This is a genomic window from Brevibacillus sp. HB1.2 (assembly GCF_013332495.1).
GTDB lineage: Bacteria > Bacillota > Bacilli > Brevibacillales > Brevibacillaceae > Brevibacillus > Brevibacillus porteri.
On sequence record NZ_JABMIU010000014.1, the window covers coordinates 1 to 57671 of the forward strand.

Genomic DNA, 57671 nt, shown 5'->3' on the forward strand with positions numbered 1-57671 from the left:
GGAGACAGCCTTTTTTATTTCCGTCGCCTCAAAGAAACTGAACACATAGGGTGAACGTCTAACTAGAAAGGAAGGAGGTTTTATTATGAAAATCACAACCAAATTGCCACAGTATCTTGAAAATGTACATGTCGAGTTGATAAAAAATGAATGGGTTCCCCTGAAAGAACCACAGAGCTTGGGCAGGGCAACTCTTTTATCGATTCCTTTCATGCTGATTAATGCATTCATTGCCTATGGGATCATCTTTATTTTTTCGCCAATAACCTTTCAGGAATTGGGACTGACATCCGGTTCTTTTTCCATATCCATCGACTTACGTGCGATTTTGTTTCTACTCGGATTGGTTATTTTTCATGAATGCTTGCATTTGATTTTTATCCCCAATTTCATGAGATCAGAAAAAACATGGATGGGGCTTACCTTGTTTGGAGGGTTTGTCGCAACGGAAGAAAAGATTCCAAAATCAAGATACATACTGATTACCATCGCCCCATTCATTATCCTGTCGGTTATGTTGCCATTTCTTCTAGGTTTTTTTGGACTGTTCACTGCCATGTTGAAATTTTTGATTTTGATAAACGCTATCGCTTCATCAGTCGATATGTTGAATCTATTCCTGGTGATGAAGCAAGTTCCGAAACAGGCGATCTTGATCAGTAACGGACAAAAGACGTATTGGAAAGCGCTCGGAAACGATTAAAGCCAAAGAAGAAGCAACGAACAAATAAGCATAAATACCGCATTTAGCGCCATGACGGGCTCATGTTTTGCCCGGAAAAGATGGGCATGGATAGCCCCAAGCATGAGGATGGCGAACAGGATGCAAGCGTGTGTTAATACTCCAGGAAACCAAAAGGAGCTAATCACACCGATAACTCCGACCAACTCAAGTGAGGCAATCACGTCCATGAACCAAAGTGGGTAGCCATATTCCTTCCAGTGCTGGAGCATAGAGCTTGCGCGTAAAAACTTCAGTAACAGAGAGAGGGAAAACATCAAAGCCAACATCAGTGAAAGAATCATGATGAATGTGTTCAACCGTTTACACTCCTTCGGTCATTCGAAATCCATTGCCTTACGAGGAGTATAATGGGAGTGATCCCTACAATATGTAGTCCAGCCTACAGTGAGCAGGAGGAAGTACATCGTGATCGAAAAGGAGAAGCTTTTATCCCGCATCAATTTGTTTCAGTCGTTAAGTGCAGCGGAGCTAGCCCAATTGGAACCGGCGACTCCTATGGAAGTGGTCAAAAAAGGAACGCTAATTTCCTCCCCTCACATGGAGCAGAAAAGGCTGTTTTTGATCAAGGCTGGGAAGGTTCGTTTATACAAGCTTTCGGCTGACGGCAAAGAGCTAACGATTGATTTGCTCGGGACAGGGCATGTGTTTGGCGAGATCGGCTCGTTTACGATTAGTTCAACCAATATGTACGCCGAAGCGTGGGAAGATTCGGTGATTTGTTCGATTGATAAAGGACAATTTGAGGAGCTGATGCTAGAGAAACCGAGGCTTGCCTTGCATTTTATCGAGATTGTCTCGAATCGTTTGCAAGAGGTTGAAGAAATGATGGAGCTCATGGCGTATGGAAGTGTCCGACAGCGTCTTCTGTATTTGCTGGGCAAGCTGTCCGAGAAATATGGGGGAAAAAGCCAGGCTGATGAACCAGAATGGATCGAGCTGGCAGTGAACCTGACGCATCAAGAGCTGGCGACGATGATGGGGTGTATTCGTGAGACCGTAACAGAAACGTTCCATGAGATAACAGTAGAAGGCATGGTGAAGAAGGCGGGATTGCGCAAGCCGTTATGGGTGCATCGGGAGCGATTGAGAGAAGCGCTTGCCCCTCACTCATTCACAAACGTATTCTTCACTCGTTTGGACAAGCGGAAATAGGGAATCCAGATCATCGCGGTGATGCAAGTATGAAGCAAACTTAGTCCCGATTGCGTGACAAACTGAATGGTGTCTCCGAAAAGACTGTCAAAGCTCGCCCAAGCCAATAAATCAATCATGTTCAATGTGATATAAAAAAGAATCAGGCCAATAAATAAATGTGGAGCACGTTTCTTTTTTTGGAAATAGAAAACGAGAAGGGTCAATGAAAATACGAGTAACCCTATCTCTAACAAAATGTTGCCGTAGTAATACAAAGTGAATGACAGGCTTTGCTCCATAAACGGTGCGAGCCCTTCAATTGCTTCAGCATGATCTTGAAATATGCCGATAACGGATGCAAGCAAGGAAAGTGGGCTGAGAACGACAATAATGGTCGGCCAGATTAACCAGCCGCCCAATCCTTTTGGCTTCGTTACAGTTGCTTCTGTTTGGACATTCATTCGTGTTTTCTTACCTCTCTGATCAGAATGATATCGATACTAGATAATGGTATATAATCAAAGAGGTAAGGTCAATTGCAAGAATTACGATTTTTGCGAAGGAAGTTGGCAAGAGTTAATCCCAAAGATACGATAGAAGAAGCATTGTTTGGTCAAGGCTGTATACAGGAGCGGAATGCCGATCAACGAAAGGTATTGATAGCCTCCTTGAAAGAAGAACAAGGACAGAAAGGCTAATCCAGCAACGAAACGAAACATTTGATCAAAACGACCGACGTTTTTCATTCTTATCCCTCCGGTTATGGTGTTTGTGATTGATGAGACTTATTGTACCGGAGTACTTTTTGGTTGCATGTAACAAAGTCACATAACGCGAAGGTTTTTCCCAAAACAAACGCCAAGCAGAAGGGGAGAAAAGCATGAACCAAATCCGTTACCATCGCAGAAAATACACACACGGACCTACACCAATCGAAAGAATGGAGCGACTGTCCAAGGAGTTAGGTGGTCCGAGCATCTCTATCAAGCGAGACGACATGCTTGGTTTGACAGCAGGGGGAAACAAGACGCGAAAGCTGGAGTATTTGGTGGCAGAGGCAATCGAGCAAGGGGCAGACACGTTGATTACATGTGGAGCTGTCCAATCCAATCACTGCCGGTTGACTCTGGCGGCGGCAGTTCGCGAAGGTCTGCACTGCCAGCTCGTGCTATCCGCGCCTGAGACGGGGGACTACCAACCGCAAGCGAGTGGCAATCATCTGTTGTTCCACTTGCTCGGAGCAGAAAAAATCGAGGTCATTCCCGCAGAGGCAGATTTGCTTGCAGCTATGGAAGAGCTCGCTGAAAGTCTGCGAAAACAAGGCAGAAAACCATATCTGATCCCGGTAGGAGGCTCCAACGAAGTCGGGTCTTTGGGGTACATGGCGTGTGCAGAAGAAATCGAGCAACAGGCTTGGGAAACGATGACTCCATACGATTATGTCGTGACGGCAACGGGAAGTGGCGGTACGCAAGCCGGTCTGCTTGCCGGTTTTATGGCGCGTCAGTCCAACACAAAAGTAATCGGGATCAATGTCAGCCGAGATCGGGCTGCACAAGAAGCCAAGGTGATGGGGTTGCTGTGCAGTACTGCTGCACGGATCGGTTTGCAAGGGGACATACGAGCAGAAGCTGTGCTTTGCGACGACAGATTTGTCGGGCCAGGCTATGCGATTCCGACGGATGGCATGATCGAAGCCGTTCGGCTGGTCGCTCGGACAGAGGGAATTTTACTCGATCCTGTCTATACCGGAAAGGCGATGGCAGGGTTGATCGGCTTGATTCGCGAAGGGCATTTTACCAAGAGTGATCACGTATTGTTCCTGCATACAGGTGGTTCCCCAGCGCTGTATACCGTTCCGCAGCTGTTTTTGCCATCCAAATAGCGTAGCAGGCAGCGGTAGTCTAGGATGTACTTTCACGTCCATAGCTACCGCTGTCTTTTTATAGGAAAGCTGACAGACTTAGTGCTTCACAGTGACTTGGTCTGCCACAACATCGGGGGTGTCTGCCTGCTGCATCAGCATACGCATGGAAAAGACGATTCCTAGTGTGGCCGTTACCAAAAGACCTGCCAATACAAGGTAGCCGACTGATGCGCCGGTTGAATCTAGTATGAGAGTAAATAGAGCGAGTAATAACAGCCGCATGCATGTACCAATCGACCGAAAGAAGCTCAGGACCCTGCCCATAAAACGATTAGGTAGCAGTTCCATATAGATGGTCTGTCGGATCAGTCTGGTTGATACATTGCACCAGCCCATAAACGCAGAGAGCAACACAAAAACCGAGCCCATTGGGATCACAACGGTCATTACAAGAGCAATCGCCATCAAGATGAAATTCCCTACCATATAAGGAAAAGCACCGATTTTTCCACGAAACCAGGTAAGAAGAAATCCCGCCAGCACTGCGCCTATGGAATACGTAACCTCTCCCATGGAATAGATCGCCACATCTTCCCCCAAAACTTGGCTAACAAAGATAGGGTTAAGCAGGTTCGTCAGCATAACGGCGAGGAATGGTATCAGCGCAGCAATTCCGAATACGATAAACCCTCGTTTTTCTTTGATATAGATCCAGCTTTGCTGAAATTGTGACACCCAGGATGTTCGGAGATATTTTTCTACTTGTTTTTCTTGTGTATACACATAATCGATTCCGGTTAAGGAGAGAAAAGCGATCAGATAGGTCAAAGTGTTAAGGATCAACACTATATGTAGTCCGTATTTCCCCAATAGCAAACCTGCGAAAGCTCCTGCGAGGACCAAAGCGGTCTGGTTTTGAATTTCCAGGGTAGAATTGATCACATTGTAGTGCTTTTGCTCAAAGGTTTCCTGTATGAAGGCTGACTGTGTAGGTTCGTGAACCTGAAACATGAACATCGACGCCAAAAAAACGAGTACCATCATCCACTCTTGATAAGTCCCCCAAAATCCCCAAGCTGCTACAAGAGCGAGAACCGAGAAGCCTCCTAGCTGTTCCAGCTGTAGAATGGCCTTGCGGGAAAAGCGGTCAATCAATGTACCAAAATAAGGTCCGATGAGCAGTGTCATTATCGAGGAGAGAAGCATAGTGGAACCAAGTAGGCTGGCTGAGCCTGTGGATTCTACCAAATACCAAGATATCCCGATCATGGTCATCCCCTGGCCAAAGCCTGAAAACAAATTGGAAAGAAACAGCTTGCGAAAATTGCGATTGCGAAAAATCTCGTTCACTCTCCTCACTCCCTTTTCCATAATAGGCCAGATGAGTAGCCCTATTACAAACATAAAGGAGCCTGATTATTCACGAGGGTCACCCTTCATCAATAATCAGGCTCCGGGAAGTTCCGAGAGCTCTTTTATGGAATCTTATACCATAAATCGTATCACTTTTTTCTTAAGTTAGCAATATGGAGAACCAAGCGTTACTTTTTCAAGATACCTAAATATTCACGCCAAGGTCCAACATCCGCCGTGTACCGCTTGGCCAAGACCCGCACAATCTGCGCCATATGGGTTAAATCGTGAACCACCCATGAAGAGAGCAGCTCTCTTGCCTTGACTACGCCAAATGCAGGGTGTATCCCTGTTAATTCGAGATTCTTTTCCAGTTCTACGAGTGCTTGTAATTTTGCGAGATTTTCTGTTCGAAGTGTTTTGAATTCCTGGAGCTTTTGTGCGAACGACCTTTCGGAAGTCTCATGTAAGTGAGAGAAACGGTCAAAAGGAGGAAAGGGTTTGCTTTCCCCATACTGAAGAATCATTTCGAGCCGCGGGAGCCAATTCGTTTTCTCAGCCTGGGTCAAGTGCTCGATTACTTCGGTGGCATTCCAGGTTGCATCCCCTTCGTTGTCTTGCAACCATCCATCCGATAAGCCCACTAAAAAATACTCCAATGTTTGCGGTGTACGCTCCAGAACCTCAATCGCTTGTTTCAGATTAAAATTCATCGTACGACTCCTTTCGGTATGGAAACCCGTAGTATTCTCCCAGCATTTCTCTTTCGTTTCGCGTAGTCCTGCCCATTTTGTGTGGCGAAGGGTGGATTTGTGCCAGAGAATACGTATAGAATGGTCGTAGGCAAGGTTCGATAAATAGAGGGCAGAGGTTGGATTGATGGATGTTTAAAATCGGCGTGGTGGGTCCCAAGCAATCGGTAGAGAGAATTCTTGCGGTTGCCAAGGAATTCGATGAAGGGATGAATTTTATTCCCTATATCTATACAGAAACAAAAGAAACAGAAAAAATCGTCTTGGAAAATGACCAGTACGTGGATCATTGGCTATTTTCGGGACCACTTCCGTACTTGATTGCCAAAAATGTCCTGTACGATGAAAAGCGGATGGAACATATTTTTCCGACGGAATCCAGTATCTATAAAGGCTTTTTGGAAATGGTGTACACACGGGGAGAGCTTTTGGATCGGGTCAGTGTAGATATGCTCTCATCTACGAAGTTCATGGAAGATTCGCTGTACAACAGCAGCATATCCGTGAGCCAACTATACATGAAGATATTTGAGGTTACGATTGATCCGCAAGAGCTGCTGGCATTTCATCTCGATTTATGGAACAAGAAAAAGATTGATGCTGCGATGACCTGCTATCCAACCGTCTATCAATCGTTAGTAGATGCTGGTATCCCGGCCTATTGGATTTCTCCTAGTAATATGGACATTCATCAAACAGTCCGCGTGTTTGTCGAGAAAGTACGCACATCCTACTTTAAGGATACACAAATCGGGATCGAAATGATCGAGGTCGAGCAATTCGACAGAATCAAGGAAAGCGCGAAGACCCCCTATCATTTGCAATATCTGGAACTGCGAATAAAAGAAGCCTTGATCAAGCTGTGCGAGCAAGTGGATGGATCGCTTTTGGAGCAAGGTAATGGCAGATACGTCATCTTCAGTACGCGCGGAACCATTCACAGGGAGATTCCTACCTTGCAAAACACCGTAGAGTTTTTGGCGAAGGAAGCGGATACGACGGTCGCGGTCGGAATCGGGTTCGGAGAGACTGCGTTTGCAGCCGAGATGAATGCCCACCGAGCCCTGCGCCAATCAATGGAAAAAGCTACACGAGATATCGTCATGATTCAGGATGACGGAACGATCGTAGAGTGGGTCGGTCAGGAAGAGGAGCTCATCTACTCGTATCGTGCCGACGATGATGAGATTTTGGAAAAGCTGAAAAAAGGGAACATCAGCGTCAAAAGCTATAAAAAGCTCGATGCCTTGCTGCAAAAAATGGGTTGGACCGATTTCACGACAAAGGATCTGGCCAAGTATTTGCAAATGAGCGAGCGAAATGCACAGCGAATCGTCGCGGATTTGTGCGCCGTTGAGCTGGCGGAAAGCTCCGGGGAAGAATCGCAATCAACGCGAGGAAGACCCACCAAACGATACCGACTTTTGTAAGCACCCTGCTACGGGTGCTTTTTTCATTGCCGAGAAATCAAACTGTTAAAAAAAAACGTTGCCAATAGTCTCAACATTTCGTAGAGTATATATTACGACATGTCGTAATATATGCGGTAAATAAGGGAGCTGGACCATATTTGCGCGGATCGTCAGCCATCGAACGAGATGAATGCGCTTTCGCCAAAATGAAAGACTAGCTTAGTAATGCATCTAGAAGGAGGTATCCACACATATGGTATCAGCACGCACGAGAAACTGGATTTTAGCGCTACTCTTTTTGGGCTGGGCATTAGGGAACCTGGATCGATACGTCATGAACTATGCCATTTTGTCGATCACAGAAGACTTGCAGCTTAGTGCTTCATCCACGGGATTATTGCTCAGTAGTTTTTTTGCTGGCTATGCACTCATGCAAATGCCTGGAGGCTGGCTGGCAGACCGGTTTGGTTCCAGGAAAGTACTCATCGCATCCGTTGTCATGTGGTCTATTTTTACAGGATTGACCGGAGCTGCTTGGTCTTTGGCTTCGATGATCCTTATCCGCTTTCTGTTCGGGATTGGTGAAGGTGGCTTCCAACCAGCCAGCTCGAAGATTATCGCCACGATTTTTCCTGTAAAGGAACGCTCGCGAGCAATGTCTGTGATGCTCTCCTCTAGTGCCATTGTTGGGCTTTTCTCCCCGATTTTATCCGTTTGGATGATTCAAAATATGGGCTGGCGAACCATGTTCGTCGTCATTGGTGCAGTTGGTGCCGTGATTGCTTTCCTGTACTGGCGCCATATTAAACTTCCGCAAGATGAGTCTACAACGAATACAATGAATGGCTCCGAGCAACCAAAAAGCTCCGTGTCCTTGTTGTTAAAAACGCCTTTGCTATGGAGTCTGTTAATCGCTTACTTTAGCATTTATGCAGTAAACTGGGGTCTTGTAACCTGGATGCCGACTTACTTGAGCAAGGTACGCGGACTGGATATGATTTCGCTCGGCTGGCTGCAAACGATTCCAGGCTTCGCTACGTTGGTCGGTATTTATGTGAGCGGCTATGTACTGGACAAGCTGCCAAAAGGTCGCGAAAAAATTATTGGCAGTCTCTCCTGTGTGGTAGTCGCAGTGCTCTTGTACTTCATGTTTACCGCTTCGAGCGTGACGATGTTTATTACGTACCAAGCAATTGTGTCGCTGTTCCTTTCCTTTGTGATCATTCTGTTGCCATCTGTTGTCCTGAAAAATCTTCCGGCTGCCGTAGCGGGAACAGGGATGGGCATCGTGAATACAGGTGGACAGCTAGCTGGCTTTATCACGCCAATGGCAATTGGTTTTATTGTAGAAGCGTTTAACGGTTCATTTGATGCAGCGTTCTGGATGCTGATCGGCTTCGCGGTCATTTGCATTGGCGCACTATTATCGTTGAACTATGAAAAAGGCGAGCTGTTGCAGCAAAACGCCGACAGTGCATCCGCCTGAACACTTAGAGAAAGGAGCGTATGAAATGAACAGAACCGAGATCATTTCTGCGTTAATTGAACAAAAAAGAGACGCGCTTATTCGCGTTAGCGATAAAATTTGGGAAACACCAGAAATTTACTTCGAGGAGCATCGTTCTGCCGAGTACTTGTGTCAAGCTTTGGCAGCAGAGGGCTTTGAAGTGGAGAAAGGAATCGCTGGACTGGGGACTGGCTTTGTTGCCAGCTTTGGAAACGGCAAGCCTGTCGTAGCCATCCTGGGCGAGTACGACGCACTGGCAGGTTTGAGCCAGAAAAAAGGCGCGATCAACCATGATCCGATTGTGACTGATGGTCATGGGCATGGATGTGGACATAATCTCTTAGGTGCCGGCGCACTGGCAGCAGCGGTTGCTGTTAAAGATTACATGGAGAAAACAGGCTTAACAGGAACGGTCCGTTATTTCGGGTGTCCAGCTGAAGAAGCTGGCTCTGGGAAAGCGTATTTGGCTAGGGCAGGCATGTTTGCTGACGTAGATTTTGCGCTCTCCTGGCATCCTGCGACAGCGCCAAGCATCATGAACATCAGCTCGCTTGCGAATTACTCTGTTCGTTTTCAGTTCCACGGAAAAAGCGCACATGCAGCAGCAGCACCGCATTTGGGACGAAGTGCGTTGGATGCGGTCGAACTGATGAATGTCGGCGTGAACTACATGAGAGAGCATATGATTCCGGAAGCACGGGTTCACTACGCGATTACGAATACAGGCGGAATTTCGCCAAACGTCGTCCAGCCGTTTGCAGAGGTCGTGTACTTGATTCGCGCTCCGAAAAAGCAGCAAGTGAAGGAACTGTATGAAAGAGTTTACGACATCGCACGAGGAGCCGCCTTGATGACGGGAACCACCATGGAAGCGGTGTTTGAGGGGACAGCTTCTGATCTGGTGCCGAATACGGTATTGGCGAAGCTCATGCACAAAAATCTGGTTGAAGTCGGCGTGCCTACGTACGATGAAGCAGATCAGCAATATGCCAAACAAATTCAGGCAACGTTAACAGCCGAGGATATGAGGGCTTCGTTGTTCGGGTTGGATCGTGAAACAGCGAAGCAACTGAAGGACAAAGCGATTGCGGATGTGATCGGGCCACTTTCTACGCACGAGTTTACGCTTGCTGGGTCTACGGACGTGGGAGATGTCAGCTGGCAGGTTCCGACGATGCAATGCATGACGACATGCTGGGCACTGGGAACACCTTTCCATACGTGGCAGGTCGTCTCGCAGGGGGCTATGCCAATTGCACACAAAGGGATGCTGCAAGCAGGTAAAGTTATGGCTGCTACAGCGATCGAGGCAATGGAAAACCCGGCACTGATTGAACAGGCAAAAGCCGAATTGCAGGAACGTTTGGAAGGGGAAGAATACTTCTCGCTCATTCCGGACGATGTTCAACCACCTCAAAAAGCGTAAATCGAAGGTGAAAAGGAAGTTGGTTAGACAAGTGGCGCAGCAAACAAGAACGATCGAGACAGACTGCTTGGAACAATGGATCGAGCAATATCGTGGGGAGTCCAGTAAGGGCAAATGCGCTGCATATATCCCTGCTTTGAAAGAGGCTGACCCAACACAGCTAGGGATTTGTGTGATGGGACCAGATGGACAAATTAGCAGGGCTGGCAACTACGATGCTCCTTTCACCCTGCAAAGCATTTCCAAAGTCATCAGCTTTCTGGCAGGATGTAAGCACCACGGGATTGCAAATGTATTGGAGCAGGTGGATGTAGAGCCTACTGGAGACGCATTTGATTCGATGGTTCGGCTGGAAATGCACAAGCCAGGAAGGCCTTTTAATCCCATGATCAATGCGGGAGCCATTACGGTGTCTTCCTTGTTGCAGGGGAACGGAGTCCAGGAAAAATTTCGCTCTTTTCAAGACATGGTCGAGGGCATGACAGGACGCAAGCATCAGATCAACGAGGAAGTCTATCACTCCGAGTGGCAAACAGCCAACCGCAATCGCTCCCTCGCCTACTATCTCGCAGCTACTGGCTTTTTGGCCTGTCCGGTAGAGGATGCTTTGGACGTGTACATCCGGCAATGCTCACTCGAGGTAACGGCAGAGGACATCGCGAAAATTGGCTTGATCCTGGCGCATGATGGCTATGATCCGGTACGCAAGGAACAGCTTTTCGAAAAAGAGCTGGCTCGCGTGACCAAAGCACTGATGGTTACATGTGGCATGTACAACGCTTCCGGCAATTTTGCTGCTTTTGTGGGTGTGCCAGCGAAAAGCGGCGTGTCAGGAGGCATTATGGTTGCCGTCCCTCCGCGTGGGCGTTCTGGGGAGCTGCCTTTTGCTGGCGGCTGCGGAATCGGTGTGTATGGCCCTGCTATTGACCAGTACGGAAACAGCGTAGCAGGGGTAGCGCTGCTCAAGCATATGGCAAGTGCGTGGGATTTGACGATCTATTAAAAAGAAATGGCTAGAGATCACAGATCATGTCTGGATCTTTAGCCATTTCTTTTTGTCCATTGTACCTTGATTCATTTATAAACAACTATTTACTCAAGGAAATTGTCATTGTTCCTCTTATTCCTTTACCAGCACTTTGGTTTGTGTGAAGTACAATTTTATTAAAACCATTTGGAATGGATGTATTAGGATAATTGTAATTTTGACCTGAACCAGGTATAGGAATTTCTTTTCGCAATGTTGAACCTTGATAAAATTGGAGTACCGCTGGTTCACTAGAAGAATTTGCGGTTCCTGCTATAGAAATACGGCTGTTAATTGTATTACCATTCCAAAGAGTTTGTGAAAAAGGATAACCATCCGGAGCATAAAGGTAGTATGGGCCTGAAAATAAATTTACAGGAGTTTGAACTGGAACAAACTCAATCCGATCAATAAACAGATTACCCTGCGTTTGACTGGTGTATTGTCCGAGACGTACATCGATCTCTCCTAAAGGTAGGGAGATAGGATCAGGAAGAGATATTGTAAGCAACCTATAGTTTCCATTTTGTCCTGGCACGTATCCTTGATCTTGAACGTTTTTGGTACTTGGAAATGTAAAATTACCGCCTTGAAGACTCTGATTTCCTGCATTAACTGATTGCCAAATATCAATGCTTGAATCTGAAGGGTTTGCATAACGTACACGAATGTGATACTGACCAGCTAGTTTATTTGTAATAGGTACAATGAGGGAAGGTCCCAGTGGAAGTTGAACCGCGTTGGTCCCGTTCAATCTTTCCTGTACAACGTTAAGTGAGCTCCCATCCTCAATATAACCTTTTTCAGCTGGAATTCCTTTAATCGTAACTACTCCTGTTGTTGGATCTGATTGGCCTATGACATTTTCGGAATATAGATTTTTGAAAACAAAGGCATTTATCACTGCATCTTGGCCACCCAGCTCATCTGTCCATGGAAAGACAAAATGAACTTTATGGTTATCAGGTGCTACAACTCTCTTGTCATATCCATATTCTCCTCCATTGGTAATACTAGTCCCATCTGCAAAATCCATCATGATTCCAACATACGGACTCATAACCCGTGGTGTTACTCCAATTAAAGGATTGTCTCTTGATATGTTGATAGGGTCATTTGCAGTTCCACCGGAACCGCCGTAAGTATATGTTTGTGATTGATTGTATCCTCTATCTAATACTTGTTGAATCTGATCCACTCGATCCCATGTTCTCGTTGAAATTTGAGTCAGTTCACCAGGGAAATTTCCATACAGGTACGTACTTGGATCACCAGCGGATGGATAGCCTCTCCAATCAAACCTTCCTACTAGATCAGAAAATAAGAATCTCGTTTGTTCTATATCTGTTTGTGCCGAGTAAACTTCCGGACTGTCATTAGTAGGCCATTTATCAAAAGTAGGCCATAATGCAGCAATATCAAACCCATATAATGTTGACGTGTAGATAAAGCCAGCGGTACTAATTTGACTAGATTTATCATCCTGTATGTTTTGTAACCCTGTTGTAAAAAGAGTACGAACATTCTCGCTATGCTTCACGATCCACTGTTTTAGATAAGTCAGAAAGTTAGTTTTATCTGAATCACTAATTCCCCAATCTGTTTGTTTAGAAATGGCCTCCTTTAAAAGGCCTAGATGCATGGTTGCTGCTTGAACATATAAAGGAAGTGCATAAGCTGCATAGTCTTTTAGTGTAAATTGGGGTATATCATGAACGAATTGGAGGTGAATCGTATTAACTGTGCTCCCTATAGTGGAGGTCTTCGGATCGGTTAAATTCTTGACTTCTGTAGCTAAAACATCTAGTTCATTTTTCCAACCTTGTAGCAGTGCCTCTAATTTGTTCAATGTGTCTGTTGTTAACGCTTGGTTAATTAAATCTTGAATCTGCTGACGCAAAATATCAAATAAATCGGGTTGTGAGGGGGGCCAAATTAAATCCATAATAGGAATAAAAAAGCCTATTACAGGCCCTACAAAAGGAACAAAGGAAGAAGCATAGCTCAATATAGTCGTGACTAAGGCACGATAATCGATATTATTGTCTGTTGCAAGCAGAAGGTAATCTTGTGTAATTTGTCCATTGTAAACATCATGCCAAACATCTTTTAATAATTGCTCCCAATCCAATCCGTCTGCTTTGTTAGATAGATTGTTCAACTGTTGATAAGCAGATGTCGATAGTGTGTTATAAGGACCAGTTGATAAAAGGTTTTTTTCCTGCATTGCATAATTCCCCCTTCTTTCATAAATAAAAAATACGTTGGCTAATTTCCTAATTTTAACATTTCGGTATATATTCGTATAGTTTCCGCTTTAATAGGACTTCGATGCATTCCGATAGCAATCTTTCGTTGGAAAATAGACAAAGTGACTCCAATCCCATACGCAAACAGCAACATACAGTCGCTGGCTTTCATTGGCAAAAAAAAGAACCTGTGACATACTGGAGCTATCACGGTCATCGGAGGAAATCAACATGGTAGATGTGGTTGCATGTGGCGAGTTATTGATTGATTTTACACCTGTACAGCAGAAGGAAAAGCCAGGCAGCGCTGCATTTGAGCAAAACCCTGGAGGAGCACCTGCCAATGTACTTGCCGCTTTGTCGCGCTTTGGGAAGCGGACTTCCTTTATCGGTGCGGTGGGAAACGATGTGTTTGGGCGGTTTTTACAACAGACCTTGAACCGACAGAATATTGGCACAGAAGGTCTCGTACTCACGGAGGAAGCGCCTACGACGTTGGCGTTTGTCCATCTCGATGAGACAGGCGATCGTTCTTTTCACTTTTACCGCAATCCGGGTGCAGACATGATGCTGCGGGAGCAAGACGTGAACGAGGCGCTGATTGCACAGGCAGCCATTTTTCATTTTGGTACGTTGTCTTTGACGCAAGAGCCAGCCAGATCAGCAACCTGGAAAGCAGTCGAATACGCGAAAAAGCATCAGCGGCTCCTTTCATTTGACCCGAATATTCGAGCGTCCTTATGGGCTGATCTGGAGGAAGCGAAGGCTATGGCCCTCAAAGGCATGGCGCAGGCTGATATCGTCAAGCTTTCCGAGGAAGAGCTGGCTTTTCTCATGAGGAGCGAGGACGTCATAGAAGCGACAGCGTGGATGCTTGCGCAATATGATCTGCAAGCTGTTTTTGTCACGTTGGGGGAAAAGGGATGTTTTTACCGTATTCGAAATCACTTCGGTATAGTCGGTGGATTTCAAGTAACCGCGATCGATACGACTGGAGCGGGAGACGCGTTTGTGGGCGCGCTGCTCTATCAGCTTCTTGAGGAGGGGGAAAGTATGCTGGATATCCCACAAGCGACGTTAGAGGGCATGGTTCGCTTTGCTAATGCCGCAGGTGCGCTCACGACAACGAGATCAGGTGCCATTCCCGCCATGCCTACGCTGTCTGAGGTCAAAAGCTTCATGGAAGCAGCACGGTAGGAGGGAAGAATCATGATATTTGTGGAGGTCATCCTGCCTGTCCTGCTCATTTTTCTTAGTGGCTATATTTTGCAGCGCATTTTCAAAATGGATTTGAAGCCGATCTCTTCCCTGGCGATTTACATCTTGTCGACGGCGCTCGTTTTTCGTACCTTTTACAAAACACAGCTCGACTTGCAATTATTTTATATCGTCGTGATTTCGCTGCTTCTGCTGGCTGCTCTCGTTGTGATTACGCAGTTGACGGCACGATTGTTCAAATACGACAAACAACAGGAAAGCGCACTGATGCTCGCGACCGCCTTCATGAACAGTGGCAACTACGGGACGCCGATTATTTTGTTCGCTTTCGGAGAGGCTGGCTTTACGTATGCGGTGCAAATTATGGTTTTCCATTCGATCATGATGGGCGTATTCGGCGTGTATTTTGCCTCCCGAGGAGGGAATGGGATGGGGACGGCCGTCAAGGCGATCTTCAAGCAGCCGTCCAATTACGCTGTGGTTCTCGCGATTTTGCTGCAACAGCTGCAAATCGTCATCCCGCAAAGCTACTATCAGGCGATTGATCTCGTTGCACAGGCGGCGATTCCAGTTGTGATGCTCATCTTGGGCATGCAGCTCGCCAATGTATCTACCAAAGCGCTAGAGTGGCAGGGACTCAGTGCTGCGAGTGTCATTCGGTTGGTGGCGTCACCGCTTTTGGCGTACCTCATCTGTCTGTTATTCCCGATTGATCCGCTGCTGCAAAAGGTGCTGGTCGTTCTGGCAGCCATGCCTTCTGCCGCAACTACTGCGATCTATGCGATCCAATTCAACATGCGTCCACAATTCGTCTCCAGCAGCGTGTTGGTTACGACGGTGATCAGTATAGGTACATTAACGTTTTTGCTGAACATTTTGCACTAAATAGGAGGAATAAACATGCACAAACAAGAGTTACTACGACTGTACGATCAAGAGATGAGAGTGGAGATGAACTATCCGAATGTTCGACGCGAAGAGACCGAGCATATTGTTCGCCACGTCTCTCTCTCAGATGAGCCGGGAACAGTCTTGTTTTCCCGAATGTCTGAGGCAAATGCAGAGGAGCTCATCGCACGCGAAATCGAGTATTTCTCAAGCCTTCAACAGTCTTTTGAATGGAAGCTGTTTGATTATGATCAGCCTGCGAATCTGCTCGAACGGTTGGAGGCGCATGGTTTTACAACAGGAGAGGAAGAAGCGCTGTTGGTCATGGATGTGGCGCAAGCAGAGGACATGCGAAGCCGTAGCATTCCTCCTGAGATTCGCCAAATCACCAATTCGGCAGGCATCGATGACATTATGCAACTGGAAGAGCAAGTATGGGGCAGTGCGAATCCGGAGTTGGCCGCGAGATTGAAAAAGGATTTGGCCGAAGATCCTAAGCACCTTCTCGTGTACGCGGCATACAGTGGCGATCAAGCGGTGAGCGCAGCGTGGATGTATCTACATGAGGGGACGTCCTTTGGCAGTCTGTGGGGAGGCTCAACGCTGCCTGCTTACCGGAATAAAGGCTACTATACGGCACTCGTAGCGATACGGGTACAAGTAGCGCACGAGCGTGGGTATCCGCTTTTGATGGTGGATGCGAGTCCGATGAGCCGACCGATTTTGGAGAAAAAAGGCTTTGAATTTCTCGCCTATACTTATCCATGTTTTTTTGAGTATAAATAGTATCGTGGAAAAGGAAGCTGCCCATTGCTCTGAGGGGCAGCTTTTGTAGTTGCAGATAGTCGCCTGTGTCACTATTATGAGAATAAGAATCATTTGCAAGATTATCCTACGTATGGTTAGGCAGGGAGAAGGTCATGGATCAAGCAACTGTACATTCCATATACGATAGCTATATTAATGCATTGCCCTCTACACAAAGTGATCGCATTGTGTCCGAAGCGAATCGGTATACACTGACGAATAATGATGGCTACTTTCGGAGAGTGATTCCTCGACCGGGATTGGAGCTGGTCGAATCCAGCTACTCCCTTCAGGAAAACCGCGTCATGGATTTACAGTCGCAGGCAGCCATGGTGGAGCTCAGCTTTTGCTTGGAGGGGAGTGGGGAGTTCGTCGTTTCGGGAAGTCAGCACGAGTTTTTGCCTGGGAGCTGTTCCCTTCAATTGATGAACGACTTTCATGCGCATTTTATGTACCGGGCAGATGTTCCTCATCGATCTGTTGGCATAGGTATTTCCGTAGAGCAATTTAATGAATGGGTGGCGGAAAGCGATGTGGGAGCAGCTTATTCGTTTCAAGGACTGCTTGGCAATCAGGCCTATCGTCTGTTTCGGATGCCGTTGCAACCGAATATGGCTCGGATGCTCCAGCAGTTGAACGATTTTTCATCTTCCCATTTGAAGTTGCGGAGATTGCATACGGAAGGCAAGATTCTTGAGATTGTGTCGTCGGCGCTGGATACGTTTTTGTTCGAGCGGGAAGAGAATCGACCGAGGTCACAGTTATCCCGGAGTGATCGGGAAAAGATTCACAACGCCCGTGACATTCTACTCGAAAATATGGAGTCTCCGCCTTCTCTGATTGAACTGGCTCGTATGGCACAGCTCAATGAATACAAGCTGAAGATCGGCTTCAAAGAAGAGTTCGGGACGAGTGTATTTGCCTATTTGCGGGAAAGGCGTTTGGAAAAAGCGCTTGGACTGCTGCGGGAGGGGAATCTGAATGTCAGTGAGGTTGCACTCATCGTAGGATTCTCCAACTTCAGTCATTTCTCCGAGGCGTTTCGCAAGCAGTATGGATGTAATCCTTCCGAAGTGAAGCGGGGGAGATTCGGCTAGTATTACAATCCGCCAAACCGTGAAATTCGTCATCCTCACTCCGTTTCCTCTCATCTAGGATTCATCGATCACGTATAGTAGAATGATACAAAAAAGGGAACAGAAGGTGTAAGCGATGTGCCGAAACATCAAAACCTTGTTCAACTTCGATCCACCCGCGACAGAAGATGAGATTGAAGCAGCAGCCCTGCAATTCGTGCGAAAGCTCTCGGGCTTCAACACGCCTTCGAAGGCAAATGAAGAGGCTTTTCACCGCGCGGTCCAAGAGGTCTCCGATGTTGCGAAAAATCTCTTGGATTCGCTGGTGACGAATGCAGAGCCACGCAATCGAGAAGTCGAAATCGAGCGTGCTCGCGCGAGAAACGCCAAACGGTTTGGCACGACAGAGTAGTGAGACGATAAAGACAAACAGTCTATTCTAGGGGCAGTCCATTAGGGCGACTGCCCATTTTTCTTATGCAGGAAAATCAATACGGGGGTGAGCCTATGGAGCGGTTACATGAGTTGAACGATTTGCTAAACAAATTGGAGGAGCGGCATATTTTTTATCGCTTGAGTAAAATTAGGAGCGAAAGCATCATGATTGAGGTAGCTGTCCCTGGTCAAAGATGGGAGATAGAGATGATGGAGGACGGTACGATAGAGATCGAAAAATTTATAAGTGACGGTGACATGTACGACGAGAAGGAGTTGGATGTACTGTTTCGGGACTTCTCTGATTAATTTATGGCACTATCCTCTGTTCAGTCAGAAATTTCAGCATCTTATCATCTTCTTATGAGATGATTTATCATTTCGCTACTATGTCTCTCTCCTGCAAATTATATTATCGTAGAGTGCAAAGGGGAGAGGATCATCATGGAGAAAGTGAACGTCGCACAACATCTATCACGCTTGCAAGATTCCTGGGGCTCTCTGGTTGTCGGAGAGATGAATGATACGTCTATTACGCTAGAGAAGCTGCAAGGTGAGTATCCTTGGCAACAAAATGACCAGAAAGATGAACTGCTGTTTGTCGTCAAAGGCAGACTGCTGCTGATGTACCACGAGCGTAATATATGGGTGGAAGCCGGAGAGTTTATCGTTGTGCCAAAGGGAGTTTCCTACAAGCTGTTTATCCCGAATGGCGATTGTCATCTACTGGCGATTGAACCGAAAAAATTTGCTGCTCTCAAGCGCTGCTCCTAAGACGATCAACATAGAAAATCGAGCGCTATTCGTTCGCGGATAGTGATGATATAGAGCTGTCAATCGACCGGTCACTTTCGTAGGCTGGACAATTGGTGGCTTTTTTGCTATTAATATATGTTCAAAAAGACTGCTTTTTGAGCTTCGGCTCATAGAAAAAAGTGTTGACTTATGCGTAATTTACTATGTAATAAATACAGATAGCTCCAACTCTTTTCGAGGTGATGAATGTTGGACGACGGCATATATGTATTGATTAAAAAAGGAGACCCCGAGCAGCTTCAGAAGCGTCAGTTTCTACATAAGGAAGAGTGTACGATTGGGAGACGGGGCCATCAATTACAACCAGACATTGCTTTTTCTAGTCCGTATATTTCCAGAAGGCATGCAGTGATACGGAAAATCAATAACCAATATACGATTTCTGATTTGCAAAGCAAGCACGGGACAGAAGTGAACGGAATGCCGATACAGCAAGCACCGCATTTTCTTTATCACGGTGATCATATTACGCTGGCTAGAGGCGTGGTAGAGATGATATTTTTCGCAGAGGGTAGCGAGATGGATGTGACGCGGGAGTTCTCATTCCCTTTGATAATTCCAAAAGAAACTACCTCTACTTCCGGCTTGGTCATCAATCTGGAACGCAGAGAAATTCGTCTCGATGGCGCGAGAATCCATTTGACCGGAAAAGATATGGACTTGCTCATGCTTCTGTACCAACGTGCGAATCAGGCGGTCAGCTATGATGAAATCATGGTACTGGTCTGGCCGGAGCGGTTGCTGAATGCGGAGAGCAGCGTCCCGGATGTTGGGCGAGCCGAGATCAACGCTCTCGTTTATCGCTTGCGTAAGCGGCTGGGCAGATATGGTGAGAACGTCACCACGATCCCGCGCTTCGGTTACATGTGGGAAGAATAGTAAGCAGTACGACAGACACAGGATGAATTTCCTGTGTTTTTTTTGCATTTGATGTAACTGTCTGACACTTATCATCGTCCTATGAGAATAGTCTCATCTTGCCATCATATTTTTTCCATATATTATGGTACCCGACTGTAATATCGTGTGATAGGGAAGGTGAACGACTAGTGAAAAAGACATGGATAGTATTTTGGACGGTTTTTGTCATTGTTCTTTCAGGGTTTTTCTATCTTTTCTGGGACTTTTGGAAGGACACCACGCAGTCGGATGGCGAGAGGGCAAAGGTAGCATTCACCGCGTATACGACAAAGTGGAGAGAACAGAAATTCTCTGACATGTACGAGCAGCTTTCTTTACATACAAAAAAGACCATTAGTAAAGATGAATTCGTTTCGCGTTACCAAAACATTTACGGTGGAATCGAGGCCAAAGCGATTGCGGTCGAGCCGATGTACAATGGCGACGTCATCCTAGGGGAGGATGGGCAGATCAACTTTCATTACCGGCTGACGATGGAAACGTTCATTGAACCGATTTCCTTTACAGGGAAAGCAACGCTTGTCAAAGAAACGCAGAATGACTTGGAGGACTGGTACATTCATTGGAATCCTTCTTTTATTCTTCCAGAAATGAAAGAAGGGGACAAAGTAAGAGCCAATACGGTGTATCCCAAACGAGGTGAAATCACGGATCGGGCAGGGCGTCCATTGGCAACAGAGCGTGTCGTGGTAGATATCGGGATAAATCCGGGAGAATGGAGCCAGGCTTCCCAGACCGGGAAAATGGAGGTCAGCAAGCTTTTGCACATTCCGTTGGATGACCTCACCTCGAAGGTCCAAGCTACGACAAGCAAGTCGACCAAGTTTATCCGGATCGCCACGTTGCCGCAGGACGATGCACGCATCAAACAATTAGAGAAAACAGAAGGGCTCAAATTGCACAAAAAGAAAGTCCGCTACTATCCTTATCAGGACGCGACTGCCCATCTGGTTGGCTATGTAGGAGCGATCAGTCAGGAAGAGTACGAGAAGCGAAAGGATCAGGGCTATAAAACGTCTGATGTGATTGGCAAATCAGGACTGGAACAGATTTTTGAGGAGCAGCTAAGAGGGAGTGCAGGTGGGCGTATCGTCATTACGAATGCAGATGGTACGGAAAAAAAGACCGTGGCGGAACGCTTCGCCAAGCAAGGACAGCCACTGGCATTAACCATAGATGCTGAAGTACAAAAGACGATTTACCAGGAGCTGAAAAACGAAGCAGGCACGGCTGCGGCGATTTCACCAAAGACCGGGGAAATACTGGCCCTCGTCAATTCTCCGTCTTTTGATCCGAATGCGTTTGTGCTTGGTATGTCGGCAACAGAATGGAAGCAAATGAATGAAAACCCGCAAAAGCCGCTTCTCAATCGATTCGCGCGCGGGTTTGCGCCGGGCTCCACCTTCAAGCCGATCACGGCAGCGATTGGCCTTGCGTCAAAAGCGATTACCCCTACGGACAGTATCCACGTCCGTGGACTGCATTGGCAAAAGGATACGTCCTGGGGTGGATACGAGGTAACGCGGGTCAGTGATTACGGGGGACCTGTCAATTTGGAAAAAGCATTGGTGTACTCCGACAATATTTATTTTGCGAAAGCGGCGCTCTCCATGGGGGAGGAGCCATTCGTGAAAAAGAGCGAGTTGTTTGGGTTCCATGAAGCTCTCCCGATTCCATATCCACTGGACAAATCGAAGCTGTATAACGACAGTTTCAAAAACGAGATTCAATTGGCAGACTCCGGTTACGGTCAGGGCGAGGTAACGATGACACCGCTACACCTCGCGTTGGTGTACAGTGCTTTTGCAAATGACGGAAATATCATTTATCCATCACTGTTGCAGGAAGACAAAAAAGGCGGGTATTGGAAGACGAATGTCATACCTGCTGATGTGGCGAGCACGGTGAAGCAGCATTTGATACAGGTTATGGAAGACCCGCGTGGCACCGGACGAGGAGCACGGGTGCCTGGTATTCGCATGGCGGGCAAGACTGGAACAGCTGAGCTGAAACAGAAAAAGGGCGAGATCGGGTTGGAAAACGGATGGTACGCCGTTTTTAATGTAGATGATCCGCGTTTGCTGGTTACCATGATGATCGAAGATGTCCGTGGTCGGGGTGGCAGTCATGTACTCGATGCACGTATTAAACGGATTTTCACGAAGGTACTGAAAGAGTAGGGAGAGTAAGGATGAAGGAAGCAAAAAGTGATCGTTTAAAACGACTGCAAATCGTCTATATCGTCGTATTCCTTATGTTTGTGGCAATTATTTTGAGATTAGCGCAAATCCAAATCCAGCAAGGGAGCGATTATGCAAATGAGCTGGCAGATAGATCGTATAAAAAAGATTACATTTCCGCTATGCGAGGAAACATTTATGACCGCAACGGGTATGTCATTGCCGAAAGTCGGCCTTCCCATCTCGCTGTCTTCCGTGAACAAGAGGTCATGGGGAAGAAAGCGTACTTTGCCCTGGTGGAAAAGCTGGAGAAAATACTGAGCGTCGACAAGGCCACGCTGTTAAAAAAGATGGATGTCGGCTATGCCTACGAGAAAGGCAATTATGTGGAAGCGGCACGACAATTGCCGCGCTATTTGGAAAAAGAGCTGAAGGTGGATTTGACGGATAAAGAAATCGCAGTGCTGGGTGAGCATCGCGGCGAATTGCCGGGGATTGAAGTGGTGACAAAACCGATCAGGAAATACGATCCCAAGCAAATCGCCGTACAGGCGGTCGGGTATGTCCGGCCCTTTCATATTGCTGAAAATGTGAAGCTCGCCTCCTACAAGGATGAGAGCACGCGGTATTTGCCGAACCAGTTAGTTGGGTTCGATGGGATTGAGCTATCTTACGAAAAAGAGCTTCGCGGGAGCAATGGGTACCGGATGTATGAGGTCGCAGCAAATCAGACGGTTGTCAAGCAAGTGGAGGAAGTTCCGTCCGTCCCAGGCAATCATGTGTATCTCACCATTGATCAACGGGTCCAGCTAGATATCCGGGATTCGATCCGAGAGTTTCTTCCGAAGATGCGTGCATCCATCCCTGAGGCGAGGGCAGCAAAGGGAGCGTACGTCGTGGCAGTCGAGGTCAAGACAGGCAAGGTCGTCGCGATGGTCAGTTATCCGGAATACGATCCAAACGTATGGATTGAGGGGCCGGATCAAAAAACGTATGACGAGATCAAGCTGGCGGTGACGAATGGTACGATTCGGGAAGCGCCATACGATACGAGGCCATTAACGGGCGAGGCAGCGATTCAGGAGAGCTACAAGCACCCGGGTTCCATTGTGCCATCAGGGTCTGTCCTCAAGCCGATTACGGTATTGCTTGGTTTGCAGGAAGGTATCATCTCTCCCTCCGATCGTTGGAATGATGGAGGGGTGTATCACTATGGACGTGGAACAGACCGGATTAAGAACGACAGTTCCAAAGCGCATGGCATAATTACCCCTGCGATTTCCCTGCAAAAGTCATCGAATACGTACATGGCGAGAATCGGGGAGGAATTGTCCCGCCGAAAAGGAAAAGAGTCAGCGGCCGTGCTGCAATCGTACTATCACGCATTCGGGTTAGGGGTTCAGACTGGCGTGGATTTGCCGAATGAAAACAAGGGCAAAGAAGACTATTTGGTGATGGATGAAAACTATGGACCATTAGCAGCGATGGTGCAAGCTTCCTTCGGGCAGCAAGTTCGGGCAACGACGATGCAATTGGCACAGTTTGCGGCGACATTAGCGAATAAAGGCGTTCGTTTGCAGCCGCAGATGGTAGATAAGATCACAGACGCAGAAGGAAAACTGGTGAAAACGTACACGCCAAAAACCATGAGTACCTTTCCTCACCCAGATAAATATTGGGACATTCTAGAGCAAGGCATGGTGCTGGTGACGAAGCCAGGGGGGACGGCAGTCCGTGCGTATGAAGGAATGCCGTTTCAGGTAGCTGCAAAGACAGGAACATCTGAGCAAGATATTTATGTACCGGTGACGGTGACAGATGAGAAAACCGGACAGAAAAAGACAAGATGGAAAATGCACCGCCGCATTACGAATGGTGTGAGCATTTCGTATGCCCCAGTCGACGATCCTGTCCTGGCAGTAGCCGTAATCGTTCCTGAGGGTGGTTATGGGGGAAGATCAGCTGCGATTATTTCACGTTCCGTATACGATGTGTATGACAAGCATATCGGATTTAAGAGATAAAAATAGGCTGTTCGAAGTGGTTCTGTCGAGGATCTACTTCGGGCAGCCTTCTTGAATTTACCATTACCCTCAAATAATGCGTCAGATAACGGAAACAAGCTATAATAGAAGGCATATGAGAGGGGGAAGCACCGTTGATTGCAAATGAAGCCTATCGACAGTTAAAACAGATGATCTACTCCCTCGACACCGTCAGTCTTGAGATTTGCCGTAACCATGATCCACTGATTATCTCACCTGCTCATTCTCATCGAATCGGGTTTGTCAAAAATATAAAAGGAACAATGGGAGAGAACGGGAAGAGACAGGTAGTTGAAGCAGGCGATGTGTTTTTTATCAAGCCGAAGACGAGCGTTTCTTTGCGGACGGAACCAGACAAAGAGCTGGAAGTCTTCTTCATTGCATTCTCCTATTGGATCGAACAAAACGAAACAGGGAAAGAGAGAGTATTTGTTCCGGGCAAAGAAAATTTTCCCCTGGAAGGGACTTTCCGTGTACGCAGTCATTCGCAGGTATTGCATTTAATGGAAGAACTACATAAAAGCTATGCGTCAAATGAGGAGAGAGAGCAATTTCGGTAGAGATTGTTATTCGAGCGCATTCTGTACATTCTAGTGAAAGATTTTTCTTCGATTGAAAGCAGTGAAAATACGATGGCTAGCATCGAGGAAACGATCCTGTATGTCGACCAGCACTATATGCTCAATCTCACGCTGGAGATGTTGGCAGGAAAGGCGAATGTCAGTCCCAGCTATTATTCACGCATGTTCAAAACGCTAAAGGGTGTGAGCTTTTCCGATTACATGACAAACCTTCGAATCAATCGGGCAAAGGTGCTGCTCCGATTGTCGGGGAGTCGATTGCGTGAGGTGGCACAAAGCGTAGGCTATAACGATGAGTTTTACTTCAGCAAGATGTTTAAAAAAGTCGTTGGCCTATCACCATCGGAATACGTCAAGACGCATATGAGACAAGATAATTCATGAAATCGAGCAAGATTCTTCATGGTATGGTATAGTGGCTATCGATATAATCTCTATTGAAAATGATTTTCAATTTCGATAGAGTTTTATTTTGGTAGGAGGTTTTCTCATCATGAGAGCAAGACTGTTGTTACCCGGCTTTCTTCTTATTTTTATGGTATCTGTCTTTTTGAGTGGTTGCGGTACAGCGACACAAAATGCAGAGGGAACAGCTCCAGCATCTGCGACCCATACAGAGTCTACGCCAGCAGCTTCAAGTGAAAAACGAGTGATCAAGCATGAGCTGGGGGAAACGGAAATTGTGGGCAAGCCTACGCGCATTGTCGTGATGGACTTTTCCTTTGCAGATGCTTTGGCGACATTGGGTGTAGCTCCTGTAGGAATCTCTGATGACAGTGATGCGAATCTGATCATCCCTGAGGTGAAAGAAAAAGTAGGAACTTATACATCACTCGGTTCTCGTTACGAACCAAACATGGAGCTGATCAGTTCCCTTGCTCCTGATCTCATCATTGCAGATTTGAACAAGCACAAGGCTGTATACGACAAATTAAAGCAAATTGCACCGACGATTGTACTGAATGACCACCAAGCGAACTATGAGCATATGCTAGCTAATTACGCCGTAATCGCGGATGCAGTGGGCATGAAAGAAGAGGGCAAAAAACGCCTAGACGAGCATCAAGCGAAAATGGAGGCCATCAAAGCGAAGCTGCCAAAAACAGATGCCAAGCTGAAGGTTCTGCCAGCAGTAGTGAACCCGACCGGATTCTTTGCTCACTCCAATGCTTCCTATGCGGGTTCTTTGATGGAATACCTCGGGTTGGAGGATGCGGCAAAGAGTGAAGAGGCGTATCCAAAAACGAATTTGGAACAGCTGGTTGCCCTCAATCCAGACGTACTGTTTTTGATGAAAACAGGTGACAAGACGATTGTGGATGAATGGAAGACGAACCCACTTTGGCAAAACATCAACGCCGTAAAAAATGGCAAGGTGTTTGAAGTAGCACGCAATAAATGGGCGCTGTCGCGGGGCTTGATCGGATCCGAGTTAAGTTCGGAGGAAGCAGTAACGCTTCTTTCTAGCAAATAAGAGGAAGCTTTTCGGGATGGGTGTCATAGCTGACATCGATCCCGTCGTTTTTGCGGGAGGAGGTTGTACCTATGGAGGGAGCTTCAAAGGCGGGCATCGTTCTTTCGGCAGGAATGCTCCTGCTCGTTTTTGGTTTAGTCGTCAGTATCTCGGTTGGTTGGACAGACATGGGGTTGGTGAGTGGCGTAAAATCCCTTTTTGCCCCCTCTACATCTCAGGAGCATTTGATTGTGACGACGCTCAGGCTTCCAAGAGCGCTATTGGCGGTAATCATTGGGGCCGGACTCGGTGTGGCTGGTGCGATTATGCAAGCAATGACAGGCAATCCACTTGCTTCTCCACAGACATTTGGGGTTAACGCAGGTGCATCGATGGCTGTCGTAGCTGTCTTGGTACTCTTGCCAAATCTCCCGGTGCCTTTTTTAGCGCCACTCGCTTTTGGCGGGGCTGTCATAGGTGGATTTGCGGTGTACTATCTCGGTGCGGCTGGGGGGATGACTCCTGTTAAGCTGGCTTTGGCTGGCACAGCCGTCCATCTGTTTCTCGCTTCGATTACAGAGGCATTCATCTTGTTTCATCAGCACTCTACCGATCAAGTCCTGTTTTGGCTTGCAGGGTCATTGGATGGAGCAGATTGGACGGATGTGAACCGTGTGCTGCCTTGGTCGATCGCGGGGCTCGTGCTTGCATTTTATATGGCTCGCTCCATCGAGATTATGCGTATGGGTGAGGATGTGGCCAGAAATCTTGGACAACATGTATTTCGGGTACGGACGATCTGTGGAATCATTGTCATCGTACTCGCAGGCTCGGCTGTTGCCGTTGCTGGTCCGATCGGCTTTATCGGATTGATGGTGCCTCATTTGACCCGACTTTTGCTAGGGAGAGAGAGTCAGCTATACCTCCCGATTACAGCGTTGCTCGGTGCATTGCTGTTGGTCTATGCCGACGTTCTTGCCAGGTTCATCGCGTATCCGTATGAGTCGCCAGTAGGCATCGTGACCGCTTTTCTGGGTGCTCCCTTTTTCCTCTATTTAGTGGGTAAGGAGAGGAGAGCTTCATGACACGCAGACAAAGTATTGCACCTGCCTTACTTCTGTTGCTCATCGTCACCGCTGTTATCAGTATCGGAACTGGGGCGGTGTCCATATCGCCGCGTGAGGTAGTCGAGTCGCTTTTCGGGACGGGGCCGAAAAATCATAGCTTTATTATTGGAGAGTATCGTTTGCCGCGTGTTGTCCTCGGCATGCTTGCTGGAGCAGGCTTGGCGGTATCCGGTGCTATTTTACAAGGAATGATTCGCAATCCCTTGGCCTCTCCTGATGTAATCGGCATCACCAAAGGAGCGGGGCTCGCCTCTGCCATCGTTATTTTTCTTTTTCCAAAATCTCCTGCTTATTTGCTACCGTTAGCGGCATTTGGGGGTGCGGCAGTTGTCGCGGTTATTTTGTATGTATATACCGCGCGAAAACGCGTCCAGCCCGCTACTTTAGCGCTGGTAGGGATCGCCATCGGGGTCATTTGTCAGGCGGGCATCCAATACCTGATGGTCAAAAATCCGGGGGATGTCAATGCGGCACTGCTCTGGATGGCAGGCAGCTTGTGGGGCAGGGGATGGGAACACGTATGGGCGGTGCTTCCGTGGATACTCGTCTTTTTACCGATTGCTTATTTATTGGCGTACCGGCTCGACGTATTGTCTCTCGGAGATGATGTAGCAGAAGGCTTGGGCGAGGATGTGTCGAGCCTGCGTGTTGTCCTTTTGGTAACCTCTGTCGCACTTGCAGGGGCATGTGTGGCGGTTGTCGGTTCCATCGGGTTTGTGGGTCTGCTCTCACCGCATATCGCTCGTCGATTGGTAGGTGGGAAGCACACACTTCTTCTCCCAGTCGCTGCTCTGCTCGGTGCTACGCTCATGGTCGCCGCTGATGGGCTAGGCAGATGGCTTTTGCCGCCGATGGAGGTTCCCGTGGGCATCGTGACAGCTGTCATTGGGGCGCCGTATTTCTTGTATTTGATCGGACGAGAGAAAAGAAGAGGAGTATAAAAGAAGGGACCGAATCTTGCAAAAGGACATGCTTGCGAGATTCGGTCCTGCTTGGTTCTCTTAAGAGAACCAATGGTAAAATATAGTAGGTAGAGCCAGCGAGGCTGCGGCGCTTTTATTTCGTATCTGCTTTTTGCAAAAAGCTGCGGATAACCTGCAGGTATTCGTCTGTCTCTTCCAAATAGCCGACATGCGAGCTGTTCTCAAAGACATGGAGCTCGGCGTTTGGCACCAGAGACTGATAATAACCTGTCGATTCAGGCGTCGCTTCATCGTAACGGCCACAAACGAACAGGGAAGGGATGTTGATTTGATGTAGCTTTGGTGTGTAGTCGAATGTTTTCAGATTCCCTGTCGGGCAAAACTCAGAAGGTCCCCACATCGTCATGTAAACCTCTTTGTTTGCTTTTGGACGGCTTTCTGTCATGACTGTTGGCATTGGATCAAGGCGGCACACATGGCGCTTGTAGTATTCTTTCATGGCATCCTGGTATTCTTGTGAATCAGTTGTGCCCTGCTCTTCGTGTGTGGCAATGGTTTGTTGCACATCCATTGGCAATTGCTCGATTAAACGATCTGCGTCGTGCTTCCAACGCTCTGCGCTCAGGCATGGGCTGGAGAAGATGATGCTCTGTACCCCTTCCGGCTTAGCATCCACCAAATAGGCTGCTGCTAGCATCGTGCCCCACGAGTGCCCCAGGATATGAACGTCTTTTAAACCAAGGGCTTGTCTGATGCAAGCTAGCTCTTCCACAAAGCGTTCGGTTTTCCAAAGAGTCAGATCAGTTGGGCGATCGGAATTTCCTGACCCGAGCTGATCGTAGAAAATGACGGGTCTGTCGTTGCCTAAGACATGAAGCGTTGATTTGAGCGGATCATGCGTATTGCCAGGTCCTCCGTGAAGGACGATCAGAGGCGTTTTCTCCCCTTCGCCGACACGACTGTACCATACTCTTCCGCCAGGAACTTCAATATAGCCTTCTTGCATGCTCATAGATAATGCCTCCACTTCAGGTTCATGCTGATCTCTTCTTCTTTCAATATAGCATATGGAATTGTTTTTACACTTTTTTTAGAATTGATTTAGAGCGTGTTTAGACCCTCTATTTATCATCACTGGTATAGAAAGCGATGACAGTTGCTTTCGATGAAAATAGGAGGGATCATCATGCGAAAAAAATGGTTAGGTATCGGCTTGTCGGTTGGAGTCACAGGAGCATTGATTTGGGGGTATGGGGCATCAGCGAGTGCGGATAGCACGACGATGGGTGTATATGAATCAGCCCTGCATCAGACGAAGGAAGCGAAAAGCATGACGGCCCACGCGCAGCTATCACTCACAGACAACGGAGCGAAGTTGCTCACACTGGAGGGAGTCGCAAAGATCGATCATAACCAGCACATCGGAAATGTAGATGCGACTTTTACAGACACGCTGGGCGAGAAAAGCATGCAGGCCTTTCTGGAAAAGGATCAAGTTGTGGTTAAAAAAGGGGATAGTAACGTTTATCGGGTCATGGAAAAAATGGATAGAAGACACCAACCAGAAAATGACGACGATAATAAACGCGGCGCCATGATGCATAAGCTGTTTGCTACGGTATTCGGCGATCTCGGAAAAAACGCGACCGTTGAGAATCTACCGGATGGAGGCAAGCGTACGTCGCTTCAGCTCTCCGAAACGCAAATTCCGGCATTTATTCAAGCAGCCGGACCTATTCTCTACGATAAGCTCGCCGAACATAGTCAAGAAGCGTCTTCCTCTGAAAACCATCTATCTGTCCAGCTTCCTCACTTGCAAGAGGATTTTCAAGTGGACCAAGTATGGCTGAACGCCAAGATCGACGAAAAAAATCAAATCGAACAGCAATCTGCTGTGGTGCACCTCTCGGGAACGGACGCGTCTGGGAAAGAGCACAAGCTCCAGCTTTCTTTGGATATCCGCTTGTCCGATCTGGGTACGACCACACCTGATCGCATCGATCTTACCGGCAAGCAAGTTGAGAAGGTTTCCCGTGAGGACATGAAGAACAAATGGAGAAAAGGCTGGACGAAGCATTCCGATTCCGAGTAAACCATGACTACAAGGGGGTGATGAACCATGTCGATCAAAACAAGACTTTTGCTCTCCTATATTGCCATGATTATTATCCCCCTTGTTTTGTTTGGATTGGTGGCATCGGGATTGGCGAATTACTTTTGGGGGGAACGAGAAGCAGGCAAACCGTTCCTTCGTGATACTCTCAATAAACGAGACGAGTTGTTTGCTGGTGTCACATTCATGGCCAAATACGCTCCCAATCAATTGACGAACCAGAACATGCTAACAGAGACGGATGAGCAGCTACAAGCAGTTGGCGGAGCATTGATACTGACAAAGGACGAAAAAGTACTATTCCTCTCCCAGTCGATTGATAACGCTGACTTGCCTGACTATTTGCAGGATCAGCCGGATCAGGGGCGCATGCATAGCTGGAAGCAGTTTCAACAGGACAGCTACACGTTTGATACGTACGAGTTTACTTTTGCTGATCAGAGTAAAGGAAAGCTCTACTTCCTCGCAAATTCTTTCCCATTTATGCAGACAGGCATTTATTTTTTTATCGCATTGATTCTCAGTCTTCTAACGATTGTGGCGCTGACGAACGGTGTACTAACGTTTCTTGTTTCACGCAGTATCATTCGACCTTTGTACGCATTAAAGCAGGCAGCGAACGAAATGAAAGAAGGTAATCTGGAGCGCCCTGTTCAACTCCATCGCAAAGATGAACTAGGAGAGCTGGGAGAAGCATTTGAAGAGATGCGTGGCAGATTGTATGATTCGATCCACTTGCAGCTTCAGTATGAAGAAAATCGTAAACAATTGATTTCTAGTATTTCCCACGATCTAAAAACACCCATAACAGGAATCAAAGCCTGTGTGGAAGCGGTTCAGGAAGGGATTGCGGATACGGAAGCGAAGCGGGAAAAATATATGAAGATGATTGCCATCAAATCAGAACAGATGGACCGTCTGATTGATGAGCTATTTTTATTCTCGAGACTGGATTTGAACAAGCTTCCCTTTCACTTTGAAGAAGTCGATATGCGAGCATATATGGCTCAGTTTACCGAGGAGCTGCGGCTAGATCCGCGGATGAACGGCGTTTCTATTCGCTATGACGAGCATAAGGAAAGTCCGATTCCAGTCATGGCTGATCAGGAAAAACTTCATCGCGTGCTCATGAATATCGTGGACAATAGCCTGAAGTACTTGAACAAGGACGAGAAGCTGATCCTATTGGAAGTGGAGAAAGCTGACGGTGAAGTGATTGTGGCGATTTCAGACAATGGGACAGGAATTGAAAAAGAAGCCATGCCCCATATTTTTAACCGTTTTTATCGGGCGGACCCTTCGCGTAATTCGGCCATGGGAGGCAGTGGTCTTGGACTCGCCATCGTCAAACAAATTGTGGAGGGGCACGGTGGTCGTGTTTGGGCGGAGAGTGAAAGCGGACGCGGAACCCGCATTTGTTTTACCTTGCCAGATCTCAAGAGAGCCGGGGGTGACATGGAATGAAACACATTTTAATTATTGAAGATGACACGGTGATCGCAGAGGTGCAAAAGGATTACTTGGAGGCAAACGGCTACTCGGTCGATGTCGCTACTTCCGGGGATACGGGCCTACAAAAGGCACTGCGAGAGGAGTATGACCTCCTGATTCTAGACCTGATGCTCCCCATCGTGGATGGCTTTGAAATCTGCAAGCAAGTCCGGAAAGCCAAAAATATTCCGATCCTGCTCGTCTCCGCTAAAAAGGAAGACATCGACAAGATCCGTGGTCTGGGTCTAGGGGCCGACGATCATATCAGTAAGCCGTTTAGCTTGGGCGAACTGGTAGCGAGGGTCAAAGCCCATCTAGCCCGTTACGACCGTCTCGTCTCCGATTCCAAACCGCGTACGGCAAAAGAGGAGATCAGGCTTCGTGGGGTTCGCATCGACAAGCTGGCGCGGAGGGTTTATATCAATGGAAACGAAGTAGCTTTCACTTCCAAGGAATACGACCTCCTGCTCTTTTTGGTAACCCACCCGAACTGGGTATTTAGCAAAACGGAACTGTTTGAAAAAATCTGGGGTCTCGATTCCTACGGGGATATCGCGACGGTGACGGTGCATATCAGCAAGCTGCGGGAAAAAATAGAAAGCGATCCGGCTAAGCCACAATACATCGAGACGGTGTGGGGTGTCGGTTATCGATTTTTACTATAAATAGGTGGAAACGAGTGAACTATCTTTTGTGAGAGCAATAAAGAAATACTGCATACGTAAACACTTGGGTATTTCGTACCAAGTGTTTATTCTGTTTACCAAAAATCGACAAACTTAGGTAAAATAAATGGCAGATGTCGAATAGTGTGTGAGTAACGCGAGCTAAGGGAGACACAGATCATGGAGAGAAAAATCAAAATCCTCGGAACAGGGAAATACTTGCCCACTCGGCGTGTGACAGCAGCAGAACTGGAAGAAAAGCTGGGACTTGCGGCTGGATGGGTAGAGAAAAAGTCCGGGGTTAGCGTCAGGCATTTTGTAACGAACGAAACGGCAGCACAGATGGGAGCCATCGCTGCTAGGCGTGCTTTGGAAGCGGCGGGCCTCTCTCTTCACGATATCGATTGTATCGTATGTGCAAGCGGAACGGCGCAACAGGAAATCCCATGCACGGCTGCCTTGATTCAGGAAGAGCTTCAACTAAGCAAATCAGGTATTCCTTGCTTTGATATAAATGCGACATGCCTTAGCTTCGTCACTGCGCTGGATGTGATGTCGTGCCAGATGGCGGTTGGTATTTACAAGCGAGTTTTGATTATTTCATCTGAGATATCCTCCGCAGGTTTGAATTGGGAGCAAAAAGAGAGTTGTGTGTTGTTCGGAGATGGAGCTGCGGCTGTTGTCATCGGCAGGACGCCTGAAACAGAAAGCTCCCGCATCTTGGGTTCAAGTATGAAAACATACAGTGAAGGGGCGCACTATTCCGAAATAAGGGGTGGCGGTACGCTGATCCACCCGAGCCAATTTGCGCAAGGAAGAGAAGCAGACTTTGCATTTGATATGGACGGAAGAAAAATTTTTCGCCTGACCTCACAGCTGATTACCGGATTTGTGGATCGCTTGCTGTCCGGAGCCTCCGTAACCAAGGAGCAAATTCGTACAGTCATTCCTCATCAGGCCAGTGGAATGGCGATGCGGATCATGGCAGGCAAGCTCGGTTTTAGCGACCAGCAAATGGTGAACATTCTAGCAGAGCATGGCAATGTCATCGCAGCTTCCATTCCAATGGCGCTGCATGAAGCGATTGGGCAGAATCGGGTACAGAGAGGCGATCACCTGATGCTGCTGGGCACATCTGCCGGCTTGTCTCTCGGAGGAATTGTGCTTGAATACTAAACAATCAGTCTTGCTGACAGGAGGACGAGCTCCAGCTACGTTAGAGCTGGCGCGTTTGCTGGGTTCTGCGGGACATCGAGTCATTGTAGCGGAGAGTGCGCGGCGACATTTATGCCAGCACTCTCGTTATGTAGGGCGCTCCTACCAAGTACCTCCTCCCCGTCAGCAGCCCGATGCTTATATCGAAAAGCTGTGCGAAATCATGCAGCGCGAGCGCATCGATCTGTTGATCCCGACTTGTGAAGAGATATTCTACGTCTCGCGCGGGCGGGATCGCTTGCTTGACTTTGGTGAAGTGCTTGTAGAAGGTATCGAGGTACTGCGTTCGTTGCACGACAAATGGCTTTTTGCCGAAATGGCGCGCGAGGTGGGAGCACTGGTTCCAGAGACAGTTCGGGTACAATCTCCTGCTCAACTGCGGGAGGCCATGCTACAAGCAAGCGGGCCTGTTGTGCTGAAGCCCGTCTATTCGCGCTTTGCCGCTCATGTACAGATCGTGGCAGACCCGTCCTTTGCGGCAGGGCAGTCTATGCTACCCGAACCGACAGTTGGGCAGCCATGGCTAGTCCAACAGTTTATAAAAGGAAAACAGATGTGCAGCTACGCGGTTGCTCAGGATGGGCAGCTCGCCTTGTACGCCGATTACGAAACAACACATACAGCAGGGCAAGGGGCCTCGATTCACTTCGCCTATTCAGCCCATCCACAGGTAAGAGAATTTGTTAGTCGCTTCGTGCAACGGCATAAGTTAAGCGGACAAATCGCGTTTGATTTCATTGAGAATGAGCAGGGAGAGCTATACGTGATCGAATGCAATCCACGCCTGACAAGCGGTGTGCATTTGTTTACAGGACAGCAAGAGGCTGCGACTGCTTACTTTTCTGATCGGGGAAAAACCGTTGTCCCTGCTGGAAAACAAGCTTGCATGCTAGGGATGGCAATGCTGACATACGGCCTTGCTGGCATGACGAATGGCAAGAAGGCAAAGCGTTGGGTGAGCGACCTGCTTTCTGCGAGGGATGTACTGTTTAGGTGGGATGATCCATGGCCTTTTTTTGATCAGTTCTCCATGCTGGCAGATTTGGCTTGGCAGAGCTTTCGAACGAGAAAAAGCATGATCGCTTGCAGTACGAGCGATATCGAATGGAACGGAGAAGAGGCGTAAGGACGTGAGGAAGAAATGAACAAGCGAGTTCTAGTAACAGGGGCGACGGGGTTTCTCGGACAGAAGCTGGCTACACGACTGCATGAAATGGGCTATGAGGTAACAGCGCAAGGACGAGACGAGCGAATCGGCCGACAATTGCAGGAGCGAGGCATTCGATTCCTTCGGGCAGACCTAAGAGACAGAGAAGCCATGCTGAAGGCTTGCCACGATCAGGACATCGTGCATCACGCGGCTGCTTTTTCCTCCCCGTGGGGAACGTATCGTGACATGTACGAGACGAATGTGACAGGGACCATTCATGTCATCGAGGGCTGCAAGCAACACGGCATAGAGCGTCTGGTCCATGTATCGACGCCGAGTATTTATTTTGCTTTTGACGACAAGCTGGGTATCCGCGAAGATGAGCCGATGCCCGTACGGTTTGCTAATACATACGCACAGACCAAATACCAGGCGGAGCTGGAAGTCGACAAGGCGTTTCTTGCAGGGCTTCCGACGATAACGATTCGTCCTCGGGCCTTGTTTGGCCCTGGGGACAATGCCATTCTTCCCAGATTGATCCGCGCCAATGAAAAGAAATTCGTTCCGCTGATCGACGGAGGCAAGGCGATCATTGATTTGACCTATGTGGAAAATGTCGTGGACGCGCTGATCTTGTGCATGGATTCTCCAGCATACACATTGGGACAGGCTTACAACATTACAAATGGGGAACCAGTGACGATGATTGAGGTGTTGTCAGATGTGTTTCGTCGCTTGGGAGTTCCACTGAAAACGCGCGAGCTGCCATATTGGAAGGCGTATGCGGCAGCTTGGGTAATGGAGACACTCTCCAAGACCGTTTTGGGCTATCGCGAGCCGGTTTTGACGCGTTACTCGGTAGGCGTGCTCGCCAAATCACAAACCCTGGACATTTCAAAGGCGAAGCGCGATCTGGGCTATGAACCGCGGGTGAGCATTGCCGAGGGCATCGAGACGTTTACAGATTGGTGGAGGACGCATGATGGACGTTAAACTAACGCTGATGGACACGGGCTACTGCCAGCAGCTCGAGATGTTTTCCCGAAAAGGCGGCCGGATGAAAAACATCCCGTTTCACGCCATCGTAGGGCTTATCGAGCATCCCGTCCATGGCTTGCTGCTCTTTGATACGGGCTATTCGCAGCGCTTTTTTGAAGCCACGAGCAAGCTTCCTTATTCGCTATACGGCAAAATAACCCCCGTATTCTCGGAGGTACATGAGAGTATTTCTGAGCAGCTCGCAGCACGTGGAATCAAAACGACAGATATAGCAGGTATTCTTATTTCCCATTTTCATGCGGATCATATTGGCGGTTTGCGCGATTTTCCGCATGCGCGACTATACTGCTTTGAGAGTGCCTACAACCACGTCAAGGGAAAGACGGGGTGGGCGGCGCTACGGGAGGCGTATTTGCCTGATTTGATGCCTGACGATTTCGAAGAACGGGTGACTTTCATTGATCTAGGAGGGCTAGTGGCATTGCCAGAGGCTTACGCGCCATACACCGAAGGCTATGATTTATTTGCGGATCAGAGTTTGTACATTGTCGATCTGAACGGACATGCAATCGGGCAGTTTGGTGTGTTCCTGCGCGATCGGGATCATGGAGATGTATTTTTGTGTGCGGATGCCGCTTGGTCGAGTGAAGCCTATCGCGGCAACTTGTTGCCTCACCCGCTGGCTAGGTTGATCATGGCGGATCGACAGGCGTATCGCGAGCATTTGCACAAGCTGCATGTGCTATACCGCCAACGTCCCGACATGAAAATCATGCCGACACACTGCGGGGAAGTCTGGCAGGCCAGCAGAGGAGAGTTCACATGGAGATCATGACGCTCTTGAAGCAGTATGTAAAAACGAAGTGGCTTGCCCGGCGTTTTTCCTCGCGTGAGCAGCTGGTAAAATGGCAAGAAGCGCAGGTCAGAGCGATGTTGTCTCGCATTTTGCCAGCTTCTCCTTTTTACCGAAAGAGATTGGGAGCGCCAGAACAATGGAGACAGATGGAGCCGATTGATAAAAAGCACATGATGGACCATTTTGACGAGTTGAATACGTGCGGAATCAAGAAGGAAGAAGCATTTGCGATTGGACTGAAAGCAGAAACGACACGCGATTTCACTCCCCAATTAAACGGTGTGACCGTAGGACTATCTTCTGGGACATCTGGTAATCGCGGGCTTTTTCTCGTGGGACCGCAGGAGCAGGCGAAATGGGCAGGGGTGATTTTGGCGAAAGCACTGCCTGGTCAGCTATGGTCGACACAGCGGGTTGCTTTTTTCTTGCGAGCGAATAGCAACCTGTATACGGCGGTCAACAGGCGTCGCATTCAATTCTCGTTCTTCGATCTGCAAATACCGCTCGATCAGCACCTTGATCACCTGAATCAGTATCAGCCGTCGGTGTTGGTTGCGCCCGCCTCGATGTTGAGAATGCTCGCGACTGCCCAGCGTCAAGGGAAATTGCGGATATCTCCGATCAAGGTGATCTCGGTGGCAGAAGTGCTGGACCCGTTGGATCAAACATACATCGCAGAAGTGTTCGGGCAGATCGTGCATCAAATTTATCAATGCACAGAAGGGCTGCTTGCGGTGAGCTGCTCACACGGGACATTGCATGTCAATGAAGACATCGTGGTGGTGGAAAAGGAGTATCTCGATGAGCAAAAGGAGCGTTTCTTTCCGATCATCACAGATTTTTCCCGGGCGACACAGCCGATTATCCGTTATCGTTTGAACGACATTTTGACGGAAAAACGTACGCCATGTCCGTGCGGCTCTGTATTTATGGCGCTGGAATCGATTGAGGGCAGGGCAGATGATTTGTTTGTTTTTCGCCATGAAACGGAAGCCCGATGGGTATCGGTCTTTCCTGATTTCATCCGCCGTGCCGTCATTACCTCATCTGATGCGATAGAAGAGTATACGGTACGGCAGCTAAGCTATGAGCAAGTGGAGGTAGCACTGCTCATGAAGGATGGAGACGGACCGTCCACGCAAGAGCAGGAGCGAGTACGCCAAGGTCTGGAGCGAGTCATTGCCGATCAGCAAGGACAATTGCCTGCGATTGTGTTTGCGCCGTACGAGTTGAATCTCGGTACGAAAAAATTGCGGCGGGTAGAGAGGATGTTTGTTCAAGGTGAGCAGGCCATTGATTGAATGGTATGAAGGGACCTCGGTGGGGCAAATCCCTTGGGAACAGGCGCAGGATGCCGACTACGCCAAAAGCTATTTGTTGCCCATGATGACAGAACAACCATCCCGCTATGTGCAAAATGTACAGACGCGGATGCATGTACTCCGTGTAGGCGATCGGATCATGCCCGTAACGGTGAACGATACCGAGTACGACAATTCGTATGTCAGTTCGGTGTTTACCCATTACGTGACGTACGCGAAGGAAGAGCTAAGTATGCTCGATTCAGGGGTGTTGAGGCGGGTATTGTCGACTGTACTCACAGGGCTTGGACGCTGGATGAAAAAAAGCCAATGCAACCAAATGGTCATCGTCAACAATTGGCTGTTATCGACGAATCTGTATCATGATGTGCGTGCAGATGAAGTGAAGGACATCACGGAAAACGGCATCCAAAAGTTCCCCGGTCATATCATCGCGTTTCGATCTGTTTGTCGCAGGCTGTACCCGGATTTCTACAAGGGACTCGTAGAGAAGGGCTATCTCATGGTTCCCAGTCGCTACGTCTACCTGTTTCACCCCGATTGGCCAGCGCAGGGCAAGTGGCGGGTCCGCAATACGCTCAACCGCGATCGGAAAATGCTTGCCAAATCCGGCTATCGCATCCTGCGTCATGAGGAGCTGGGAGAACAGCATGTCGAGCGAATCGTTGCTTTATATAACGCGCTGTATCTGGATAAATACTCCCAGCATAATCCACAGTTTTCGGTGGAGTTCGTCCGACTGGCGATGCAAAAGAGGACATTGACCCTCATCGGCTTGGAAAAAGACGGACGGTTGGACGGCATTCTTGGCTATTTTGAGCGAAATGGTGTGATGACGACACCGCTATTTGGCTATGATACGACGCTTCCCAAAGAGACCGGGCTGTATCGGATGCTGTCGTGCCTCTTGGTACAAGAAGCACAGAGCAAGGGCATCCTGCTCCATCAAAGTGCGGGCGTAGGTGCTTTCAAAGCGGACAGGGGAGCCGAGGGGGAACCGGAATATACAGCGGTGTTTGTCAAACATTTGCCGTATTATCGTCAATTGGTCTGGAAGGTACTCGCTGTTTTGCTGAATCAAATCGGGATCAAAATGGTGGAGAAGTACCGACTGTAAACCATTTGCACACTTCGACCCTCATCGAACTAACCGTCAGGTACACTACATGTAAGTAGAAACAAGTAGCTTGCCTGAAACGGGGGAACAACAACCATGAATCGAATTTTGTTCGGGATACTTGTCGTCGTGACGACATCATTGATGGGCTCGTCTTTTGCGGTAGGAAAAATTGGATTGGCCTATTTTTCACCATTGCTGCTGGTAGGACTGCGTTTTACGTTAGCAGGACTGATCATGGGAGCGTGGGTATGGAAAAAGCCGCTTCCGAAGTCGGCGGGTGACTGGGGGAAGCTGTGTTTGATCGGATTTTTGCAGACGGCCGCCGTCATGGGGTGTATCTTTTTGAGTCTGCGTACAATTACAGCGGGTGAATCCTCGATCCTGACGTTTATGAACCCACTGCTCGTGGTCATATGGGGAACGCTGTTTCTAGGAATATCCTATCGGTTGACGCAATGGATGGGCGTTCTGATTGGATTAGTTGGGGTGTTCATCACGCTGGGTTTCCATCTGCAATGGGAGACTGGGACGTTGTTCGGCATCGGGTCCGCCCTGGCGTGGTCAATTGCTACGATTCTCGTCAAAAAGTGGGGAGTCCGCTTCAATGTGTGGGTGATGACTGCCTATCAGATGTTGTTCGGAGGAATTCTTCTCCTTGTTATAGGGTTCACGCTGGAAACGCCGAAGCTGATTGTGACACCGACCGCTGTGTTCGTCGTCCTATGGCTCGCGATTATGGCTTCCATTGTGCAGTTTGCGACGTGGTTTTACTTGCTGAATCACGGAGATCCGGGCAGGACGAGTGCTTTCTTGTTCCTCGCTCCGTTCTTCGGTGTTTTGTCGGGGTGGTTGCTGCTCGGTGAGGTCGTGCAATGGCATGTGTATATGGGCGGATTGTTGATTTTCGCAGGGATTTTCCTGGTGAATTGGACGTTTGCTCCGCGAAGGCAAATGAGTGAAAAAGCACAGCTGGCAGAGTAGCTAGCTGTGCTTTTTGCATTCATCCACATGCAGTCCGAACTCGGTCATAAATCCAGAGCTGCCTAACGGCGTGATACGGACTGCTCTCCCTCCTGGTACTCGCTCGATCCAGCCAAGCTCAAAAAATCGGTTAGTGAGTGAGGCGCCGAGGCTGCCTGCCAAGTGGTGGCGACGCTCGCTCCAATCCAAACACGGACGGGCAAAACGACGCCTGCTCTTCGGCTTGGCCAAAAGGTCTACGCCGAGTGATTGTAGCTTATTTTTTCCGGCTTCACTGAGCACGTAGTCTTGACCGGATGCCTCGATCAACTGCAATTCCAGCATTCTCTGCGTCAGGGCAACGCCCACTTCGCCTGCGAGATGGTCGTAGCAGGTGCGAGCATAGCGGATGGCTCGCAATTGATCGGACTCGCGCAAGGAGCGAACCGGCTTAGGTGCAGCGATAGTCATTAACGATTCCATGGCTTGGGCGACTTCGGGGTTGGCTAGGCGATAGTAGCGATGTCGGCCATGCGATTCGCTGACCAAAAGACCGCCTTCCACCAGCTTTGCCAAATGCGTGCTTGCCGTTTGGGGGGTGACTTTTGCGTTTCGGGCGAGTTCACTGGCGGGGAGTGCCTTACCGTTCATCAGGCTGACCAGGATGGAGACGCGGGATGGTTCTCCTATGAGGGACGCGACCTCTATAATATTCGGACTGGTACTCATCAGACAGTGGACCTCCTCATCCTTTTTCTCTTCTTACCCATGACTCTAGCAGATTCTTACAGTGAAAAAAACAAGAGATGTTCCGTAAATAGTTGTTGTAAAATATATCCAAACAAGGATGGGGGAGATCTACATGGAGACCAAGCAATGGCGAGTAGGAATTTTTTTGTTTGACGATGTGGAGGTGTTGGATTTTGCAGGTCCGTTTGAAGTATTCTCGGTGACATCTATGGAAAATGGCAGCCATATACCTTTTCGTGTAAAAACGGTATCGGAAAAAGGGAGTATGATTCAGACGCTGAATGGTCTGAAGGTTCAACCTGATTACAGTTTTGCCAATATGCCTGTTTTTGATATTCTCATCATTCCTGGTGGGATAGGTGCGAGGGAACGAGAAGTGCATAATGAGCAGGTAATCAATTGGATTCGAGAGCAAATGCAGCAGGTGGAGCTGATGGCCTCTGTATGTACAGGTGCCTTTTTACTTGCAAAAGCAGGGGTATTAACAGGTAAAAAAGCAACGACCCATTGGGCCAGTCTCGATCGAATGGAAAAGGAATTTCCAGAAGTCGTTGTGCAAAAAGGAGTAAAATTCGTGGATGAAGGAAATATCGTGACATCTGCTGGGATCTCAGCGGGTATCAATATGTCCTTTCACATCATCAAACGATTAGTAGGCGCGGAAGTAGCAGAACAGACTGCGAAGATAATGGAGTATGATATTGTCCTCTAAATGAAAGCGGCAGCCCATCTTTTTGGATACAAGAAAAAGTGATGGACTGCCGCTGATGAACAGCTATACGATCATTTCGCGGTAATGCTTTCGCCTTGACGCGGATTCAATCCGTTCTCCCATTGCACGCGAATGGATTTGCTGTTGAATAAATCTTTGCCGTCAGAAACCTGATAATGCAGATGAGGCTCGCTGGAATTACCAGAGTTGCCGCATACCCCAAGCAAATCCCCTTTCTTCACATGATCGCCAACCTTTACCTTGGCGGAGCCTTCCTTCAAATGGGCGAAATAGCTGAATTCTCCGTTGCCATGATCGAGGATGACGACGTTGCCAGCGGGCTGCTGCGCGTTCATCGCTCCGACAGGGACATTATCCTTGATATCATTGACGACATGCACGACGGTTCCTGCCTGCGGTGCGAGTATTTCTTGCCCGAATGCGAAATAGCTCTCGTTTTTCGCTGGATCACCTTTGTAGGATAATCCGTCTTTGACCTGAATCAGATCGTATGCATAGCGTTGACTTTCCACCTCGTAGTGATAGTTTGAAAGGACATTCTGACCTCCCCAGAACACATACCACTCACCTGTAAACGGGGCGCTATACGCCAGCTTTGTCATAGCATTGTCGGTGTCAGGGTAGCTTTGCAATGGCTTTAATAAAACGCCTGTAATGATCCCTTTTTCATCCGTCGTAAGGACGAGACCCCGTTTGGCGTCCTGATCCACCCAGGTATCATAATAGCTGCCGTTTACGTACGTGTGGGAATGGTGATTCCACGACTTCAACCCCTTGCTAAAAGCAGTATACCCTTCTACAAATTGTGCTTTTGAAACCTGCTGTTTGAATGACGAGCTTGTTTGCTCATACACATCCTCTATTTTTCCGTTATGGAGAGCTTGCACAAAAGATTCCGTTTTAACCGTCATCGACTTTGCACCTTCTTCTTTCTTTGTGGGGGATTCAGTAGTAGAGGGTATTGCGGTTGCTTCTGATTGCGTAGCACATCCTGTCAACAGAATTGCTCCTACACCGAGTGAAATCCAAACTTTTTTCATGTTGCCACTCCTATCTTGTTTTAAGCGTTAGCTCTATTATAGAAAGCCACTCTTATCGGACATGAAACGCTACCTTACAGGATGCTTAAATCGAACGTACGCAAAATTATGATTCCGTTAAGGTTGTTGTGGACGCGCGCTGACACTACGCATGATAAAATGGAGGATAACGCAAAAGCGCAAAAGGAGCGAAGTGATCGTGAAAGATGCAACTATCCTTCTCGTGGACGATGAGCAAGCCATTCTCCAATTGCTTGAGACCGTACTGCACAAAGAAGGATTCCACTCGATCGACAAGGTGAAAACGTCTGAGGAGGCGCTCTGTGCATGCGAACGAAAAAGCTATGACCTGATCGTCTTGGACGTAACGCTTCCGAACATGAGCGGCATAGAAGCATGTCCATTCATCCGCCGTCTGACTGATGCGCCGATTTTGTTCCTGAGTGCGAGAGATACCGATTTTGACAAGCTGACCGGATTTGCCGTTGGTGGGGATGATTACGTGACGAAGCCGTTTAATCCGATGGAAATCGTCGCACGTATCAAGGCATTGCTTCGCCGTACGCGCAAACTGAACCCAGTCGTACCGACAGCACCCGTTCAAGGGGTCTATGATTTTGGTCGTTTTCAAGTCTATGAAGCAGCAGGGGAGCTCTATGTGGAGGGGAAAGTCATTCCTTGTCCGTCCCTTGTTTTTCAACTGTTGCTATTTTTGTGTAAAAATCCGAATCGGATATATTCGAAAAGCGAGCTGTACGAGCGAGTATGGGGCGTGAATAGCTTACGTGATGACAACACCATCATGGTACATATCCACCGGATTCGGGAGCGCATCGAGCCCGATCCAGCGCAACCGGAGTTTTTGGTGAACGTCAGGGGACTCGGGTACAAAATGGTGAAAAAGGGCCTTCCTTATGAATATTAAGAGCAGAATCGCGCTCCATCTGATCATGTGGCTGGTGCTGGTTGGCCTCATCCTCTTTGTGTTAGCCGGGTTTACGTTATATTGGACGCTTGAAGAAATGACAAAGGTACAGTCCTCACGTGAATTTGAGAGTGTCGGCTTACAGCGGCTGATCCAGACCATTGAAGTAGAGGGAGAGGATGTACGTTTTGACCCGAAGCTGTTGGAGAAGGTGCGAGATAGCGGGGGGTGGCTTCAGCGGATTGATGAAAAGGGTTATGTCACCGACTCTTTCTTTACCCCGCCTGACGTACCCAGTTATTACGGTCCTGGTCAATTAACGGCTTATTGGCTCCGGAAAAGCCCGTTTCCGTATCGGTTATCGTTATGGATACAGGAAAAAGACGGCGTGGTACACACCTTGCTGTATGGGATGACGAACCGCGATGACGATTTCTTGCAGCAGATGATTAAGGAGGCTGATCTGAAAAATAACGAGATCATGCTTCCTCTAAGCATCCAAAACCAACTGAAGAGTAAAGAGGGCTGGGTACAGCTCCTGGACCCGAAGGGAGCAGAGCTGGCTTCATTCAATAAGCCTGCAAAAGCGATCAAAGATTTCTCTGTGGAAGAGCTGGCGCTACGCTCGATATACCCGGATCGCTACGGAGCAACAATCGTATCGCACTATGATCAAAAAAGCGGCCAAACCTGGGTACTCAGTTATCCGTTGCCAGGAACGACTCCTGGGGAAGAACCGCTATTGACACCGGAAAGTAAGGCCCTTTTCATCGGAATGGGCATGCTGCTCTTATCGGCGATGTTCGTCTTCGGGATTGTGTCCTACTTGTTCGGACAGCGATTTGGCGCACCGATTGTTCACGTATTACGGTGGCTGACCTTTCTGCGTGGAGGAAAGTACGAGGAGCCTGCCAATGCGGATGGTGTTCCACTCAGCCAAGACAAGCGAGGGAAGAGAAAGCGCAAATATCGTATCTACCAAGATGTGATTGACTCGATGGATTCCTTGTCACAAACGCTTTACCGCAACGAAAAGCTGCGCCAAGAAACGGAGCAATTGAGAAATGAGTGGATCGCAGGCGTTTCTCATGATCTAAAAACGCCGTTGTCCTCTGTCAAAGGATACGCGCATCTGTTAGGAAATGCTGAGTATACGTGGACGACAGAAGAGGTACATACTTTCGCGAAAATTATTTTGGACAAGTCAGCGTATATGGAAGACTTGATCAACGATTTGGCGCTGACGTATCGATTGAGGAACGGACAAGGAGCTCCTTCAGTAGAGCTCGTTGACCTGAATGGTTGCACGGCTGAAGCCATTACGGAAGCAGCCAAACATCCCTTGTACCCGGAAGGCTGCATCCGGTTTACCCCCTCTGCCGAGCCTGTTTACATGCTCATCTACAAGCCTTGGTTTCAGCGAATCGTGGATAATCTGGTTGCCAATGCCTTGATTCATAATAAAAGCGGTACAATTGTATCCATCAGCGTACAGGCTGTCGAGCCATCAACAGTTGTGCTCATTTTTAGCGACAATGGTAGTGGGATGGATGAAGAAACAGCAGATCGACTATTTGAGAGATATTATCGTGGCACAGACACCGAGTCCAGGACGGAAGGCTCTGGTCTTGGGATGGTCATTACTAAAGCATTAGTGGAAGCGTTTGGTGGTTCCCTCGAAGTGAAAACTGCTGTCGGGCAGGGGACGACGATTGCGATTACGTGGGAAGCGGAGCAACCGCCTCGGGCTTAAATAGGAAGAAAAGGCTGCGTTTTGCGAGGTCAGGGTTGACCAGCAAAGGCAGCCTTTTTCGTTTGCAAGATTATATGGTTACACCTTAAATTGCTGAATCGATTCATGCAGTTCGTCTGCCATTTTTGACAAGGAAGCAGCAGAAGACGAAATTTCCTCCATAGAGGCTAATTGTTGTTCAGCAGCAGCGGAAATGTTTTGTGTTCCGGAAGCCGTTGTCTCAGCAGTGGAGGCAATAGTTTCAATGGAATGGACAGCTTGCTCTGCTCCGGTCGTCATGTGATGAGTGGCTGTGGTCACTTGCTGAATTTGACGTGCTACTTCTGTCGTTCCAGACAAAATTTCCTGGAAGGCCTTGCTGGCTTCATGTACGACTTCGATTCCAGCCGAAACCTCAGATGTCGTCGTTTCCATCACGTATACGGCTTTGTTCGTATCGACTTGAATCGCGCTAATGAGATCTTTAATCTGCTGAGTAGATTTTGCTGATTGCTCGGCCAAGATACGTACTTCATTGGCAACGACAGCAAATCCACGTCCATGCTCTCCAGCACGGGCCGCTTCGATTGCAGCGTTTAGCGCCAACAGGTTCGTTTGTTCAGCAATCGAGGTGATGACCTCAACAATTTTACTGATTTCCGAAGAGCGGTGACCAAGCATTTTGATTGAATCTGCCAACTCAAGAACAGTCGTGCTGATGGAATTCATTTGAGCGATGGCACCGTCAATCGCTTGATTGCCACTTGAGACCAGCATGTTCGCTGTATCGACTGTCAGAGAGACTTGTTCGCTACTGGATGCAATTTGTTGCAGACGCGAAGACATGTCGTTGATCGTTTTGACCGTTCCATCGATCGTTTTGGATTGATCCTCTGCTCCGAGGGCGATCTCTTGCATCGTGACGGCAATTTGCTCGGTTGCCTTGCTCGTCTGTTCTGCACTCGCCGTCAGCTCCTCAGAGGTAGAAGCGACATGCAGAGAGCTGATGCGGACATGAGAAATGAGCTGGCGCAAATTCTCTGTCATATGGGTCACGTCATGTACCAATTGCCCAATTTCATCACGGTTTTTTATCACGATGTCTTTCCCTGATAGATCACCACCGGCAATTTCTTTCACGCGCTCAGCAACCAAGGAGATGGGCTTGGAAATGAACCCGGAGGCATACCATGAGACGACGAATCCGACGATCAAGGAGATTCCCAGCACGATCATCAAATCAGACAGCACTTCTTCGGCAGGGGCATTGAAGTCTTCCATGTAGCTGCTGGCGCTTACGATCCATCCCCAGTGAGGGTCTAGTTTGGAGTAGGCGATTTTTGGATAGAGAACATCTGGCTCCGTTGGCTTCAACCACTGATAGTATGTAAAGCCGCCACCTTCCTGACCACGCTTAATCATTTCTTGGGTAAAAAAGATACCGTCAGAATCTTTTGCATCCCACTGATTCTTCCCCTCAATCGAAGGAGAGGCCAGCATGACACCTTTCTCATCCAGAACGAACATGTATCCACTAGCACCAGTATCGATATTTTTGTTTATCGAGCGGGTTCCATCCGATTGCTTAGGCCCGAGGATGTGAATTTTTACTTGCTCTTGTGCATCTTCTTTGCTGATTTTGCCAGCTTCGACTTGTTTCTGGAGAACATCAATCATTTCAATCGTCAAGTTCACGTTGTTTTTTAAGATGCGACTGCCCATGTCGTCCAAGCTGTAGCTCGCAGAATAATAGCCCTGAATTCCAATGTTAAGGCAAGGAATCGCCATTAGCAGGAGACATAACAGGATGAGTTTGGTACGAAGAGAGCTTGAACGGGAGAACTTGGCTGTTTTCATAAAGAACACCTCGTTGGTCCATAGTATTTGATCTAGAAAAGAAAACACCAAGATGATTGCCCTAGACTTACGTCCTATATCGACAATATGAAAACGTTTTTATAGAGGAATTTCAAAAAATCCACAAAAAAATTATATAAGTAAATGTTGCTGCATGTATGAGCAGATTCGAAAGCAGTACAGACCAGCAGGAAATGGTATGATAGGAGGATAGAACGCTTACGGATGGAGGCTATCCAATGAAATTTATCGATAATCAAGGGATAACAGATCCACGGATCAATTTGGCCATTGAGGAATACGCCCTGAAGCATTTGACCAACAGTGACGACTACTTGCTGTTTTATATCAATGAACCTTCTATTATTATCGGAAAAAACCAAAACACAATTGAAGAGATCAATTCGACCTATGTAGAGGATAACAACATTCACGTCGTTCGCAGACTGTCTGGCGGTGGTGCTGTTTATCACGATCTGGGCAATCTCAACTTCAGCTTTATTACGAATGATGACGGCGAGTCCTTCCACAATTTCCGCAAATTCACGGCTCCTGTCGTACAAGCCTTGAAAACATTAGGGGTAGAAGCAGAGCTGACTGGACGAAATGACATACAGGTCGGGGAACGGAAAATTTCTGGCAATGCGCAGTACTCAACCAAAGGACGCATGTTCAGCCACGGCACGCTGCTTTTTGATTCGGAGATGGAAAACGTCGTGTCTGCGCTGAAGGTAAATGCAGAGAAGATCCAGTCCAAAGGGATCAAATCCATTCGCAGCCGTGTCGCCAACATTTCGGAGTTTTTGGTGAATAAGATGACCATTGAAGAGTTCCGGCTGGCGATACTTCGTTCGATTTTTGGAGAAGGAGAAATCGAAGAATACAAGCTGACTGACGAGGATTGGGAGAAAATTCACGAGCTTTCCCGTTCCCGTTACCAGACTTGGGAGTGGAACTACGGCAAGTCACCGAAAAGCAATTACCGTCAATCCAAGCGTTTCGATATCGGCACCGTGGAGATTCAGCTTGATATTGAGAAAGGCAAAATGAAAGAAGTGAAAATATACGGGGATTTCTTCGGTGTACGTGATGTAGCAGAGCTGGAAGCAGTGCTGCGAGATACGCCGTATGATCGTTCCTCTATCAGTGAGCGACTGGCCGATATCAATCTTCAGGAGTTTTTCGGGAAGCTGGATCAAGCGTCTTTTGTCGATCTATTACTCGTTTAAAAAGTATATCAAAAACCTAACTTTTGTTAGGTTTTTTTCATTTCCTCCTCTGATAGCATTAGTTTGCATGATTTTGTCATACAAAAGAAAAAGAGGGGGTATTTACATATGAGCAAAAAGCAGCCAAAGGCCAAAATCATTCTAACGGCTGTTGTTTCCACCGGTTTTTTGCTTTCTTTTGTCGGCAATGCCTATGCAGCCGTTTCTTATCCGATTAAAGAAAGGCAGACAATCGGCATAGCCAGTCCGTCAGTAGCAGAAGACCAAACAGATGAGGAAGTTCGAGAGGCATCAGAGGAAGTAGGAGAAGACGAGAACCAGTCAGGGGAGTCCTTGCTAGAGTCAGAGGAGCATACAGCGACCAACGGCGTCATTGCCTATCGATTGGAGACAGCTCCAGACAAGGCACCTGTTGCAAAGGATTTCCGTTTGACGGCCGCTATAGATGATCGAGAGCCCACTCGAATCAAAATCAAAAACTTTGTCTGGCTAGAGGAAGAACAGCTTGTATTGCTCAGTTTTTCACCGATTCGTGCAGCGAAAAAAGAACAGACGGTTTCCCTACGCTTGCAGTATGACGGCGAAGAAGAGGAATTAGAACCATTCGTAATCGCCGAAAGAGGGACGAAAGCAGAGCGGATCGAGCTGGTAGCAGTCGCAGAGGATGCCCGGCTATCTACCAAAGATCATACGGATAAGTCGCTAACGCTGATCGCCGTTGCATTTGATGAAAATGACCGCATCGTTACTGGACGGGAGCTGTTCTGGAGCTCTAGCAATAGACGAATTGCCTTCGTCAACTTTGAGGGCAAGGTAACAGCCAAGAAAGAAGGCCTGGTAGAAATTACGGCAAAAATGGACGAGGCGGAGGCCGTCTTTGAGATAGCTGTAGATGGAGCCGAATTGCCTGATTTGCCCGCGCTTTCTGTCAGCGAGGCGGTGATAGAAGAGGCAGGAGCAAATGATGGCAGCATCACGGCAAAACAAACGCTTAAGCTGTCTAACGGCAAGTTCCTTGGTGAACTGTCTGCCGATGATATCGAGGTACATAATCTGCCTGACGGGCTAGATATTGAGAGCAAACAAGAGAGTGACGACGAGCTCACCATTTTGTTTACAGGACAGGCCAGGAAGCATACAGGCGCGGACAATGTAAAAGAGGTCAGCTTCACGATCGACAAGCGACATATCAAGCGCGCACAGGAAGATGTCACGAGTGACAGTTTTTCCATTCGTTTCAAAGACCCCGTCATTGTGATTCCGTCCCCAATCGATCCCCCGCCGATCCCGGCTCTGCTAAAAGCGAAGAGAGCAGTCGAAGAGCTGTTTACGGATGGGAAAAAAGAAGAACTGCGCCCAGGCACGACACAGAAACAGATCGATGATGCGAAGAAGCTGGTCGAGGGGCTGGACAATCGTGTATCGGAAAAGCCGGGTCTGCTCGCCGATATTGAGAAGGCACAGGAGCAGTATGACGACTTGTTGCTAATCGAAGCAAAAAAAGCCGTTCGTGATCTGTTCACCGATGAAAACCAGACAGGGCTAAAACCAGGAGTGATACAGAGCACGATCGATGCAGCGAAGGAAAAGGTAGAAAAGCTGAAAGACGGCTCGGAGACAAAAGTATTGCTGTTAGCGGATATCCAAAAGGCGCAAACGTTATTGGACAACGGGAAAGATTTGCTGAAAGAAGCAAAGCAAGCAGTAGAAGGGCTATATACAAATAATGATATGGTTGAACTGAGGCCCAAGGTTACTCAGGAAATGATCGACGCGGCCTTTGCCAAGGTCGAGCTTCTGAGTGAGGGCCCAGAAAAAACACACTGGATGTCCTACATAGCAAAAGCACAATTGTTGTTCAACAACCCACGAATAGATCGCTTGCCTGATGCCGAGATCGAGCTGCCGATTGCTCCGACCCAGTCTCGTCAAGTTACGATTGCCGACAAGTGGGAGCCAGCAATGGACAAGAGGGCATTGAGCGAATATCTTGAGGTATCTGTAAAAAATCAGCCCCTCTCGTATCGTTATGACAACCAGTTGGACCGTTTTGTGATCAATGAAAAGGAATACATCACCGTCGAGGTCGACGAGTCAATGCTAGAAATGACCCATGGAGATTATGGAGTGACGATCAAGGCAAAGCCAACGGTAATAGAAGATGACAACTCTTATGCAGTGTTTAAGCTGTATCGGGGTGAAAATTTGTTGGATACAGAGGAGATCAGTGTCGGATTTGACGCTACCCCCCCACAATTGTCTCCAGATGTCACCTGCGAGGGAACAACCTATACCTTGTCGGCGTCAGAACCACTTCGAAATGACCCGAACCCCAATTTGAGAATGTTATTCTCACCTTCCGGGAATTTTGACGACAAGAGAGAGGTAACGGCGTATGCCAAATTCCAGGTGTCAGGAAACACCATTCGCGTAATGTTCCAGGATACGTTCTACACCACGTACGGGTCTCTCATCACGGAACAGAGCAAGGTTTCCTTTGACCCAGGCTTCTTGAGGGATAAGGCCGGAAATCTTATACAAGGTACAGCAACAGCACCTGTAAAACCCAAGCAATGAGTAAGCCAAAGTCCATCGAGGAGGTACGAACATTGCAACTAGAGGAACTGACTGCTAGCACTGCACGGGCGTATAAATCGTTAGTGCACCCCAAACACCTGGAGTGGCTGGACCAGATCAACGGCTCATCTGTTTGGGGATTCGGGGCTTCTAACAATAATCAGCCTGCGGGCATTGTGTTGGGGCGATCCGCTGTAAGCGAAGGACAGGCCAAGATCATCGAGCTAGTGGTAGCAGAGGGGCATCAACGGCGGGGAATGGGCATGAAGCTGCTGTGGCACGCTGAGCAAAAAATGAGAGAGCAAGGCAGTTGCGATGGACAGTTCGCTGGGTTCATCAAAGCACAAGATTTTTCATGGCTCTCCAAAATTGCGATCAGGGAAGGCTGGCAGTTGCCAAAGGTAAAAACCTATATGTACACACTCGGCTCGATGCGGTTGGGTGAATGCCATTGGATGGAGAGGCTGGCACTCCCCGAAGGTTATACCCTCTTTCCCTGGAAAGACCTGACACCAGCAGAGAGACTGGACATTGAACAGGGAGAAGGGCAATGGTACACGCCGCTGTTGTCTCCGTTTTTTGAAGAAGGAAAATTCGATCCTGATTACAGTACAGGCTTGCGCTATCAGGGGAAAGTCATTGGCTGGGTGATCGTACAGCGAATGGCTGGTAATATGCTTTTGTACAAAACGATGTTCGTACAGGAGAAGTATCAGCAGCAGGCAAGAGGAATTGCGCTGTTGATGAAAACCATTGCACAGGCTCAGCCAACGTTTCCCTTTGGCATTTGCTTTATCGAGCATGACAACGAGCCCATGCTGCGGTTTATGGAAAGAAGATTGGGTCCGACGATTTTGCACCGCAAGCTCTGGATTGAAACGACAAAGGTGCTGGCACTGCAATATGCAGATCACCTGTGCTAAATGGATGGAAAGCTTCCTGTATTTGCAGGAAGCTTTCCATTTTACCTCGTATTATTTTTGCGAATTCTGGTCCTTGCCCTCATTTTCTACCGAAAAGTGGAACAGACTTTCTTGAAGCTGCTCAGCGGTATTACTGAGAGACTCAGCTGCTTGCGCAATCTCTTTCATCGCTGTCAGCTGTGATGTTACTGATTGTTTTACCTCCCGCGTATGTTCGGAAGCGGAGCGACTGATCGCAACGATCTCGTTCATGGAAGCAGCCACTTCCTCCGTTCCCGCCGAGATTTCTTCCGTAGATGCAGAAACCTCTTCGGTCTGTCCAGTAATCTCAACGATATTTCGGTAGATGCCCCCAACCATTTCTCCTGCTTGCTCGATCAGATGCACGCCTTGCTCCACTTCTTCTACGCCTGATAAAAGAGTTGCAGCAGCTTTGTCGGTCATGGACTGAATATCATGTATCATGCTGGTGATATCCCCAAGGGAGTTCGTTGTTTGTTCCGCCAACTTTTTCACCTCGCTCGCCACGACAGAGAAACCTCTGCCGTGTTCGCCCGCGCGAGCCGCTTCAATCGAGGCGTTTAATGAAAGTAATTGCGTTTGCATGGCTATCTCATTGATGACTGCCACAATGGTTCCGATTTGCTTGGTCATTTGTTCCAGCTTGTCCATGTCTTCTGAGGATTGACCTACTGTTTTGCGAATACCGTGCATATGGGTGACAACCTGCTGCAACAAAAGATTCCCTTGTTCTGCGATTACCTGTGAGTCCTGGGTTAAGGCGGAGACCTCAGTTGCAGATGTAGCTACTCGTTGGACCCCTTCCGCCATTTCGTTCATCGCGAGCGCCGTCTGCTGCGCCCCTTCATGCTGAGATTCTGTCCCTCGCATGATACTGCTCATCGCCGCATCGATTCGGTTGCCCATCTGTGCGGCTTCTGCCGAGACTGCCGTCAATTGCTGTGAAGAGCCTGCAAGAATCGCAACTGTGTCATGCGCCTGCTGAATCGTAGTGCGGAACGAATCGATCATCGTATTCAGACTATCCGCAGCGACCCCCAGCTCGTCCCGGGAAGAATCACGCCAATTCACAGTCAAATCGCCCGTGGACAATACCTGAAGGACTGTAGTCAAGCCTAACAAACGCTTGAGAAGACGGCGAGTCAAGATATAGACCACAAGCACAAGTCCGCTGCCTGATAAAACCATCCCCACCAGTAGGATCGTGTTGTATTGCTCCAGTTCTGCCAGCGCTTCTTTTACGGTAATGGTTGCCCCAACGGACCACCCGGTTATAGGGATGGGAGAGTAGGCAACATATTTTTTTACACCATCGATGTCGGCTTCCTCAATCCCGCTTTCGCCCTTAATCATTTTGGTGGCGATACGGGCACGATCCCCTTCCTGCTCTGTAAACTTGGCTTTCATCACCAATTCAGTCTGCGGATGATACAGGACCGTACTGTCGTCGGACAGCAGGAAGTTGTATCCCGACTCTCCCAGCTTATAGACGTTCATGATTTCCGGCAGCTTGTCCAGCAGCAGGTCAATTGCAACAAATCCAAGGACTTTTCCTCCGTCTTTAACAGGCAGAATGGCACTGATAACCAGCTTGCCAGTCATCGCATCCACATAAGGATTGGAAAACCATACATCGTCCTTTGCTCCAGCCTCTTCATGCCATGGGCGTGTTTGGATATCCCAATCCGGTTTGGAAAGTGTCTTCCCGTTCCCCAACAAAAAGTTCCCTCGTTCATGGGCAATCCATACCAACGACAGCAGCGGGTTTGTGCCAGCTATCGCATCAAGAGAAGCCATCACATCCTGATAACGCGTATCCGTCTGAACGGTATCCCTGTCTAGGTCGGAACCAAGCAGCTTGAGAAACTGTTGATTGGTCGCCATTTGCCGTACCAGAACCGCTTTTTCCTCTAACAGAGCATCTACATCTGCGACAATACTTTCGCTGTTCTTCTGGAGACTTTTTTCAACATTGCTCACAATTAACGCGCGTGTGTCTGAATAAATCCAGTAGCCCAACAAAGAAAAGGTAATGAGGATGACGCATGTCAGCGATAAAATCATTTTGAATGAGATAGTGTTACGCCATGCCATAAAATTCCTCCATTGTCTGCATCTCTGCGTTAATATGTTAGATAGTTAATGGATACCCTGAATTCGTTTATGTCGAAACATGGCGAATTTAACCAATTTTCCTACCAAATAAAAAAATGGATAGAGATCCAGGGTTAGCTGAATTTCTATCCATAAATTTTGTGGGACGCAAGACAGTAGTTAATTCACCTTTGTAGTTCTTTCTTACATGGACGGAACTTTTCTTCCGCTCGGTTGTTGCTTTGTGACGGAACGGTATTGTAGTTGCTTTCTTTGGAAGTGGTTGTTCCCGATCAGGGCCAGAATCACGAGCAAGGTGCCACACAATTCGTAACGGCTAATCTCATAACCTTGTAACGCCATCATGGCAAAGGTCGTGATCGGAACCAGGTTGATAAACAAAATGCCGTTGAGCGGAGTGAGTAGCTTGATGCCTGCATTCCAGCTCAAAAGAGCTACAAAACCGGGTAAAAGAACCATGAACGCCATTTCGTACTTGATGGACATCACCGTTTCGACGGTAGGAACCGGAAGCCATTGAAAGATTGAAGCAGTCGTGACAATCACGAAATTCAATCCTGTTCCTAAGAGACACGTCAACGTGGAGTAGCGAAGTGTAGACCACGTGCTAAAACGCCCGCCGCCGATCGAGTAGACGACCCAACCCACGACACCAATGAAAATGAAGAACAACGGAATCAAATGCTCACTTGCTGTAGTAAAGAAGGTAAGATTGCCATTGGTAATAACAAGGACAGCGCCGACCAAAGCTATCAGAATCGTCGCCAAAGTATAGTACGGTGGCAGCTTTCTAGTAGTAATGGACAAAAGTACAATCGAGATCATCGGCATGAGCACTTCCATAATGGACGCTGCAATCGTGCCGGGCTCTCCCATCAAATCCTGCCCGAGAAATACTCCCATATTGTAGACGGTAAACGCCATTGTTCCAAAAAATAGCAGAGACTTCCCGCGCCCCTCAAGACGAAAAGCAGACAAGCCTTCTTTTGCCCAGAGCAAACCGCACAAAATGATCGTTACGAAAAAATAGCGAAGAAATGAGAAGTAAAATGGATCGATCTCTTGCAGAGCAATGTGCGCAACTGGAAACATCGCCCCCCATGACATACTGGCCACCATGCAGAAAATAGACCCCAAAAGTAGTTGCTTGTTCATTATGCGATTTCTCCCTTTCATTCTGAAGCTGACAAAGTTGACTTACCACATCATACTGGATGGAAATATGTTAGTATAATGATTGATAATAACTTTATGTATCATTTTCAGTGATAGGTGAAAGGAGGGGGAGAAACGTGGAGATCAACGATTTGAAAATATTCCAGATGGTCGCCACTTTAGGCAGCGTGAGCAAGACCGCCGCCGAGCTGAGTTATGTTCAGTCGAATGTGACGGCGCGGATCAAGCTACTGGAAAAAGAGCTGGGGACACCTTTGTTTTATCGCAACAAGCGAGGCATGACCTTAAATACAGAAGGGAAGCGCCTGCTCGAATATTCGCGAGAGATCATCGCCAAATTCGAAGAAATGCAAAAGTACTTTCATCGGGCTTCCGAGCCGTCCGGTGTGCTGGAGGTTGGGATGGTCGAGACGATCAATGCCCTTCCGAGGTTGCTATCCTCGTATTGCAGCCAGTATCCGCATGTGGATATCTCTCTCAAGGCAGGTGTGACAGAGAATTTGCTGCAAAAAGTACTGGATCTAGCGCTGGATGGAGCGTTCGTGAGTGGCCCGATTAACCATCCTTTGATCGAGCAAGAGCAAGTGTTTCAAGAGGAGCTGGTGCTGGTAACGAAAAACAGTTCCTTCACTGCCAGTGATATCACAGGGAAAGCTCTTTTGCTCTACAAGAAGGGTTGCGGGTATAGAGAGCGGTTAGAGACCTGGATGAAGGTAGAGGGCTTGATTCCGAAAAAAGTGATGGAATTCGGAACGTTTGAGACAATCATCGGGGGCGTAGCAGCGGGGATCGGCATTACCATTTTGCCGAAATCGGCAGTACACCATTTGGTCGAGAGCGGAACGGTTCATATTCATCGCATCCCGGAGCCTTATCATGAGGTGACAACCGTCTTTATTCGCCGAAAAGATTCATTTGTAACGAACACGATGCAAGCGTTTCTGAACGAAATTCGTTTGCAGAAAACGAAAACGTAAGTGCTATAATTTCCTCTTCCATATGTCAGAAAAATATGGTAAATTTTATTTCAGAACAAACGTTCTGTGTTTGGCTGTGCAGAAAAAGGAGGGAGCGGCTCAATTGATGGACAGATATACCGAAATTGACGAAGTGATCGCTTATATACATCGACATTTAGATGAGCCGTTGCCACTTTCCCGGCTGGCGAATCATGTTGCGTATAGCCAGTATCATTTTGCACGGATTTTTAAAGAAAGAATCGGTCTCCCGCCGCTTTATTACGTATCGACCATGCGACTCCAAAGGGCAAAGGATTTACTGCTACGCACGAACATGAGTGTTCGCGACATTGGTCTAGAAATTGGCCAGCAGAGTCTGGGGACGTTCTCTACCCGTTTTACGGAGCGTGTCGGGGTATCGCCTAGCGAATTTCGAGAAACGGCCCAGGTAGCGGAAGACCGTCTCCGTTCCTTGCAGCAGTTGACTGAGTGGACTCGGTTACATCCAGCCCCCGAGCGACCGATGACCATTGCAGGGACAATCGAGTCTACAGAGCCTTTTCAAGGCGTCATTTTGATTGGTTTGTTTGCCAAGCCGATCCCAGAAGGTCTTCCTTTATACGGCACATTGCTGCCCTCGCTAGGGAATTTTTGTTTTACCAATGTCAAACCGGGCACGTATTACTTGATGGCGACATCTGTTGCCTGGGGCATGCAGGCAATGGATTTTCTCCTGCCGTACGAGACATTGCGCACACGTTCCAAGAAACCAATCATTGTCACACCAACTACGATCGTCCCTCATCAGCAAGTTACTCTTCATGTGCCTCATCCGGACGACCCTCCCATCTTGATTTCTCTTTCTTTGCTCATGAACAGATTCATTCAGAGGCTCCCTCAATAAGAACAAGTCCCTTGTTTCAAAATGGCGGTCTTACGAATCAACGGACTGCCTTTTCGTCATGGGCTGGTTAGAATGGAGCTTCTTGGGAAAGCCTACTATCACAATAGTCGAACTTTTTTCCTCGAGCAGGATATTGGGCGAAAAAGCGAAATGATAACTAGGCGCGAATATCTTGCGCAAAAGAAAGGAAAGCAGGGAACGAGCATGTCAAAGCCTTACAAAAAAGTTTTTTGGGCAGCCGGTTTTGGTTGGATGTTCGATGCCATGGATGTTGCACTTTTATCTTTTATTATGGTGGCATTACGACAGGAATGGGGTTTGACAGGGGAAGAGGCCGGGCTCTTAGGGACGGGCAATCTCGTCGGTATGGCGATTGGAGCGATTGTAGGTGGCTATTTGGCTGACCGAATTGGCCGCAAGCCAGTGTTTTTGCTGACCTTGATCTTGTTTGGCTTGGCGAGCTTTGCGAGCGCTTTCGCAACTGGTTTTGCGACCATGCTGCTGTTCCGCTTCCTGATGGGACTCGGTTTGGGTGCCGAGCTGCCGGTAGCCTCGACGCTCGTAAACGAGTTTGCGCCACCGGAGAAGCGAGGAAGTACGGTTGTGCTGTTGGAGAGCTTTTGGGCGGTCGGTTGGATCGCGGCAGCTGTCATATCGTATTTCATCATTCCGGACTATGGCTGGCGTGTGGCTGTCATGATCGGGGCGTTGCCCGTCGTGTATGCCTTGTTTGCCCGGCGAAGCATTCCTGAATCTCCGCAGTTTCAAAAGCAGGCCGAGAACATTCCGATTGCCACGCTGTTGACGTCCCATCGGACAGAGACGATTACGCTGTGGGTCGTCTGGTTTGCGATTGCTTTTTCGTACTATGGCATGTTTTTATGGATGCCATCTATT

At 48.1% G+C, this 57671-nt stretch carries 53 protein-coding genes (1 of these 53 running past the window's edge); 41 read left to right on the forward strand and 12 right to left on the reverse strand.

The annotated features are described in order from the left end of the window. Nucleotides 1-85 precede the first annotated feature (85 nt). Entirely contained in the window at nt 86-703 is a 618-nt protein-coding gene (locus HPY28_RS24185; protein ID WP_174231567.1) for a DUF3267 domain-containing protein, read from the forward strand. Here the strand turns inward: HPY28_RS24185 and HPY28_RS24190 are convergent. Further along, nucleotides 700-1041 (reverse strand): DoxX family protein, encoded by a 342-nt coding sequence (locus tag HPY28_RS24190; protein WP_174231568.1) that lies wholly within the window; start codon nt 1039-1041, stop codon nt 700-702. The two genes, HPY28_RS24185 and HPY28_RS24190, sit on opposite strands and share 4 nt — an antisense overlap. 109 nt (nt 1042-1150) lie before the next feature. Here HPY28_RS24190 and HPY28_RS24195 point away from each other — a divergent pair, with 109 nt between their 5' ends. Further along, the gene (locus HPY28_RS24195) at nt 1151-1897 is read left to right on the forward strand and encodes a Crp/Fnr family transcriptional regulator (RefSeq protein ID WP_174231569.1); all 747 of its coding nucleotides are present in this window, start codon (nt 1151-1153) and stop codon (nt 1895-1897) included. Here HPY28_RS24195 and HPY28_RS24200 read toward each other — a convergent pair. After that, nucleotides 1849-2340, reverse strand: a complete 492-nt coding sequence (locus HPY28_RS24200; protein WP_017251286.1) for a DUF2569 domain-containing protein — start codon at nt 2338-2340, stop codon at nt 1849-1851. The genes HPY28_RS24195 and HPY28_RS24200 overlap by 49 nt on opposite strands. An 84-nt stretch (nt 2341-2424) precedes the next feature. After that, on the reverse strand, nt 2425-2625 hold the full coding sequence (locus HPY28_RS24205; protein ID WP_174231570.1) for a YgaP family membrane protein: 201 nt from the start codon (nt 2623-2625) through the stop codon (nt 2425-2427). A gap of 134 nt (nt 2626-2759) precedes the next feature. Here HPY28_RS24205 and cuyA point away from each other — a divergent pair, with 134 nt between their 5' ends. Continuing rightward, nucleotides 2760-3764 (forward strand): D-cysteate sulfo-lyase, encoded by a 1005-nt coding sequence (cuyA, locus tag HPY28_RS24210; protein ID WP_017251284.1) that lies wholly within the window; start codon nt 2760-2762, stop codon nt 3762-3764. A 78-nt stretch (nt 3765-3842) separates the two neighbouring features. On the opposite strand, the gene HPY28_RS24215 is transcribed toward cuyA, so the two are convergent. Beyond that, entirely contained in the window at nt 3843-5096 is a 1254-nt protein-coding gene (locus HPY28_RS24215) for an MFS transporter (RefSeq protein ID WP_174231571.1), read from the reverse strand. A 191-nt stretch (nt 5097-5287) separates the two neighbouring features. Next, nucleotides 5288-5812 carry a DinB family protein gene (locus HPY28_RS24220; protein ID WP_017251282.1) on the reverse strand — a complete coding sequence of 175 codons (525 nt, stop codon included), beginning with the start codon at nt 5810-5812 and terminating at the stop codon, nt 5288-5290. 170 nt (nt 5813-5982) lie between these two features. On the opposite strand from HPY28_RS24220, the gene HPY28_RS24225 reads away from it, so the two are divergent. The 4 genes from HPY28_RS24225 (at nt 5983) to HPY28_RS24240 (ending at nt 11199) form a co-directional block, all read left to right on the forward strand. Next, on the forward strand, nt 5983-7281 hold the full coding sequence (locus HPY28_RS24225) for a hypothetical protein (protein WP_174231572.1): 1299 nt from the start codon (nt 5983-5985) through the stop codon (nt 7279-7281). 235 nt (nt 7282-7516) lie between these two features. Beyond that, entirely contained in the window at nt 7517-8749 is a 1233-nt protein-coding gene (locus tag HPY28_RS24230; RefSeq protein WP_173622984.1) for an MFS transporter, read from the forward strand. 25 nt (nt 8750-8774) lie between these two features. Further along, nucleotides 8775-10196: a M20 family metallopeptidase gene (locus HPY28_RS24235; protein WP_017251279.1), complete on the forward strand. Its 1422-nt coding sequence runs from the start codon at nt 8775-8777 to the stop codon at nt 10194-10196. Nucleotides 10197-10215: 19 nt separating this feature from the next. Continuing rightward, entirely contained in the window at nt 10216-11199 is a 984-nt protein-coding gene (locus HPY28_RS24240; RefSeq protein ID WP_217444888.1) for a glutaminase, read from the forward strand. A gap of 85 nt (nt 11200-11284) precedes the next feature. On the opposite strand, the gene HPY28_RS24245 is transcribed toward HPY28_RS24240, so the two are convergent. Beyond that, nucleotides 11285-13450 carry an insecticidal delta-endotoxin Cry8Ea1 family protein gene (locus HPY28_RS24245; protein WP_174231573.1) on the reverse strand — a complete coding sequence of 722 codons (2166 nt, stop codon included), beginning with the start codon at nt 13448-13450 and terminating at the stop codon, nt 11285-11287. Nucleotides 13451-13703: 253 nt separating this feature from the next. Here HPY28_RS24245 and HPY28_RS24250 point away from each other — a divergent pair, with 253 nt between their 5' ends. The 15 genes from HPY28_RS24250 to HPY28_RS24315 all read left to right on the forward strand — a co-directional run bounded on the left by HPY28_RS24250 (nt 13704) and on the right by HPY28_RS24315 (nt 27960). Further along, a complete protein-coding gene (locus tag HPY28_RS24250) occupies nt 13704-14669 on the forward strand; it encodes a carbohydrate kinase family protein (RefSeq protein ID WP_173622987.1) in 966 nt (321 codons plus the stop codon). Between the two features lie 12 nt (nt 14670-14681). After that, nucleotides 14682-15575, forward strand: a complete 894-nt coding sequence (locus HPY28_RS24255) for an AEC family transporter (protein WP_017251275.1) — start codon at nt 14682-14684, stop codon at nt 15573-15575. A gap of 15 nt (nt 15576-15590) precedes the next feature. Beyond that, complete coding sequence (locus tag HPY28_RS24260) at nt 15591-16364, forward strand: GNAT family N-acetyltransferase (protein WP_173622988.1); 774 nt, start codon at nt 15591-15593, stop codon at nt 16362-16364. Between the two features lie 134 nt (nt 16365-16498). Next, nucleotides 16499-17482: a helix-turn-helix transcriptional regulator gene (locus HPY28_RS24265; RefSeq protein WP_173622989.1), complete on the forward strand. Its 984-nt coding sequence runs from the start codon at nt 16499-16501 to the stop codon at nt 17480-17482. A gap of 115 nt (nt 17483-17597) precedes the next feature. After that, entirely contained in the window at nt 17598-17873 is a 276-nt protein-coding gene (locus tag HPY28_RS24270; RefSeq protein WP_173620594.1) for a DUF2277 domain-containing protein, read from the forward strand. A gap of 95 nt (nt 17874-17968) precedes the next feature. Beyond that, the gene (locus HPY28_RS24275; protein WP_069848545.1) at nt 17969-18205 is read left to right on the forward strand and encodes a hypothetical protein; all 237 of its coding nucleotides are present in this window, start codon (nt 17969-17971) and stop codon (nt 18203-18205) included. Between the two features lie 135 nt (nt 18206-18340). After that, on the forward strand, nt 18341-18670 hold the full coding sequence (locus HPY28_RS24280) for a cupin domain-containing protein (protein ID WP_173622990.1): 330 nt from the start codon (nt 18341-18343) through the stop codon (nt 18668-18670). A gap of 228 nt (nt 18671-18898) precedes the next feature. Next, nucleotides 18899-19591 carry an FHA domain-containing protein gene (locus tag HPY28_RS24285; RefSeq protein ID WP_174231574.1) on the forward strand — a complete coding sequence of 231 codons (693 nt, stop codon included), beginning with the start codon at nt 18899-18901 and terminating at the stop codon, nt 19589-19591. A gap of 170 nt (nt 19592-19761) precedes the next feature. Next, a complete protein-coding gene (locus HPY28_RS24290) occupies nt 19762-21813 on the forward strand; it encodes a penicillin-binding transpeptidase domain-containing protein (protein WP_174231575.1) in 2052 nt (683 codons plus the stop codon). 11 nt (nt 21814-21824) lie between these two features. Next, nucleotides 21825-23837: a peptidoglycan D,D-transpeptidase FtsI family protein gene (locus HPY28_RS24295; RefSeq protein ID WP_174231576.1), complete on the forward strand. Its 2013-nt coding sequence runs from the start codon at nt 21825-21827 to the stop codon at nt 23835-23837. A 134-nt stretch (nt 23838-23971) separates the two neighbouring features. Further along, complete coding sequence (locus tag HPY28_RS30570) at nt 23972-24418, forward strand: AraC family ligand binding domain-containing protein (protein ID WP_254613192.1); 447 nt, start codon at nt 23972-23974, stop codon at nt 24416-24418. A gap of 72 nt (nt 24419-24490) precedes the next feature. After that, nucleotides 24491-24823: a helix-turn-helix transcriptional regulator gene (locus HPY28_RS30575; RefSeq protein ID WP_254613193.1), complete on the forward strand. Its 333-nt coding sequence runs from the start codon at nt 24491-24493 to the stop codon at nt 24821-24823. Nucleotides 24824-24932: 109 nt separating this feature from the next. Further along, nucleotides 24933-25913 carry an ABC transporter substrate-binding protein gene (locus tag HPY28_RS24305; protein ID WP_174231577.1) on the forward strand — a complete coding sequence of 327 codons (981 nt, stop codon included), beginning with the start codon at nt 24933-24935 and terminating at the stop codon, nt 25911-25913. Nucleotides 25914-25984: 71 nt separating this feature from the next. Continuing rightward, on the forward strand, nt 25985-26977 hold the full coding sequence (locus HPY28_RS24310; protein ID WP_017251264.1) for a FecCD family ABC transporter permease: 993 nt from the start codon (nt 25985-25987) through the stop codon (nt 26975-26977). Beyond that, a complete protein-coding gene (locus HPY28_RS24315) occupies nt 26974-27960 on the forward strand; it encodes a FecCD family ABC transporter permease (protein ID WP_174231578.1) in 987 nt (328 codons plus the stop codon). Before HPY28_RS24310 ends, HPY28_RS24315 begins: the two co-directional genes overlap by 4 nt. A gap of 115 nt (nt 27961-28075) precedes the next feature. Here the strand turns inward: HPY28_RS24315 and HPY28_RS24320 are convergent, their stop codons facing one another. Further along, nucleotides 28076-28954: a proline iminopeptidase-family hydrolase gene (locus tag HPY28_RS24320; RefSeq protein ID WP_174231579.1), complete on the reverse strand. Its 879-nt coding sequence runs from the start codon at nt 28952-28954 to the stop codon at nt 28076-28078. Nucleotides 28955-29128: 174 nt separating this feature from the next. On the opposite strand from HPY28_RS24320, the gene HPY28_RS24325 reads away from it, so the two are divergent. The 10 genes from HPY28_RS24325 to HPY28_RS24370 all read left to right on the forward strand — a co-directional run bounded on the left by HPY28_RS24325 (nt 29129) and on the right by HPY28_RS24370 (nt 39854). After that, complete coding sequence (locus HPY28_RS24325; protein ID WP_174231580.1) at nt 29129-30034, forward strand: hypothetical protein; 906 nt, start codon at nt 29129-29131, stop codon at nt 30032-30034. Nucleotides 30035-30061: 27 nt separating this feature from the next. Then, nucleotides 30062-31519, forward strand: a complete 1458-nt coding sequence (locus HPY28_RS24330; protein WP_174231581.1) for a sensor histidine kinase — start codon at nt 30062-30064, stop codon at nt 31517-31519. Then, a complete protein-coding gene (locus tag HPY28_RS24335; RefSeq protein ID WP_017251259.1) occupies nt 31516-32211 on the forward strand; it encodes a response regulator transcription factor in 696 nt (231 codons plus the stop codon). Before HPY28_RS24330 ends, HPY28_RS24335 begins: the two co-directional genes overlap by 4 nt. A gap of 180 nt (nt 32212-32391) precedes the next feature. Continuing rightward, entirely contained in the window at nt 32392-33387 is a 996-nt protein-coding gene (locus tag HPY28_RS24340) for a beta-ketoacyl-ACP synthase III (protein ID WP_017251258.1), read from the forward strand. Then, the gene (locus HPY28_RS24345) at nt 33377-34552 is read left to right on the forward strand and encodes an ATP-grasp domain-containing protein (RefSeq protein ID WP_174231582.1); all 1176 of its coding nucleotides are present in this window, start codon (nt 33377-33379) and stop codon (nt 34550-34552) included. Before HPY28_RS24340 ends, HPY28_RS24345 begins: the two co-directional genes overlap by 11 nt. A 15-nt stretch (nt 34553-34567) precedes the next feature. Next, nucleotides 34568-35569 (forward strand): NAD-dependent epimerase/dehydratase family protein, encoded by a 1002-nt coding sequence (locus HPY28_RS24350; protein ID WP_174231583.1) that lies wholly within the window; start codon nt 34568-34570, stop codon nt 35567-35569. Beyond that, entirely contained in the window at nt 35556-36410 is an 855-nt protein-coding gene (locus HPY28_RS24355; protein ID WP_254613194.1) for an MBL fold metallo-hydrolase, read from the forward strand. The genes HPY28_RS24350 and HPY28_RS24355 overlap by 14 nt, the downstream gene beginning before the upstream one ends. Then, nucleotides 36398-37732, forward strand: a complete 1335-nt coding sequence (locus tag HPY28_RS24360; protein ID WP_017251254.1) for a F390 synthetase-related protein — start codon at nt 36398-36400, stop codon at nt 37730-37732. Before HPY28_RS24355 ends, HPY28_RS24360 begins: the two co-directional genes overlap by 13 nt. After that, entirely contained in the window at nt 37725-38870 is a 1146-nt protein-coding gene (locus HPY28_RS24365; protein ID WP_174231644.1) for a GNAT family N-acetyltransferase, read from the forward strand. The genes HPY28_RS24360 and HPY28_RS24365 overlap by 8 nt, the downstream gene beginning before the upstream one ends. A 96-nt stretch (nt 38871-38966) precedes the next feature. Next, nucleotides 38967-39854 carry a DMT family transporter gene (locus HPY28_RS24370; protein WP_174231584.1) on the forward strand — a complete coding sequence of 296 codons (888 nt, stop codon included), beginning with the start codon at nt 38967-38969 and terminating at the stop codon, nt 39852-39854. Here the strand turns inward: HPY28_RS24370 and HPY28_RS24375 are convergent, their stop codons facing one another. Next, the gene (locus HPY28_RS24375; protein WP_174231585.1) at nt 39855-40562 is read right to left on the reverse strand and encodes an ArsR/SmtB family transcription factor; all 708 of its coding nucleotides are present in this window, start codon (nt 40560-40562) and stop codon (nt 39855-39857) included. Nucleotides 40563-40695: 133 nt separating this feature from the next. Here HPY28_RS24375 and HPY28_RS24380 point away from each other — a divergent pair, with 133 nt between their 5' ends. After that, on the forward strand, nt 40696-41295 hold the full coding sequence (locus HPY28_RS24380; protein WP_174231586.1) for a DJ-1/PfpI family protein: 600 nt from the start codon (nt 40696-40698) through the stop codon (nt 41293-41295). Nucleotides 41296-41366: 71 nt separating this feature from the next. On the opposite strand, the gene HPY28_RS24385 is transcribed toward HPY28_RS24380, so the two are convergent. Next, nucleotides 41367-42356 (reverse strand): M23 family metallopeptidase, encoded by a 990-nt coding sequence (locus HPY28_RS24385; protein ID WP_174231587.1) that lies wholly within the window; start codon nt 42354-42356, stop codon nt 41367-41369. Between the two features lie 199 nt (nt 42357-42555). Between HPY28_RS24385 and HPY28_RS24390 the strand changes: the two genes are divergently transcribed. After that, nucleotides 42556-43281, forward strand: coding sequence for a response regulator transcription factor (locus tag HPY28_RS24390; RefSeq protein ID WP_017251248.1), 726 nt, complete (start codon nt 42556-42558; stop codon nt 43279-43281). Further along, nucleotides 43271-45034: a sensor histidine kinase gene (locus HPY28_RS24395; protein WP_174231588.1), complete on the forward strand. Its 1764-nt coding sequence runs from the start codon at nt 43271-43273 to the stop codon at nt 45032-45034. The genes HPY28_RS24390 and HPY28_RS24395 overlap by 11 nt, the downstream gene beginning before the upstream one ends. Before the next feature lie 78 nt (nt 45035-45112). On the opposite strand, the gene HPY28_RS24400 is transcribed toward HPY28_RS24395, so the two are convergent. Beyond that, nucleotides 45113-46870, reverse strand: a complete 1758-nt coding sequence (locus HPY28_RS24400; RefSeq protein ID WP_174231589.1) for a methyl-accepting chemotaxis protein — start codon at nt 46868-46870, stop codon at nt 45113-45115. 239 nt (nt 46871-47109) lie between these two features. Here HPY28_RS24400 and lplA point away from each other — a divergent pair, with 239 nt between their 5' ends. The 3 genes from lplA to HPY28_RS24415 all read left to right on the forward strand — a co-directional run bounded on the left by lplA (nt 47110) and on the right by HPY28_RS24415 (nt 51599). Beyond that, nucleotides 47110-48099 (forward strand): lipoate--protein ligase, encoded by a 990-nt coding sequence (lplA, locus tag HPY28_RS24405; protein WP_174231590.1) that lies wholly within the window; start codon nt 47110-47112, stop codon nt 48097-48099. A gap of 108 nt (nt 48100-48207) precedes the next feature. Beyond that, on the forward strand, nt 48208-50676 hold the full coding sequence (locus tag HPY28_RS24410) for a toxin Cry1Ac domain D-VI-related protein (RefSeq protein WP_174231591.1): 2469 nt from the start codon (nt 48208-48210) through the stop codon (nt 50674-50676). A 32-nt stretch (nt 50677-50708) separates the two neighbouring features. After that, the gene (locus HPY28_RS24415) at nt 50709-51599 is read left to right on the forward strand and encodes a GNAT family N-acetyltransferase (RefSeq protein WP_174231592.1); all 891 of its coding nucleotides are present in this window, start codon (nt 50709-50711) and stop codon (nt 51597-51599) included. Nucleotides 51600-51650: 51 nt separating this feature from the next. Here the strand turns inward: HPY28_RS24415 and HPY28_RS24420 are convergent, their stop codons facing one another. Then, the gene (locus HPY28_RS24420; protein ID WP_174231593.1) at nt 51651-53714 is read right to left on the reverse strand and encodes a methyl-accepting chemotaxis protein; all 2064 of its coding nucleotides are present in this window, start codon (nt 53712-53714) and stop codon (nt 51651-51653) included. 204 nt (nt 53715-53918) lie between these two features. Then, nucleotides 53919-54890: a DMT family transporter gene (locus tag HPY28_RS24425; RefSeq protein ID WP_174231594.1), complete on the reverse strand. Its 972-nt coding sequence runs from the start codon at nt 54888-54890 to the stop codon at nt 53919-53921. A gap of 137 nt (nt 54891-55027) precedes the next feature. On the opposite strand from HPY28_RS24425, the gene HPY28_RS24430 reads away from it, so the two are divergent. From HPY28_RS24430 to HPY28_RS24440, 3 genes are all read left to right on the forward strand, one after another. Next, nucleotides 55028-55888: a LysR family transcriptional regulator gene (locus HPY28_RS24430; RefSeq protein WP_017251241.1), complete on the forward strand. Its 861-nt coding sequence runs from the start codon at nt 55028-55030 to the stop codon at nt 55886-55888. Between the two features lie 106 nt (nt 55889-55994). After that, the gene (locus tag HPY28_RS24435; protein WP_017251240.1) at nt 55995-56774 is read left to right on the forward strand and encodes a helix-turn-helix domain-containing protein; all 780 of its coding nucleotides are present in this window, start codon (nt 55995-55997) and stop codon (nt 56772-56774) included. 204 nt (nt 56775-56978) lie between these two features. Beyond that, a protein-coding gene (locus tag HPY28_RS24440) for an MFS transporter (protein ID WP_173623009.1) crosses the window boundary here: on the forward strand, nt 56979-57671 show its 5' portion. The gene runs 501 nt beyond the window's last position; the window shows 693 of its 1194 coding nt (coding positions 1-693); its start codon is at nt 56979-56981; its stop codon lies beyond the right edge, outside the window.

Excerpts from the sequence above, each read along its gene's own strand:
- HPY28_RS24315 (WP_174231578.1), top strand. The coding sequence starts at position 26,974 with ATGACACGCAGACAAAGTATTGCACCTGCCTTACTTCTGTTGCTCATC.
- HPY28_RS24310 (WP_017251264.1), top strand. The coding sequence starts at position 25,985 with ATGGAGGGAGCTTCAAAGGCGGGCATCGTTCTTTCGGCAGGAATGCTC.
- HPY28_RS24265 (WP_173622989.1), top strand. The coding sequence starts at position 16,499 with ATGGATCAAGCAACTGTACATTCCATATACGATAGCTATATTAATGCA.
- HPY28_RS24410 (WP_174231591.1), top strand. The coding sequence starts at position 48,208 with ATGAGCAAAAAGCAGCCAAAGGCCAAAATCATTCTAACGGCTGTTGTT.
- lplA (WP_174231590.1), top strand. The coding sequence starts at position 47,110 with ATGAAATTTATCGATAATCAAGGGATAACAGATCCACGGATCAATTTG.
- HPY28_RS24245 (WP_174231573.1), bottom strand. The coding sequence starts at position 13,450 with ATGCAGGAAAAAAACCTTTTATCAACTGGTCCTTATAACACACTATCG.
- HPY28_RS24395 (WP_174231588.1), top strand. The coding sequence starts at position 43,271 with ATGAATATTAAGAGCAGAATCGCGCTCCATCTGATCATGTGGCTGGTG.
- HPY28_RS24355 (WP_254613194.1), top strand. The coding sequence starts at position 35,556 with ATGATGGACGTTAAACTAACGCTGATGGACACGGGCTACTGCCAGCAG.
- HPY28_RS24340 (WP_017251258.1), top strand. The coding sequence starts at position 32,392 with ATGGAGAGAAAAATCAAAATCCTCGGAACAGGGAAATACTTGCCCACT.
- HPY28_RS24380 (WP_174231586.1), top strand. The coding sequence starts at position 40,696 with ATGGAGACCAAGCAATGGCGAGTAGGAATTTTTTTGTTTGACGATGTG.
- HPY28_RS24320 (WP_174231579.1), bottom strand. The coding sequence starts at position 28,954 with ATGAGCATGCAAGAAGGCTATATTGAAGTTCCTGGCGGAAGAGTATGG.
- HPY28_RS24260 (WP_173622988.1), top strand. The coding sequence starts at position 15,591 with ATGCACAAACAAGAGTTACTACGACTGTACGATCAAGAGATGAGAGTG.
- HPY28_RS24225 (WP_174231572.1), top strand. The coding sequence starts at position 5,983 with ATGTTTAAAATCGGCGTGGTGGGTCCCAAGCAATCGGTAGAGAGAATT.
- HPY28_RS24360 (WP_017251254.1), top strand. The coding sequence starts at position 36,398 with ATGGAGATCATGACGCTCTTGAAGCAGTATGTAAAAACGAAGTGGCTT.
- HPY28_RS24230 (WP_173622984.1), top strand. The coding sequence starts at position 7,517 with ATGGTATCAGCACGCACGAGAAACTGGATTTTAGCGCTACTCTTTTTG.
- HPY28_RS24330 (WP_174231581.1), top strand. The coding sequence starts at position 30,062 with ATGTCGATCAAAACAAGACTTTTGCTCTCCTATATTGCCATGATTATT.
- HPY28_RS24280 (WP_173622990.1), top strand. The coding sequence starts at position 18,341 with ATGGAGAAAGTGAACGTCGCACAACATCTATCACGCTTGCAAGATTCC.
- HPY28_RS24325 (WP_174231580.1), top strand. The coding sequence starts at position 29,129 with ATGCGAAAAAAATGGTTAGGTATCGGCTTGTCGGTTGGAGTCACAGGA.
- HPY28_RS24200 (WP_017251286.1), bottom strand. The coding sequence starts at position 2,340 with ATGAATGTCCAAACAGAAGCAACTGTAACGAAGCCAAAAGGATTGGGC.
- HPY28_RS24425 (WP_174231594.1), bottom strand. The coding sequence starts at position 54,890 with ATGAACAAGCAACTACTTTTGGGGTCTATTTTCTGCATGGTGGCCAGT.
- HPY28_RS24385 (WP_174231587.1), bottom strand. The coding sequence starts at position 42,356 with ATGAAAAAAGTTTGGATTTCACTCGGTGTAGGAGCAATTCTGTTGACA.
- HPY28_RS24375 (WP_174231585.1), bottom strand. The coding sequence starts at position 40,562 with ATGAGTACCAGTCCGAATATTATAGAGGTCGCGTCCCTCATAGGAGAA.
- HPY28_RS24400 (WP_174231589.1), bottom strand. The coding sequence starts at position 46,870 with ATGAAAACAGCCAAGTTCTCCCGTTCAAGCTCTCTTCGTACCAAACTC.
- HPY28_RS24255 (WP_017251275.1), top strand. The coding sequence starts at position 14,682 with ATGATATTTGTGGAGGTCATCCTGCCTGTCCTGCTCATTTTTCTTAGT.
- HPY28_RS24305 (WP_174231577.1), top strand. The coding sequence starts at position 24,933 with ATGAGAGCAAGACTGTTGTTACCCGGCTTTCTTCTTATTTTTATGGTA.
- HPY28_RS24350 (WP_174231583.1), top strand. The coding sequence starts at position 34,568 with ATGAACAAGCGAGTTCTAGTAACAGGGGCGACGGGGTTTCTCGGACAG.
- HPY28_RS24370 (WP_174231584.1), top strand. The coding sequence starts at position 38,967 with ATGAATCGAATTTTGTTCGGGATACTTGTCGTCGTGACGACATCATTG.
- HPY28_RS24435 (WP_017251240.1), top strand. The coding sequence starts at position 55,995 with ATGGACAGATATACCGAAATTGACGAAGTGATCGCTTATATACATCGA.
- HPY28_RS24185 (WP_174231567.1), top strand. The coding sequence starts at position 86 with ATGAAAATCACAACCAAATTGCCACAGTATCTTGAAAATGTACATGTC.
- HPY28_RS24205 (WP_174231570.1), bottom strand. The coding sequence starts at position 2,625 with ATGAAAAACGTCGGTCGTTTTGATCAAATGTTTCGTTTCGTTGCTGGA.
- cuyA (WP_017251284.1), top strand. The coding sequence starts at position 2,760 with ATGAACCAAATCCGTTACCATCGCAGAAAATACACACACGGACCTACA.
- HPY28_RS24420 (WP_174231593.1), bottom strand. The coding sequence starts at position 53,714 with ATGGCATGGCGTAACACTATCTCATTCAAAATGATTTTATCGCTGACA.
- HPY28_RS24220 (WP_017251282.1), bottom strand. The coding sequence starts at position 5,812 with ATGAATTTTAATCTGAAACAAGCGATTGAGGTTCTGGAGCGTACACCG.
- HPY28_RS24270 (WP_173620594.1), top strand. The coding sequence starts at position 17,598 with ATGTGCCGAAACATCAAAACCTTGTTCAACTTCGATCCACCCGCGACA.
- HPY28_RS24235 (WP_017251279.1), top strand. The coding sequence starts at position 8,775 with ATGAACAGAACCGAGATCATTTCTGCGTTAATTGAACAAAAAAGAGAC.
- HPY28_RS24295 (WP_174231576.1), top strand. The coding sequence starts at position 21,825 with ATGAAGGAAGCAAAAAGTGATCGTTTAAAACGACTGCAAATCGTCTAT.
- HPY28_RS30575 (WP_254613193.1), top strand. The coding sequence starts at position 24,491 with ATGGCTAGCATCGAGGAAACGATCCTGTATGTCGACCAGCACTATATG.
- HPY28_RS24275 (WP_069848545.1), top strand. The coding sequence starts at position 17,969 with ATGGAGCGGTTACATGAGTTGAACGATTTGCTAAACAAATTGGAGGAG.
- HPY28_RS24250 (WP_173622987.1), top strand. The coding sequence starts at position 13,704 with ATGGTAGATGTGGTTGCATGTGGCGAGTTATTGATTGATTTTACACCT.
- HPY28_RS24285 (WP_174231574.1), top strand. The coding sequence starts at position 18,899 with ATGTTGGACGACGGCATATATGTATTGATTAAAAAAGGAGACCCCGAG.
- HPY28_RS24335 (WP_017251259.1), top strand. The coding sequence starts at position 31,516 with ATGAAACACATTTTAATTATTGAAGATGACACGGTGATCGCAGAGGTG.